This window comes from Burkholderia sp. AW33-5 (assembly GCF_053427615.1).
This window is the reverse complement of sequence record NZ_JBSAXA010000018.1, coordinates 1-55,784: the sequence shown is the minus strand read 5'-3', so window position 1 is coordinate 55,784 and position 55,784 is coordinate 1. Positions and strand designations below refer to the sequence as shown.

At 67.4% G+C, this 55,784-nt stretch carries 54 protein-coding genes (1 of these 54 running past the window's edge); 39 read left to right on the top strand and 15 right to left on the bottom strand.

What is annotated here, in order from left to right:
* The 14 genes from aroE to pyrF all read left to right on the top strand — a co-directional run.
* A protein-coding gene (gene aroE, locus ACV22V_RS24350; protein ID WP_059689097.1) for a shikimate dehydrogenase crosses the window boundary here: on the top strand, window positions 1–692 show its 3' portion. The gene continues 175 nt to the left of window position 1, outside the view; only the last 692 of its 867 coding nucleotides appear in the window; its start codon lies off the left edge, out of view; its stop codon occupies window positions 690–692.
* 14 nt (window positions 693–706) lie between these two features.
* Window positions 707–1,444 (top strand): monofunctional biosynthetic peptidoglycan transglycosylase, encoded by a 738-nt coding sequence (mtgA, locus tag ACV22V_RS24345; RefSeq protein ID WP_448015758.1) that lies wholly within the window; start codon window positions 707–709, stop codon window positions 1,442–1,444.
* Between the two features lie 426 nt (window positions 1,445–1,870).
* A complete protein-coding gene (locus ACV22V_RS24340) occupies window positions 1,871–3,481 on the top strand; it encodes a S10 family peptidase (RefSeq protein WP_448015757.1) in 1,611 nt (536 codons plus the stop codon).
* Between the two features lie 84 nt (window positions 3,482–3,565).
* Window positions 3,566–3,970, top strand: coding sequence for an EF-hand domain-containing protein (locus ACV22V_RS24335; RefSeq protein ID WP_223962796.1), 405 nt, complete (start codon window positions 3,566–3,568; stop codon window positions 3,968–3,970).
* Window positions 3,971–4,321: 351 nt separating this feature from the next.
* The gene (locus ACV22V_RS24330) at window positions 4,322–5,221 is read left to right on the top strand and encodes an IclR family transcriptional regulator (RefSeq protein ID WP_059465354.1); all 900 of its coding nucleotides are present in this window, start codon (window positions 4,322–4,324) and stop codon (window positions 5,219–5,221) included.
* Window positions 5,218–6,243, top strand: a complete 1,026-nt coding sequence (locus tag ACV22V_RS24325) for a 2-dehydro-3-deoxygalactonokinase (protein WP_448015756.1) — start codon at window positions 5,218–5,220, stop codon at window positions 6,241–6,243. Before ACV22V_RS24330 ends, ACV22V_RS24325 begins: the two co-directional genes overlap by 4 nt.
* Before the next feature lie 22 nt (window positions 6,244–6,265).
* On the top strand, window positions 6,266–6,943 hold the full coding sequence (locus ACV22V_RS24320; protein ID WP_448015755.1) for a 2-dehydro-3-deoxy-6-phosphogalactonate aldolase: 678 nt from the start codon (window positions 6,266–6,268) through the stop codon (window positions 6,941–6,943).
* On the top strand, window positions 6,943–7,722 hold the full coding sequence (locus ACV22V_RS24315) for an SDR family oxidoreductase (protein ID WP_059700746.1): 780 nt from the start codon (window positions 6,943–6,945) through the stop codon (window positions 7,720–7,722). The genes ACV22V_RS24320 and ACV22V_RS24315 overlap by 1 nt, the downstream gene beginning before the upstream one ends.
* A gap of 102 nt (window positions 7,723–7,824) precedes the next feature.
* On the top strand, window positions 7,825–8,820 hold the full coding sequence (locus tag ACV22V_RS24310) for an arabinose ABC transporter substrate-binding protein (protein ID WP_059535248.1): 996 nt from the start codon (window positions 7,825–7,827) through the stop codon (window positions 8,818–8,820).
* Window positions 8,821–8,887: 67 nt separating this feature from the next.
* On the top strand, window positions 8,888–10,408 hold the full coding sequence (gene araG / locus ACV22V_RS24305; RefSeq protein WP_448015754.1) for an L-arabinose ABC transporter ATP-binding protein AraG: 1,521 nt from the start codon (window positions 8,888–8,890) through the stop codon (window positions 10,406–10,408).
* A gap of 80 nt (window positions 10,409–10,488) precedes the next feature.
* Entirely contained in the window at window positions 10,489–11,505 is a 1,017-nt protein-coding gene (gene araH / locus ACV22V_RS24300) for an L-arabinose ABC transporter permease AraH (RefSeq protein ID WP_059465359.1), read from the top strand.
* Window positions 11,506–11,528: 23 nt separating this feature from the next.
* Window positions 11,529–12,344, top strand: coding sequence for an SDR family NAD(P)-dependent oxidoreductase (locus tag ACV22V_RS24295; protein ID WP_448015753.1), 816 nt, complete (start codon window positions 11,529–11,531; stop codon window positions 12,342–12,344).
* A 74-nt stretch (window positions 12,345–12,418) separates the two neighbouring features.
* A complete protein-coding gene (locus ACV22V_RS24290) occupies window positions 12,419–13,483 on the top strand; it encodes an aldose 1-epimerase (RefSeq protein ID WP_448015752.1) in 1,065 nt (354 codons plus the stop codon).
* A 39-nt stretch (window positions 13,484–13,522) separates the two neighbouring features.
* Window positions 13,523–14,350 carry an orotidine-5'-phosphate decarboxylase gene (gene pyrF / locus ACV22V_RS24285; protein WP_059535255.1) on the top strand — a complete coding sequence of 276 codons (828 nt, stop codon included), beginning with the start codon at window positions 13,523–13,525 and terminating at the stop codon, window positions 14,348–14,350.
* A gap of 63 nt (window positions 14,351–14,413) precedes the next feature.
* Here the strand turns inward: pyrF and ACV22V_RS24280 are convergent, their stop codons facing one another.
* The 3 genes from ACV22V_RS24280 to thiL are packed head-to-tail and all read right to left on the bottom strand — an operon-like array spanning window position 14,414 to window position 16,512.
* On the bottom strand, window positions 14,414–14,914 hold the full coding sequence (locus ACV22V_RS24280) for a CinA family protein (RefSeq protein ID WP_223962808.1): 501 nt from the start codon (window positions 14,912–14,914) through the stop codon (window positions 14,414–14,416).
* A 31-nt stretch (window positions 14,915–14,945) separates the two neighbouring features.
* The gene (locus ACV22V_RS24275) at window positions 14,946–15,488 is read right to left on the bottom strand and encodes a phosphatidylglycerophosphatase A family protein (protein WP_059535259.1); all 543 of its coding nucleotides are present in this window, start codon (window positions 15,486–15,488) and stop codon (window positions 14,946–14,948) included.
* A complete protein-coding gene (gene thiL / locus ACV22V_RS24270; RefSeq protein WP_156441465.1) occupies window positions 15,478–16,512 on the bottom strand; it encodes a thiamine-phosphate kinase in 1,035 nt (344 codons plus the stop codon). Before thiL ends, ACV22V_RS24275 begins: the two co-directional genes overlap by 11 nt.
* A gap of 100 nt (window positions 16,513–16,612) precedes the next feature.
* Between thiL and ACV22V_RS24265 the strand changes: the two genes are divergently transcribed.
* The 3 genes from ACV22V_RS24265 (at window position 16,613) to ACV22V_RS24255 (ending at window position 20,346) form a co-directional block, all read left to right on the top strand.
* A complete protein-coding gene (locus ACV22V_RS24265) occupies window positions 16,613–18,955 on the top strand; it encodes an NADP-dependent malic enzyme (RefSeq protein ID WP_269467394.1) in 2,343 nt (780 codons plus the stop codon).
* A gap of 379 nt (window positions 18,956–19,334) precedes the next feature.
* A complete protein-coding gene (locus ACV22V_RS24260; RefSeq protein ID WP_448015751.1) occupies window positions 19,335–19,766 on the top strand; it encodes a ribonuclease domain-containing protein in 432 nt (143 codons plus the stop codon).
* Between the two features lie 16 nt (window positions 19,767–19,782).
* On the top strand, window positions 19,783–20,346 hold the full coding sequence (locus ACV22V_RS24255) for a barstar family protein (protein ID WP_059700745.1): 564 nt from the start codon (window positions 19,783–19,785) through the stop codon (window positions 20,344–20,346).
* Between the two features lie 139 nt (window positions 20,347–20,485).
* On the opposite strand, the gene ACV22V_RS24250 is transcribed toward ACV22V_RS24255, so the two are convergent.
* The 3 genes from ACV22V_RS24250 to speE form a co-directional block, all read right to left on the bottom strand.
* Window positions 20,486–21,253, bottom strand: a complete 768-nt coding sequence (locus ACV22V_RS24250; RefSeq protein ID WP_448015750.1) for a 16S rRNA (uracil(1498)-N(3))-methyltransferase — start codon at window positions 21,251–21,253, stop codon at window positions 20,486–20,488.
* Window positions 21,254–21,270: 17 nt separating this feature from the next.
* Window positions 21,271–21,687, bottom strand: a complete 417-nt coding sequence (locus tag ACV22V_RS24245; RefSeq protein ID WP_059535265.1) for a VOC family protein — start codon at window positions 21,685–21,687, stop codon at window positions 21,271–21,273.
* A gap of 206 nt (window positions 21,688–21,893) precedes the next feature.
* The gene (gene speE / locus ACV22V_RS24240; RefSeq protein WP_448015749.1) at window positions 21,894–22,751 is read right to left on the bottom strand and encodes a polyamine aminopropyltransferase; all 858 of its coding nucleotides are present in this window, start codon (window positions 22,749–22,751) and stop codon (window positions 21,894–21,896) included.
* A 216-nt stretch (window positions 22,752–22,967) separates the two neighbouring features.
* Here speE and tkt point away from each other — a divergent pair, with 216 nt between their 5' ends.
* Together tkt and gap are read left to right on the top strand one after the other, a co-directional pair.
* Window positions 22,968–25,040 carry a transketolase gene (tkt, locus tag ACV22V_RS24235; protein WP_059689086.1) on the top strand — a complete coding sequence of 691 codons (2,073 nt, stop codon included), beginning with the start codon at window positions 22,968–22,970 and terminating at the stop codon, window positions 25,038–25,040.
* Window positions 25,041–25,126: 86 nt separating this feature from the next.
* Window positions 25,127–26,137: a type I glyceraldehyde-3-phosphate dehydrogenase gene (gap, locus tag ACV22V_RS24230; protein ID WP_006476940.1), complete on the top strand. Its 1,011-nt coding sequence runs from the start codon at window positions 25,127–25,129 to the stop codon at window positions 26,135–26,137.
* A 77-nt stretch (window positions 26,138–26,214) separates the two neighbouring features.
* Here gap and ACV22V_RS24225 read toward each other — a convergent pair whose 3' ends face one another.
* Window positions 26,215–27,105, bottom strand: coding sequence for a LysR substrate-binding domain-containing protein (locus ACV22V_RS24225; RefSeq protein ID WP_448015748.1), 891 nt, complete (start codon window positions 27,103–27,105; stop codon window positions 26,215–26,217).
* Window positions 27,106–27,254: 149 nt separating this feature from the next.
* Between ACV22V_RS24225 and ACV22V_RS24220 the strand changes: the two genes are divergently transcribed.
* Together ACV22V_RS24220 and ACV22V_RS24215 are read left to right on the top strand one after the other, a co-directional pair.
* Window positions 27,255–28,028 (top strand): SDR family NAD(P)-dependent oxidoreductase, encoded by a 774-nt coding sequence (locus ACV22V_RS24220; RefSeq protein WP_223960877.1) that lies wholly within the window; start codon window positions 27,255–27,257, stop codon window positions 28,026–28,028.
* 9 nt (window positions 28,029–28,037) lie between these two features.
* Window positions 28,038–29,096: an L-idonate 5-dehydrogenase gene (locus ACV22V_RS24215; protein ID WP_059535272.1), complete on the top strand. Its 1,059-nt coding sequence runs from the start codon at window positions 28,038–28,040 to the stop codon at window positions 29,094–29,096.
* Window positions 29,097–29,188: 92 nt separating this feature from the next.
* Here ACV22V_RS24215 and ACV22V_RS24210 read toward each other — a convergent pair whose 3' ends face one another.
* Window positions 29,189–30,388 (bottom strand): MFS transporter, encoded by a 1,200-nt coding sequence (locus ACV22V_RS24210; protein WP_448015747.1) that lies wholly within the window; start codon window positions 30,386–30,388, stop codon window positions 29,189–29,191.
* A gap of 313 nt (window positions 30,389–30,701) precedes the next feature.
* Here ACV22V_RS24210 and cynR point away from each other — a divergent pair, with 313 nt between their 5' ends.
* Complete coding sequence (gene cynR, locus ACV22V_RS24205; RefSeq protein WP_448015746.1) at window positions 30,702–31,592, top strand: transcriptional regulator CynR; 891 nt, start codon at window positions 30,702–30,704, stop codon at window positions 31,590–31,592.
* 57 nt (window positions 31,593–31,649) lie between these two features.
* Here cynR and ACV22V_RS24200 read toward each other — a convergent pair whose 3' ends face one another.
* Complete coding sequence (locus ACV22V_RS24200) at window positions 31,650–32,372, bottom strand: FadR/GntR family transcriptional regulator (RefSeq protein ID WP_175911119.1); 723 nt, start codon at window positions 32,370–32,372, stop codon at window positions 31,650–31,652.
* Between the two features lie 188 nt (window positions 32,373–32,560).
* Here ACV22V_RS24200 and ACV22V_RS24195 point away from each other — a divergent pair, with 188 nt between their 5' ends.
* The 3 genes from ACV22V_RS24195 (at window position 32,561) to ACV22V_RS24185 (ending at window position 35,512) form a co-directional block, all read left to right on the top strand.
* A complete protein-coding gene (locus ACV22V_RS24195) occupies window positions 32,561–33,880 on the top strand; it encodes a C4-dicarboxylate transporter DctA (protein WP_448015745.1) in 1,320 nt (439 codons plus the stop codon).
* 101 nt (window positions 33,881–33,981) lie between these two features.
* Window positions 33,982–34,989 carry an allantoicase gene (gene alc / locus ACV22V_RS24190; RefSeq protein WP_059689080.1) on the top strand — a complete coding sequence of 336 codons (1,008 nt, stop codon included), beginning with the start codon at window positions 33,982–33,984 and terminating at the stop codon, window positions 34,987–34,989.
* Window positions 34,990–35,002: 13 nt separating this feature from the next.
* The gene (locus ACV22V_RS24185) at window positions 35,003–35,512 is read left to right on the top strand and encodes an ureidoglycolate lyase (protein ID WP_448015744.1); all 510 of its coding nucleotides are present in this window, start codon (window positions 35,003–35,005) and stop codon (window positions 35,510–35,512) included.
* A 193-nt stretch (window positions 35,513–35,705) separates the two neighbouring features.
* On the opposite strand, the gene fur is transcribed toward ACV22V_RS24185, so the two are convergent.
* Window positions 35,706–36,134 carry a ferric iron uptake transcriptional regulator gene (gene fur, locus ACV22V_RS24180; RefSeq protein ID WP_006753314.1) on the bottom strand — a complete coding sequence of 143 codons (429 nt, stop codon included), beginning with the start codon at window positions 36,132–36,134 and terminating at the stop codon, window positions 35,706–35,708.
* A gap of 142 nt (window positions 36,135–36,276) precedes the next feature.
* On the opposite strand from fur, the gene ACV22V_RS24175 reads away from it, so the two are divergent.
* From ACV22V_RS24175 to ACV22V_RS24135, 9 genes are all read left to right on the top strand, one after another.
* Complete coding sequence (locus tag ACV22V_RS24175) at window positions 36,277–37,080, top strand: outer membrane protein assembly factor BamE (RefSeq protein ID WP_059535282.1); 804 nt, start codon at window positions 36,277–36,279, stop codon at window positions 37,078–37,080.
* A gap of 65 nt (window positions 37,081–37,145) precedes the next feature.
* The gene (gene dapB, locus ACV22V_RS24170) at window positions 37,146–37,943 is read left to right on the top strand and encodes a 4-hydroxy-tetrahydrodipicolinate reductase (RefSeq protein WP_059535284.1); all 798 of its coding nucleotides are present in this window, start codon (window positions 37,146–37,148) and stop codon (window positions 37,941–37,943) included.
* A gap of 19 nt (window positions 37,944–37,962) precedes the next feature.
* On the top strand, window positions 37,963–38,631 hold the full coding sequence (locus ACV22V_RS24165; RefSeq protein ID WP_059535286.1) for a MotA/TolQ/ExbB proton channel family protein: 669 nt from the start codon (window positions 37,963–37,965) through the stop codon (window positions 38,629–38,631).
* 22 nt (window positions 38,632–38,653) lie between these two features.
* Window positions 38,654–39,109, top strand: a complete 456-nt coding sequence (locus tag ACV22V_RS24160; protein WP_059535288.1) for an ExbD/TolR family protein — start codon at window positions 38,654–38,656, stop codon at window positions 39,107–39,109.
* A gap of 279 nt (window positions 39,110–39,388) precedes the next feature.
* Window positions 39,389–41,983 (top strand): leucine--tRNA ligase, encoded by a 2,595-nt coding sequence (leuS, locus tag ACV22V_RS24155; protein ID WP_059535290.1) that lies wholly within the window; start codon window positions 39,389–39,391, stop codon window positions 41,981–41,983.
* A gap of 38 nt (window positions 41,984–42,021) precedes the next feature.
* The gene (locus tag ACV22V_RS24150) at window positions 42,022–42,576 is read left to right on the top strand and encodes an LPS-assembly lipoprotein LptE (RefSeq protein ID WP_059689078.1); all 555 of its coding nucleotides are present in this window, start codon (window positions 42,022–42,024) and stop codon (window positions 42,574–42,576) included.
* A gap of 18 nt (window positions 42,577–42,594) precedes the next feature.
* A complete protein-coding gene (gene holA / locus ACV22V_RS24145; RefSeq protein WP_448015743.1) occupies window positions 42,595–43,689 on the top strand; it encodes a DNA polymerase III subunit delta in 1,095 nt (364 codons plus the stop codon).
* 137 nt (window positions 43,690–43,826) lie between these two features.
* Window positions 43,827–45,098: a glutamate-5-semialdehyde dehydrogenase gene (locus ACV22V_RS24140; RefSeq protein ID WP_448015742.1), complete on the top strand. Its 1,272-nt coding sequence runs from the start codon at window positions 43,827–43,829 to the stop codon at window positions 45,096–45,098.
* Window positions 45,099–45,115: 17 nt separating this feature from the next.
* Window positions 45,116–45,538, top strand: coding sequence for a CopD family protein (locus ACV22V_RS24135; protein ID WP_107938103.1), 423 nt, complete (start codon window positions 45,116–45,118; stop codon window positions 45,536–45,538).
* Window positions 45,539–45,622: 84 nt separating this feature from the next.
* On the opposite strand, the gene ACV22V_RS24130 is transcribed toward ACV22V_RS24135, so the two are convergent.
* Window positions 45,623–46,471 (bottom strand): MurR/RpiR family transcriptional regulator, encoded by an 849-nt coding sequence (locus ACV22V_RS24130; RefSeq protein ID WP_059535300.1) that lies wholly within the window; start codon window positions 46,469–46,471, stop codon window positions 45,623–45,625.
* A gap of 293 nt (window positions 46,472–46,764) precedes the next feature.
* Here ACV22V_RS24130 and edd point away from each other — a divergent pair, with 293 nt between their 5' ends.
* From edd to ACV22V_RS24110, 4 genes are all read left to right on the top strand, one after another.
* Window positions 46,765–48,621, top strand: coding sequence for a phosphogluconate dehydratase (edd, locus tag ACV22V_RS24125; protein ID WP_448015741.1), 1,857 nt, complete (start codon window positions 46,765–46,767; stop codon window positions 48,619–48,621).
* A 19-nt stretch (window positions 48,622–48,640) separates the two neighbouring features.
* Entirely contained in the window at window positions 48,641–49,267 is a 627-nt protein-coding gene (gene eda, locus ACV22V_RS24120; protein ID WP_059465387.1) for a bifunctional 4-hydroxy-2-oxoglutarate aldolase/2-dehydro-3-deoxy-phosphogluconate aldolase, read from the top strand.
* 221 nt (window positions 49,268–49,488) lie between these two features.
* Window positions 49,489–50,850: a GntP family permease gene (locus tag ACV22V_RS24115; protein ID WP_059535304.1), complete on the top strand. Its 1,362-nt coding sequence runs from the start codon at window positions 49,489–49,491 to the stop codon at window positions 50,848–50,850.
* A 13-nt stretch (window positions 50,851–50,863) separates the two neighbouring features.
* On the top strand, window positions 50,864–51,367 hold the full coding sequence (locus ACV22V_RS24110) for a gluconokinase (protein WP_059535306.1): 504 nt from the start codon (window positions 50,864–50,866) through the stop codon (window positions 51,365–51,367).
* A gap of 228 nt (window positions 51,368–51,595) precedes the next feature.
* On the opposite strand, the gene ACV22V_RS24105 is transcribed toward ACV22V_RS24110, so the two are convergent.
* From ACV22V_RS24105 to ACV22V_RS24090, 4 genes are all read right to left on the bottom strand, one after another.
* Complete coding sequence (locus ACV22V_RS24105; RefSeq protein WP_448015740.1) at window positions 51,596–51,871, bottom strand: hypothetical protein; 276 nt, start codon at window positions 51,869–51,871, stop codon at window positions 51,596–51,598.
* Window positions 51,852–52,397 (bottom strand): lipoprotein N-acyltransferase Lnb domain-containing protein, encoded by a 546-nt coding sequence (locus ACV22V_RS24100; RefSeq protein WP_448015739.1) that lies wholly within the window; start codon window positions 52,395–52,397, stop codon window positions 51,852–51,854. The genes ACV22V_RS24105 and ACV22V_RS24100 overlap by 20 nt, the downstream gene beginning before the upstream one ends.
* Window positions 52,398–52,402: 5 nt before the next feature.
* Window positions 52,403–52,933: a PAAR domain-containing protein gene (locus ACV22V_RS24095; protein WP_448015738.1), complete on the bottom strand. Its 531-nt coding sequence runs from the start codon at window positions 52,931–52,933 to the stop codon at window positions 52,403–52,405.
* A 435-nt stretch (window positions 52,934–53,368) separates the two neighbouring features.
* Window positions 53,369–54,031: a TetR/AcrR family transcriptional regulator gene (locus ACV22V_RS24090; RefSeq protein ID WP_448015737.1), complete on the bottom strand. Its 663-nt coding sequence runs from the start codon at window positions 54,029–54,031 to the stop codon at window positions 53,369–53,371.
* Between the two features lie 265 nt (window positions 54,032–54,296).
* Here ACV22V_RS24090 and ACV22V_RS24085 point away from each other — a divergent pair, with 265 nt between their 5' ends.
* Entirely contained in the window at window positions 54,297–55,718 is a 1,422-nt protein-coding gene (locus tag ACV22V_RS24085) for an NAD(P)/FAD-dependent oxidoreductase (RefSeq protein WP_059820442.1), read from the top strand.
* Window positions 55,719–55,784 lie beyond the last annotated feature (66 nt).

Below are 55,784 nucleotides of genomic sequence, written 5' to 3'. Positions count from 1 at the left end.
TCATCGCCGAAGGCGGGCGCGGCGCGAACGTGACGGTGCCGTTCAAGCTCGACGCGCACGCGCTCGCCGATACGCTGTCGCCGCGCGCGGCCGCGGCGGGCGCGGTCAACACGCTGCGCATCGAAGCCGACGGCCGCATCTACGGCGACAACACGGACGGCGTCGGCCTCGTGCGCGACATCGAATCGAATCTCGGCGTGTCGCTCGCGGGCGCGCGCATCCTGCTGCTCGGCGCGGGCGGTGCGGCGCGTGGCGTCGTGTTGCCGATGCTCGAGCGCGCGCCGCTGTCGATCACGATCGTGAACCGCACCGCGAGCAAGGCCGAGGCGCTCGTCGGTCAGTTCACGCAGGCCGCGCACGATGCGGGCTGCGTGCTGTCGGGCGGCGGCCCGGACACCGTGCGTGCGGAACCGTACGACGTGATCGTCAACGCGACGGCCGGCAGCCTCGACGCGGCGCTGCCGGAGTGCGACGCGGCCGCGTTCGGCGCGGGCACGCTCGCGTACGACATGATGTACGGCGCGCAGCCGACCGTGTTCATGCAGCATGCGGCGTCGCTCGGCGCACGCACGGCCGACGGGCTCGGGATGCTGGTCGAGCAGGCGGCCGAATCGTTCTTCATCTGGCGCGGCGTGCGGCCGGACGGCGCACCGGTGCTGGCCGCGCTGCGCCAGGCGCTCGCGGCGGCCTGACCGGAGCGCGGCAGGTGGTGGCGGTAAGCGGCACGCAGCGCGCGCGGACGATCAGCCCGACCCGCTGGATCGTCTATGCGGGTTCGGTGTTCGCGGGCGCGTGGCTCGCGACGCAGCTGTTCTATCTCGTGCAGATCGCGCTGTGGTCGTTCATCAATCCGGGTTCCACCGCGTTCATGCGGACCGACGCGTGGTGGCTGTCGCGCGACAATCCGCCCGCGCGGATCCAGCACCAGTGGGTGCCGTACGACCAGATCTCGCGCAACCTGAAGCGCGCGCTGATCGCGTCGGAGGATTCGACGTTCGCGACCAACAACGGCTACGACGTCGACGCGATCCTGCAGGCGTGGGAGAAGAACAAGGCGCGCGGACGGATCGTCGCGGGCGGTTCGACGATCACGCAGCAACTCGCGCGCAATCTGTTCCTGTCGCGCGAGAAGAGCTACATCCGCAAGGGGCAGGAGCTGATCATCACGTGGATGCTCGAGACGGTGCTCGACAAGGAGCGAATCTTCGAGATCTACCTGAATTCCGTCGAATGGGGCCGCGGCGTGTACGGTGCCGAGGCCGCCGCCCGCTATTACTACAGGATTCCCGCGAGCCGGCTCGGCGCGTGGCAGTCGGCGCGCCTCGCGGTGATGCTGCCGAAGCCGCGCTGGTTCGACGCGCACCGCGGCTCGGCGTACCAGGCGCAGCGCGCGGCCGTGATCGCCCGCCGGATGGGCGCGGCCGAACTTCCGCAATCGCAGTGAGCGGCGCGCCCGCGACGTCACATTGTCCGTTCCGTCGCCGGCGCGCCATTGGTGCGCTGCAGCGCATTCATGTCACCCGCATTTCGGGACATATCCATTAGACGAATTCGTCTATTTCGCTTTACTGAGCAATGCCCGCCCGCGCGGGATTTTGTTTGACGATATGGCACGAAATCCGCGCGGTTTTAGTGTTTCCGGGTAAACGCGAAAGCAGTTGAAAGGCTGCCGAAAAACAATGGTTCGGTAATCGAAGCATTCCTGAAAGGTGTGCACCGCACCGCGCGTCGCTCGAATATTTCCAAATTTTTCAAAGCCGACCCGCTCACGTATATTGGCCAGCGCCTCGGCTTATCGGCCGCAATCGAGGCGGGGGGCGGCTTACCCGGCTGCTCGACACAAAAAACATTCGAGAGAAGGAAAGCAACGATGCCAGCGAGCAAAGCGAAGCTGTTGTTGGGAGTTGTGTTCTCTTCGCTGATTCTGACGGCCTGCAACGACGACGTGTCGTCGTCCTCCGCAGCAGGTACCGACAATTCAGCCGATCCCGCCGCTCAGGTGGACAAGCCGTACAACGATCCCAACAGTTATTCGTCGAGCGCGACCGCGTCGCTCGACGCGTCCGCCGCGGTCGAAAAGGCCGCCGTCACCCATCACCAGATCACGCTGAACGGCAAGACGATTCGCTACACGGCCACCGCCGGCCACCTCGTCGCGCGCAATCCGCAGACGGGCGCGCCCGAAGCATCGTTCTTCTACGTCGCGTACACCGCCGACAACCAGCCCGCGGCGAAGCGGCCGGTCACGTTCCTGTACAACGGCGGCCCCGGCTCCGCATCGGTGTGGCTCCATCTCGGCTCGTTCGGTCCGAAGCGGATCCAGACGGGCGACCCGAACGCGAACGCGTCGACGTTCCCGTTCGTCGACAACGCGGAAAGCCTGCTCGATACGACCGACCTCGTGTTCGTCGATGCGATCGGCACCGGCTTCTCGGAGGCGATCGCGCCGAACACGAACCAGACGTTCTGGGGCGTCGACCAGGACGGCGGCGCGTTCCGCGACTTCGTGACGCGCTACATCGCCGTGAACCAGCGCGACACTTCGCCGAAATACCTGTTCGGCGAGTCGTACGGCACGCCGCGCACCGACGTGCTCGCGAACCTGCTCGAGACGGCCGGCGTGAAGCTCGACGGCATCGTGCTGCAGTCGTCGATCCTGAACTACAACGCGAACTGCGACATGGCGAGCGACTATGTCGGCAACTCGAACAACGGGGCGAGCCCCGTGAGTTGCGCGGGCTTCGTGCCGTCCTACGGCACCGTCGGCGCGTACTACCAGCTCGACAACCCGAACCCGTCGAGCCTGCCGCAATATGCGGACCAGATGCGCCAGCTGATGGCCGGCAGTTACGTGCCCGCCGTGAACGCGTATCTCGCGAGCCACACGCCGCCCCCGCCGACGCTCGTCACGACGATGGTGAATTCGACCGGCGTGAAGCAGTCGCTGTGGAACGCGGACTTCAACGTCGTCCCGACCTTCTTCGACAACAGCTTCCAGGTGTCGCTGATCCCGGGCACGCTGATCGGCCGCTACGACGCGCGCGTGAACGTGCCGTCGTCGAGCCCGCTCGCGGCGGACGGCGACCCGTCGAGCACGTTCATCACGAAGCCGTTCACCGACACGATCGGCAGCTACCTGCCGAACGTGCTGAAGTACAGCGCGCAGTCGGCGTATTCGCTCAGCAGCAATGCGATCCAGACCTGGGACTGGACGCACGACGGCCTCGCGATGCCCGACACGATTCCCGATCTCGCGGCTGCGCTGACGCTGAATCCGTCGCTGAAGGTGCTGTCGCTGAACGGGTATCACGACATCGCGACGCCGTTCTACCAGACCGAGCTCGACCTCGCGCGGCTCGGCGCGCAACCGAACCTGACGATCAAGGACTATCAGGGTGGACACATGGTCTATCTCGACGATACGTCGCGTCCGCAGGAGAAAGCCGACCTCGTGACTTTCTACAACGCGGCCGCGCACTGATGCGATGTGCGGGCCTGGCGACGCGCGCCCGTGGCGGCGCCGTTCGCCGGCCGTCGACGACCTCATTCCAGACTGGAGCCTGACATGAAGAAACGTTTCATCGTCGTTGCCGCCGCGCTCGCGTGCGCCGGCGTTGCAGCATTCGCATCGGTGTCCGCGTTCGCGCAGGCGAGCGACGCCGCCACCCCGGCGCGCGCGCGCCAGGCGCAGCTCGGCGATCCGTACGTGCCGCCGGCCGCGCGCAAGCCGACCGCCGGCACGCAGACGACGGGCGCCGCGCTGCACGCGCAGGTGGTGCGCAAGCTCGCGCGGCAGTTCGGCGCGGCCGATACGCAGAACACCGGCTCGATCACCGAAGCGCAGGCGCGCGCGGCCGGCCTCGGCTATGTCGCGAATCACTTCCGGCAGATCGACGCGAGCGGTAGCGGTCGCGTGTCGTTCTCCGACGTGCAGCGCTACATGCAGGCGCGCAGCACGAACCAGCAGTAAGCGCGGCGCGCATGACCAACACGGGGGCGGAACCCGCGACGTGTCGGGTTCCGCCCCCGTGCGCATGGCGCGGCCGTTTCGCGACGGCCACCGCAGCACTTTGCCGGTTTATCTCATTATCTGGACAACGCATTCAAATATTGGAGGCGAATGCGTGCGCTCCTACAATCCGAAGCACATCGACAGCTTCGGACCCACGCATCGCGCGGCGCCCGACGCACACGGAGACACATTCCATGAAGTTCGCCGGGCGCTTTCCTCGGTGCATCGACCGCCGCGTTGCCGCGACGCCCGACCTCGTTCCGGCGTCGCGACAGCGGCTTCCCCGATTCCGCTGAAGAAGCACGTTCCATGACCAAGATGCCCGATTCCCTTGCTCTCGACGCCCGGCGCGCGACGCCGGACGATGCGCCGCTCACCGACACCATCGGCGCGACCAGCACGCCGCTCGACCTCGCCGCGCAGCAGGCCGGCACGCAGACGCTGTTGCGCGGCCTCGCGATCCTCGAAGCGATCGCGAACGGCGCGCGCGACATGCGTGCGATCGGCGCCGCGCTCGGCACGACGCGCAGCACGACACACCGTCTCGTCAGCAGCCTCGTGCAGGCGCGCTACCTGCGCCAGGTGCAGGGCGGCTATCTGCTCGGCCCGAAGCTGATCGAGCTCGGCACGATCGCGCTCGAGCAGATGCCGCTCACGGCGGTTGCGCGGCCGCACCTCGAGGCGCTCGCCGAAGCGACGCTCGACACGATCCACCTCGGCGTGCGCGACGGCGACGACGTGCTGTACATCGACAAGATCCCCGGCACGCGCGGCCTCGAGATGCGCTCGCGTGTCGGCCACCGGATGCCGCTCGCGTCGACCGGCATCGGCAAGGCGATGATGCTCGACCTCGATCCGGACCTGTGGCGCTCGTTGTTCGAAGCCGCGCGGCGCGCGCTGGCCGGCGTCAACTTCAAGCCGGACAACCGGCCCGAGACCAGCGCGTTCCTGCAGCGCATGGCGCATTACGCGGCCGGCGGCTACACGTTCGACCTCGAGGAAAACGAGGCGTCGATCCGCTGCGTGGCCGCGCCGATCCGTGACGCGTCGGGCGCGATCGTCGCGGCCGTATCGGTCGCGAGCACGATTCCGTACATGCCGCACGACCGGATGGACGAACTGATTCCGCTCGTGCAGCGCGAAGCGCGAGCCATTTCCGCGGAACTGGGCTGGAGCCCGCCGCAGGGTACCCGCAGGATCAAACGATGACCAATTCGACCCGGACCGCTCCGGACGCCTCCTGCGCCGCACCGTCGCTGATCGCGCTCGACTGGGGCACGACGTCGCTGCGCGCGTATCTGTTCGACGCGCACGGGGCGCTGCTCGACACGCGCAGCCGTGCCGCGGGCGTGATGCACGTGCCGGCCGGCGGCGCGCGTGCGTTCGACGTCGTGTTCGAGGAAGCGTGCGGCGACTGGCTCGACCGCGCGCCGGGCGTGCCGGTGCTGGCAGCGGGGATGGTCGGCAGCGCGCAGGGCTGGCGCGAGGCGCCGTACGTCCAGGTGCCGGCCGGCGCCGACGCGCTCGTCGCGGGGCTCGTCGCGGTGACGACGTCGCGCGGCACGACGGTGTCGATCGTGCCGGGCGTGATCGCGACGGGCGACTTGCCCGACGTGATGCGCGGCGAAGAAACGCAGATATTCGGCGCACTCGCGAACGATCCCATGCTTGATGCAGATCGTTCAGGCGTACTGATCGGCTTGCCGGGCACGCATGCGAAATGGGCATGGGTGAAGGACGGGCTCATCGAGCGCTTCCAGACTTTCATGACCGGCGAGCTGTTCGCGGCGCTGCGCGATCACACGATCCTCGGCCGCACGATGCGCGCGAGCGAATCGCCCGACCGCGTGGCATTCGCGCGAGGTGTCGCGGTGGCTCGCGGCGCGCAGCGCGCGGGGCTGCTCGCGACGATTTTCAGCACGCGCACGCTCGGCCTGACCGACCGGCTCGCGCCCGATGCGCAGGGCGATTACCTGTCCGGCCTGCTGATCGGCCATGAGCTGAACGCGCTCGACGCGATGCTCGCGGAACGCGGCGTCGCGCTCGCGAACCAGCCGCTGCTGCTGATCGGCGACGACGGATTGTGCGCGCGCTACGTCGACGCGTTGAGCGTGTTCGGCTGCACGCACGCGCGCGTCGTCGCGCAGGCGACGGAGCGCGGCTTGTGGTGGATCGCGTCGCGCGCCGGGCTCGTGCGCGCGGACGGCGAGCCCGTCTGCGCCGACCAGTGAACCGATTGAAGAGGAACCGTCGATGTCGTCCGACCTTACGCTGCCCGCACCGTACACGCCGCACGCCGCGCTGATGCGCGCGTTCGACGCGTGTCCGCTGATCGCGATCATGCGCGGCATCACGCCCGCCGAAGCGGCCGACCACGGCCTTGCGCTGCACGAAGCGGGCTTCCGGATCGTCGAGGTGCCGCTCAACTCGCCGGATCCGTTCGGCAGCATCGCCGCGCTGCGCCGCGCGCTGCCCGACGACATGATCGTCGGCGCCGGCACCGTGCTGCGCGCCGAGCATGTCGACCGCGTGCAGGACGCGGGCGGCACGCTGATCGTGATGCCGCACAGCGACGCGGCCGTGATCCGCCGTGCACGCGAGCGCGGGCTCGCGAGCGCACCGGGCGTCGCGACGCCGACCGAGGCGTTCGCCGCGCTCGCGAACGGCGCCGACGTGCTGAAGATGTTCCCGGCCGAGCAGCTCGGCGTGGCCGTCGTGAAGGCGTGGCGCGCGGTGATCGACCGCGCGGTGCCGCTGATTCCGGTCGGCGGAATTTCCCCGGACAACATGCAGCCGTTCCTCGCGGCCGGCGCCAACGGCTTCGGGCTCGGGTCGGCGCTGTACCGGCCCGGCCAGTCGGCGAACGAGACCGCGGCGAACGCGCGCGCGCTCCAGGCCGGCCTGCGCGCGGCGCGCGGCGGAGCCGCATGATGGGACGTCTCGCGGGCAAGGTCGCGATGGTGACGGGCGCGGGCCGCGGGATCGGCGCCGCGATCGCGCGGGCGTTCGCGCGCGAGGGCGCGGCCGTCGCGCTCGTCGACCTCGACTTCCCGCAAGCGCAGCGCACGGCCGCGGCGATCGCCGACGACATCGACGGCGCGCGCGTGCTGCCGCTGCTTGCGGACGTCACGCGGCAGGATTCGGTGCGCGACGCGCTCGCGCAGACCGAGGCCGCATTCGGCCCGCTCGACGTGCTGGTGAACAACGCCGGCATCAACGTGTTCGCCGATCCGCTGACGATGACGGACGAAGACTGGCGCCGCTGCTTCGCGGTCGACCTCGACGGCGTGTGGCACGGCTGCCGCGCGGCGCTGCCGGGGATGGTCGAACGCGGTCGCGGCAGCATCGTGAACATCGCGTCGACGCATGCGTTCCGGATCATCCCGGGCTGCTTTCCGTACCCGGTCGCGAAGCACGGCGTGCTGGGCCTCACGCGTGCGCTCGGCATCGAATACGCGGCGCGCAACGTGCGCGTGAACGCGATCGCGCCGGGCTACATCGAGACGCAGCTCACGCGCGACTGGTGGGACGCGCAGGCCGACCCGGCCGCGGCGCGCGCCGAGACGCTCGCGCTGCAGCCGATGAAGCGGATCGGCAAACCGGAGGAAGTCGCGATGACGGCCGTGTTCCTCGCGTCCGACGAGGCGCCGTTCATCAATGCCGCGTGCATCACCGTCGACGGCGGGCGCGCGGCGCTGTACCACGACTGACGCAACGATTCGACAGACCGCACGTGCGACGGCCGCGCGCACGCTGCGTCGAAACCAACAAGCGGCTGCATTCCGTTCGATGAAGACAAGGAGACACTGGAGATGAAACGCAGAACCTTCGTAACGCTGGCCGCCGCGGCGGCAGTGGTGATCGGCAGCCCGGTCGCGCATGCGGCCGACCCGGTCAAGATCGGCTTCCTGGTGAAGCAGCCGGAAGAGCCGTGGTTCCAGGACGAGTGGAAGTTCGCCGAGATCGCGGCGAAGAACAAGGGCTTCACGCTCGTGAAGATCGGCGCGCCGTCGGGCGAGAAGGTGATGAGCGCGATCGACAACCTGTCCGCGCAGAAGGCGCAGGGCTTCATCATCTGCACGCCCGACGTGAAGCTCGGGCCGGGCATCGTCGCGAAGGCGAAGTCGCACAACCTGAAGATGATGACGGTCGACGACCGCCTCGTCGACGGCGCGGGCAAGCCGATCGATGCGGTGCCGCACATGGGGATCTCCGCGTACAACATCGGCAAGCAGGTCGGCGACGGCATCGCGGCCGAGATCAAGAAGCGCGGCTGGGACATGAAGGACGTCGGCGCGATCGACATCACCTACGAGCAGCTGCCGACCGCGCACGACCGCACGAGCGGCGCGACCGACGCGCTGGTGGCGGCCGGCTTCCCGAAGGCGAACGTGATCGCGGCGCCGCAGGCGAAGACCGACACCGAGAACGCGTTCAACGCGGCGAACATCGCGCTCACCAAGAACCCGCAGTTCAAGCACTGGGTCGCGTACGGCCTGAACGACGAGGCCGTGCTCGGCGCGGTGCGCGCGGCGGAAGGACGCGGCTTCAAGGCGGACAACATGATCGGCATCGGCATCGGCGGTTCCGATTCGGCGCTGAACGAGTTCAAGAAGCCGCAGCCGACGGGCTTCTACGGCACCGTGATCATCAGCCCGAAGCGCCACGGCGAGGAAACCTCGGACCTGATGTACGCGTGGATCACGCAGGGCAAGGCACCGCCGGCGCTGACGCTGACGACGGGCATGCTCGCGACGCGCGACAACGTGTCGAAGGTGCGCGAGGAGATGGGGCTCGCATCGAAGTAAGCGGCCCGCCGGCTGCCGCGGCGATGCGGCGGCCGGCGATCGATGGAACTGGAAGCAGGGAGACGACGTGTCAGCGGCACTGCGTTTTGACAATATCGGCAAGGTATTTCCCGGCGTGCGCGCACTCGACGGCATCTCGTTCGACGTGCACGCGGGCGAGGTGCATGGCCTGATGGGCGAGAACGGCGCGGGCAAGTCGACGCTGCTGAAGATTCTCGGCGGCGAATACCAGCCCGATGCGGGCAGCGTGCTGGTCGACGGCCAGCCCGTGCATTTTTCGAGTGCGGCCGCGTCGATCGCGGCCGGCATTGCGGTGATTCACCAGGAGTTGCAGTACGTGCCCGACCTGACGGTCGCGGAGAACCTGCTGCTCGGCCGCTTGCCGAATGCGCTCGGCTGGGTGAGGAAGGGCGAGGCGAAGCGCCATGTGCGCGAGCGGCTTGCCGCGATGGGCGTCGATCTCGATCCCGACGCGAAACTCGGGCGGCTGTCGATCGCGCAGCGGCAGATGGTCGAGATATGCAAGGCGCTGATGCGCAACGCGCGCGTGATCGCGCTCGACGAACCGACGAGCTCGCTGTCGCATCGCGAGACCGAGGTGCTGTTCAAGCTCGTCGACGACCTGCGCGCGCAGGGCCGCGCGCTGATCTACATCTCGCACCGGATGGACGAGATCTACCGGCTGTGCGATGCGTGCACGATCTTTCGCGACGGGCGCAAGATCGCGTCGCACGAATCGCTCGCCGACGTGCCGCGCGAGCGGCTGGTCGCCGAGATGGTCGGGCGCGAGATCGCGGACATTTATCACTACGCGCCGCGTGCGCTCGGCGACGTGCGGTTTTTGGCCGAAGGCGTCGACGGCCCCGCGTTGCGCGAACCCGCGAGCTTCTCGGTGCGCGCGGGCGAGATCGTCGGCTTCTTCGGGCTGGTCGGCGCGGGGCGCAGCGAACTGATGCGGCTCGTGTACGGCGCGGACCGTCGGCGTGCGGGCGCGCTGACGCTCGACGGCAAGCGCATCGACGTGAAGCGCACCGGCGACGCGATCCGTCACGGCATCGTGCTGTGCCCGGAAGACCGCAAGGAGGAAGGGATCATCGCGATGGCGTCGGTCGCGGAGAACATCAACATCAGCTGCCGCCGCCATTCGCTGCGCGCGGGCCTGTTCATCGACCGCAAGACCGAAAGCGAAACGGCCGACCGCTTCATCCAGCGGCTGAAGATCAAGACGCCGAACCGGCGGCAGAAGATCCGCTTCCTGTCGGGCGGCAACCAGCAGAAGGCGATCCTGTCGCGCTGGCTCGCGGAGCCCGACCTCAAGGTCGTGATCCTCGACGAGCCGACGCGCGGCATCGACGTCGGCGCGAAGCACGAGATCTACGACGTGATCTACCGGCTTGCGGAGCGCGGCTGCGCGATCGTGATGGTGTCGTCGGAACTGCCGGAAGTGCTCGGCGTGTCCGACCGCATCGTCGTGATGCGCGAAGGCCGCATCGCGGGCGAGCTGCCGCGCGAGCAGGCGAACGAGCATGCGGTGCTGAGCCTCGCGCTGCCGCAGACGAGCGTCGTCGAGGCGGCTGACGCAGCGTGAGGTCGCCACGGGCGGCGCACGACATTCGAATCGATCAAGCGCGGCGCGGGCCGCGCGATGCAGGAGCAGGAGACACAACCATGCAAGTCAGGGAAAACCTCGCCAGCGCAGCCGTGAAGCCGTCGGCCGACGCGCTGGTCCCCCAGCAGAGCGACCGCCAGAAGTGGTGGCAGCACCTCACCGAATACAGCCTGATCGCGATCTTCGCGGTGATGTTCGTGACGATGTCGCTGACGGTCGATCACTTCTTCTCGATCGACAACATGCTCGGCCTCGCGCTGTCGATCTCGCAGATCGGGATGGTCGCGTGCACGATGATGTTCTGTCTGGCCTCGCGCGACTTCGACCTGTCGATCGGCTCGACCGTCGCGTTCTCGGGCGTGCTGTGCGCGATGGTGCTGAATGCGACCGACAACACGTTCGTCGCGATCGTCGCGGCGGTCGCGGCCGGGGCGGCGATCGGCTTCGTGAACGGCGCGGTGATCGCGTACCTGCGCATCAACGCGCTGATCACGACGCTCGCGACGATGGAAATCGTGCGCGGGCTCGGCTTCATCGTGTCGAAGGGGCAGGCGGTCGGCGTGTCGTCGGATACATTCATCGCGCTCGGCGGGCTGTCGCTCTTCGGCGTCTCGCTGCCGATCTGGGTCACGCTCATGTGCTTCATCGTGTTCGGCGTGCTGCTGAACCAGACCGTGTACGGCCGCAACACGCTCGCGATCGGCGGCAATCCCGAGGCGTCGCGCCTCGCGGGGATCAACGTCGAACGCACGCGCGTGTACATCTTCCTGATCCAGGGCGCGGTGACGGCGCTCGCCGGGGTGATCCTCGCATCGCGCATCACGTCGGGCCAGCCGAACGCGGCGCAGGGTTTCGAGCTGAACGTGATCTCCGCGTGCGTGCTCGGCGGCGTGTCGCTGATGGGCGGCCGCGCGACGATCTCGGGCGTCGTGATCGGCGTGCTGATCATGGGCACCGTCGAGAACGTGATGAACCTGTTGAACATCGACGCGTTCTACCAGTACCTGGTGCGCGGCGCGATCCTGCTCGCGGCCGTGCTGCTCGACCAGCTGAAGAACCGCGGCGTACGCGACTGACCGATTCCACGGAGACGATTCGCATGACCAACGAAACTTCCGCGCAGGATCCGCGCGCCGCGAGCGACGCGCGCTATGCGCGCTACCCGAGCCTGGAGGATCGCGCGGTGCTGATCACGGGCGGCGCGACCGGAATCGGCGCGGCGTTCGTCGAGCACTTTGCGCGGCAGGGCGCGCGCGTGGCGTTCGTCGATCTCGACGCGCACGCGGGCCAGGCGCTTGCGGAAAACCTCGCGCAGGCGCCGGACGTGCGCCACGCGCCGCTGTTCATCCCGTGCGATCTGACCGACATCGACGCGCTGCGCCATGCGATCGACGCGATCCGCGCGCGCATCGGCGCGATCGCGGTGCTCGTGAACAACGCGGCGAACGACGCGCGCCACGCGATCGGCGACGTGACGCCCGAATCGTTCGACGCGGGCATCGCGGTGAACCTGCGCCATCAGTTCTTCGCCGCGCAGGCGGTGATCGACGACATGAAGCAGCGCGGCGGCGGCGCGATCATCAATCTCGGCTCGATCAGCTGGATGCTGAAGAACGGCGGCTACCCCGTCTACGTGATGGCGAAGGCGGCCGTGCAGGGCCTCACGCGCGGGCTCGCGCGCGATCTCGGCCCGTTCGGGATCCGCGTGAATTCGCTGGTGCCCGGCTGGGTGATGACCGACAAGCAGCGCAGGCTGTGGCTCGACGACGCGGGCCGTGCGGCGATCAAGGCCGGCCAGTGCATCGACGCCGAGCTGCTGCCGGACGATCTCGCGCGCATGGCGCTGTTTCTCGCGGCCGACGACAGCCGGATGATCACCGCGCAGGACGTGGTGGTCGACGGCGGCTGGGCCTGATTGCCGACGTTCGCGTTCGCGCGGCACCGCGCGACGACCCGTATCGCTTCATCGACGAAGGAAAGGAGCTCACCATGACCGCCACGTCCTCGCGCGCATCGTCGTCGTCCACGAGCCAGTCGCGCCGCGCGCGCCTGGCTGCCGCCGCGCAGCCGGTCAGCGCCGGCCCGCAGACCGCCGCGTTCGCGCAGGGCGTCGGCGCCGCGCATGCGGCGGCCGTCACGCTGTCGAACGCGTCGCTGCGGCTCGACGTGCTGCCGCACCTGGGCGGCGGCATCGCGCGCTTCGACTGGCGCGGCGACCACGGCGCGCTGGTGCCGGTGTTCCGGCGGTGCGAGCACCCGGAAACGGCGACGGATCCGAACGCGCTCGCGTGTTATCCGCTGCTGCCGTACTCGAACCGGATCGGCAACGGCCGCTTCGAATGCGACGGACGCAGCGTCGCGGTGCCGCGCAACCGCCGCGACGAGCCGCTGCCGATTCACGGCGACGGCTGGCTCGCGCCGTGGCAGGTGGACGACGCGACCGACACGACGCTGCAGCTGTCGCTCGATCGCGCGAGCGGCGCGCCGTACGCGTTTCGCGCGATCCAGTCGTTCGCGCTCGACGACACGACGCTGTCGATCGCGCTGACGATCGAAAACGCGGGGCGTGCACGGCTGCCGTTCGGGCTCGGCCTGCATCCGTTCCTCGTGCGCGACGACGCGACCGAGCTGGCCGCGGCCGCGGGCGGCCTGTGGCTGTCGGGCACGGATTTTCTGCCGGTGCGGCACGTGAGCGTGCCGCCGGCCTGGCAGTTCGGCGTCGCGTATCCGTTGCCGACGACGCTCGTCAATCATGCGTTCACCGGCTGGGGCGGCCACGCGACGGTAAGCTGGCCGCGCCGCGGGCTGTTGCTGACGATCGCGGCCGACGCCGATGCGTACGTGCTCTATACGCCGCCCGGCGAGCATTTCTTCTGCTTCGAGCCGGTCGATCATCCGATCAATGCGGTGAACCTGCCGGGCGGCGCGGCCGCGCACGGGATGACGCTGCTCGCGCCGGGCGAGCGGCTCACGCGGCGTTTCGCGTTCACCGTCGAGCGGTCCGATGCGCGCATCGACGCCGCCGCGCGCGAAGGACGCCGGCGACGCGGGTAAAATACGCGGTCTACCAACGGTTTGCCGCGAGTATCCGCCATGTCTTCCCCGCTTACTTTCATCGAATCGCTGCGCGCCGCGTGGCAGCGCACGAATTCGCTGCTGTGCGTCGGCCTCGATCCCGAGCCGTCGCGCTTTCCCGTGCAGTTCGACGGCCAGCCCGACGCGATCTTCGAATTCTGCCGGCAGATCGTCGACGCGACCGCGCAGTATGCGAGCGCGTTCAAGCCGCAGATCGCGTACTTCGCCGCGCATCGCGCGGAAGATCAGCTCGAGCGCCTGATCGCGCACATCCACCTCCAGCATCCGGGCCTGCCCGTGATCCTCGACGCGAAGCGCGGCGACATCGGCAGCACGGCCGAGCAGTACGCGCGCGAGGCGTTCGAGCGCTATCGCGCGGATGCGGTCACCGTGAACCCGTACATGGGCTACGACTCGGTGGAGCCGTACTTCGAGCATGAAGGCAAGGGCGTGATCGTGCTGTGCCGCACGTCGAACCCGGGCGGGTCGGACCTGCAGTTCCTCGACACCAACGGCCGGCCGCTGTACCAGGTCGTGGCCGACCTCGCGGCGAACAAGTGGAATGCGAAGAACGGCCAGCTCGGCCTGGTGGTTGGCGCGACGTTCCCGAAGGAAATCGAGATCGTGCGCGGGATCGTCGGCGACATGCCGCTCCTGATCCCCGGCATCGGCGCGCAGGGCGGCGACGTGCAGGCGACCGTCAACGCGGGCCGCACCGCCGACGGCACCGGGATGATGATCAACTCGTCGCGCGCGATCCTGTACGCGAGCAAGGGCGAGGATTTCGCCGAAGCCGCCGCGCTCGCCGCGCAGAAGACGCGCGATACGATCAACGCGTATCGCTGAAATATCGCCGAAACACGGGCCGCCAGCACGGGCGGAGGCCGCCCCTGCCGCTGCGCCGGCGAATCAGCGTTCGCGTTCGTCGAGCAGCTTCAGCAGTCCGCGCAGCGCATGCGTGGCCGCCTGCGTGCGGATCTGCTCGCGGTCGCCCTTGAACACGAGGGTCTCGACGTCGGTATGCAGCCGGTTGCTCCACGCGAACGACACGGTGCCGACCGGCTTCTTCTCGCTGCCGCCCGCCGGGCCGGCGATGCCGGTGACGGACAGCGCGACCTGCGCGCGGCTGTTGCGCAGCGCGCCTTCGGCCATCGCGCGCGCGACCGGCTCGCTGACGGCGCCGTGTTTCTCGATCAGGTCGGGCGGCACGCCGATCATGTCGATCTTCGCCTGGTTCGAGTAGGTGACGAAGCCGCGCTCGAACCACTGGCTGCTGCCGGAGATGTCGGTGATCGCGGCGGCGATCATGCCGCCCGTGCAGGATTCGGCGGTGGCGAGCGACAGGTGCTCGTCACGCAGCTTGTTGCCTGCGCGGATCGCAAGCTGATGGACGACGGAATCGGTTGGCATGCGCGTCGGGAAACGGGAGTCGGGAAATCGGTCAGCCGACGACGGAGCGCCAGAACGCGATCACGAGCAGCGTCATGAACGCGGCGATCAGGTCGTCGACCATGATGCCGAGCCCGCCTTTCACGCGACGGTCGAAATAGCGGATCGGCGGCGGCTTGAGCATGTCGAAGAAGCGGAACACGACGAACGCCCACAACTGGCCGATGAAGGTCGCGGGCGTGACGAACAGCATCACGAGCCAGATCGCGACGATTTCGTCCCAGACGACGGCGCCCGGATCGGACGTGCCCATCTTCCGCGCGGTGAACCCGGTGATCCACGTGCCCGCCGCGAAACCGACCGCGATCAGCGCCCACCATTCGGGCACCGTCAGGTAGCGGTTGAACACCACGAACGTGAGCCAGCCGAACAGCGAGCCGAACGTGCCGGGCATGAACGGCGCGAGCCCGCTGCCGAAGCCGAGCGACACGATGTGCGCCGGGTGCGACAGCATGAAGCGCGCGGTGGCGCGCTGCGGCACGTGTCGGGCGGCGCCGGGCGCGGCCGCGGATTGCGCGGTCGGATCAGTCTGCATGGAAGTGGTCGAAACCGTGCAACGTGAGAGTCAGGGGGGCGCCGGCGGCGTCGCGCCACGCGATCGCGGGCTGCTCCGACGGCGAGGACAACGCGTGTATTGTACCGACTCGCGTCACCCGAACGCCGGCGCTCGCGCCCGCCGCCTCGATCGCCGCGCGGGCCGCGGCCGGCGCGGTGAAGCACAGTTCGTAATCGTCGCCGCCGGCGAGCGTGCAGCGTCGCTGTACGTCGGGCGGCAGCGTCGCGAGCGCGGCCGAGCGCGGCACCGCGTCCGCGTCGATCTCGGCGCGCACGTTCGAGCGGGTCAGGATGTGCTGCAGGTCGCCGGCGAGGCCGTCCGAGATGTCCAGCGCCGCATGCGCGACGCCGGCGAGCGCAAGCCCGAGCGCGATGCGCGGCTCGGGACGCTCGAGCGCCTGCCGGAACGCGGCGGCTTCATCCGCGCCGGCGGTCCATTCGCCGCGCGCGAGCCCGAGCCCCGCGCGGGCGTCGCCGAGCGTGCCGGACACCCAGACGTCGTCGCCGTCGCGCGCGGCGTCGCGCCGCAGCGCGGCGTCCGGCGAGACTTCGCCGAACACGGTCACGCACAGGTTCAGCGGCCCGCTCGTCGTGTCGCCGCCGATCAGTTCGCAGCCGAACCGCTCGGCGAGCGCGAACAGCCCGTTGCTGAACGCCTCGAGCCACGCCGCGTCGGCGCGCGGCAGCGCGCACGCGAGCGTGAACGCGCGCGGCTCGGCGCCCATCGCCGCGAGATCCGACAGGTTGACCGCGAGCGTCTTGTGGCCGAGCGCGTCGGGCGCGACATCGGGGAAGAAATGCCGGCCTTCGACCAGCATGTCCGTCGAAATGGCCAGCAATTTGCCGGATCGAGGCGCGATCAGCGCGCAATCGTCGCCGATGCCGAGCGTCGACGCACGCGCCCCCCGGGCCGCGCGGCGCGCGAAGAAGCGATCGATCAGCGAAAATTCGGACAAGGCGGCTGGCACGGCGGACGAACCCGGAAGCGGTGAAGGGAACGGCATTGTACGCAGCGAACGGCGCCGTTCCTGCACCGTTCAGTACATTTTTGTCGCGGCTGTTGCACCCGAATCGCCGGTCTGGCGGCCTTCGATTGGCGCTACAATGCCGTCGAACAGTTATTCTAATCCGCACGTCAAGAGACACATGTCGACCCAAGCCTCCTCCAAAGCCAAGCTCCGCGAAGCCGCTCTCGACTATCACGAATTCCCGACGCCGGGGAAAATCGCGATCGCCCCGACCAAGCAGATGATCAACCAGCGCGACCTCGCGCTCGCGTATTCGCCGGGCGTCGCGTACGCGTGCGAGGAGATCGTCGAGAACCCGCTGAACGCCGCGCGCTTCACGGCGCGCAGCAACCTGGTCGGCGTCGTCACGAACGGCACGGCGGTGCTCGGGCTCGGCAACATCGGCCCGCTCGCGTCGAAGCCGGTGATGGAAGGCAAGGCCGTACTGTTCAAGAAGTTTGCCGGCATCGACGTATTCGACATCGAGCTGAACGAGTCGGACCCGCACAAGCTGGTCGACGTGATCGCCGCACTGGAGCCGACCTTCGGCGGGATCAACCTGGAAGACATCAAGGCGCCGGACTGCTTCATCGTCGAGCGCGAAGCGCGCAAGCGGATGAAGATTCCGGTGTTCCACGACGACCAGCACGGCACCGCGATCGTCGTGGCCGCGGCCGTCACGAACGGCCTGAAGGTCGTCGGCAAGGACATCAAGAAGGTGAAGCTCGTCGCGTCCGGCGCGGGTGCGGCCGCGCTCGCGTGCCTGGACCTGCTGGTCGACATCGGCCTGCCGCTCGAGAACATCACGGTGACCGACCTGGCCGGCGTGGTCTACAAGGGCCGCACCGAGCTGATGGATCCGGACAAGGAGCGTTTCGCCCGCGAAACCGAAGCCCGCACGCTGGCCGAGGTAATCGACGGCGCGGACATCTTCCTCGGCCTGTCGGCCGCCGGCGTGCTGAAGCCGGAGATGGTGAAGGGCATGGCCGAGCGCCCGCTGATCCTCGCGCTCGCGAACCCGACGCCGGAAATCCTGCCGGAAGCGGCGCTCGAAGTGCGCCCCGACGCGATTCTCGCGACCGGCCGCACCGACTATCCGAACCAGGTCAACAACGTCCTGTGCTTCCCGTTCATCTTCCGCGGCGCGCTCGACGTCGGCGCGACGACGATCACGCGTGAAATGGAGATCGCGGCCGTCAACGCGATCGCCGAACTGGCGCAGCACGAGCAGAGCGACATCGTCGCGACCGCATACGGGATCCAGGACCTGTCGTTCGGGCCCGAATACCTGATTCCGAAGCCGTTCGATCCGCGCCTGATCGTCAAGATCGCGCCGGCCGTCGCGCAGGCCGCGATGGACGGCGGCGTCGCGACACGCCCGATCGAGGACATGGAGGCGTACCGCGTTCACCTCCAGCAGTTCGTGTACCACAGCGGCACGACGATGAAGCCGATCTTCCAGCTCGCGCGCAGCGCGCCGGCGGAGAAGAAGCGCGTCGTGTTCGCGGAAGGCGAGGAAGAGCGCGTGCTGCGCGCCGTTCAGATCATCGTCGACGAGAAGCTCGCCAAGCCGATCCTGATCGGCCGTCCGTCGGTGATCGAGCACCGTATCCAGCGCTACGGCCTGCGCCTCACGCCGGGCACCGACTTCACGGTCGTCAACACCGAGCACGACGAGCGCTACCGCGACTTCTGGCAGACGTACTACAAGATGATGGCGCGCAAGGGCATCAGCGAGCAGCTGGCCCGTGTGGAGATGCGCCGCCGCACGACGCTGATCGGCTCGATGCTGGTGAAGAAGGGCGAAGCGGACGGGATGATCTGCGGCACGATCAGCACCACCCACCGCCACCTGCACTTCATCGACCAGGTGATCGGCAAGCGCCCGGGCTGCAGCGTGTATGCGGCGATGAACGGCCTCGTGCTGCCGGGCCGCCAGATCTTCCTGGTCGACACGCATGTGAACGTCGATCCGACCCCGGAGCAACTTGCCGAGATCACGATCATGGCCGCGGAAGAAGTGCGCCGGTTCGGTATCGAGCCGAAGGTCGCGCTGCTGTCGCACTCGAATTTCGGCACGAGCAACGCGCCTTCGGCGCAGAAGATGCGCGATACGCTCGCGATCCTGCAGGAACGTGCGCCGGAATTGAAGGTCGACGGCGAAATGCACGGCGACGTCGCGCTCGACGCCGCGCTGCGCAAGGAAATCCTGCCGGAATCGACGCTGGAAGGCGACGCGAACCTGCTGATCCTGCCGAACATCGATGCCGCGAACATCGCGTACAACCTGCTGAAGACGGCCGCCGGCAACAACATTGCGATCGGGCCGATCCTGCTCGGCGCGGCTCAGCCGGTGCACGTGCTGACCGAATCGGCGACCGTTCGCCGCATCGTCAACATGGCGGCGCTGCTGGTCGCCGATGTGAACGCCGCCCGCTGAGCCGGAAGGAATCGCGCGGCAACGGTCGAACCGGTGCCGCGCGGCGGGCGAAATTGTAAACAAAAGCAAAAAGAGGCGTGCCCGCAATGGGCACGCCGTCGGGCAGGGCGCAAACGCGCTTCCCATAAGCAGCAGCAACATCTCTCCACTCCAGGTAGCGAGCGTGGCAAGGAGGCAAAGTCTTGCCATACGAGAGATGCCGCCAATATTTTATCTCATGTAAGATAAATGTAGTCTTATTTCGGTAAAAAATGCGCGATTCGGGGCGGGGCCAGCCTTTCGATTCCCAAACGAACATTGATTCGCGCGGACAATAGCGCTACGCTAACGCCTTTGGTTGGTCGTCAACTACTTGATTTAACAGCGGGAACCCTGGTTCATGGCACGCAAGTGGCTCCGCAACGGCGCGCTCGCGTCCGTCTTCGCGATGTTCGCGATGGGTATCGTCGGTACACCGACGGGCAGTCTGGTTTCCGCCGCTTACGCACGGCAGGTCGCGTCGGCCGACTTGGCCGTCGGCGGGGTCGATACGATCCCGACCGCCCGTCTGCCGCGCGAGGCCGTGACCACGCTTGGCCTGATCGGCGCCGGTGGCCCCTATCCGTACGAGAAAGACGGCGTCGTCTTCGGCAACCGCGAGCGGATCCTGCCGAAGGCGAAGCGCGGCTACTACCACGAGTACACGGTGCCGACGCCGCGCGCACGCAATCGCGGCGCGCGCCGGATCGTCTGCGGCGGGCCATTGCGCCGGATCGACAACTGTTATTACACAGACGACCACTACAACAGTTTTAAACGTATTGTTGAATGACTTCGGGATGAACGGAATGAGCGACTCCATCTACGCGCACGATACGGCGGCGGCGGAACTGTTCGCGGCCGGCGACGGCAATCTGTTTCAGCGCGTGATGCAACTCCACGCGGCGGCACAGGCCGGCGGCGCGCCGGAGCAACAGGAAGCCGAGCCCGGGCTTTCATCGAACGAGGAGCCTATGAGCCTTTTCACGACCGTGCGACCCAATCTCGTGCAGTCGATCCGCGCGTTCCGCGTGCAGGATCTCGCCGACGAAGCCAACCGGCTCGGCCAGCATTTCCTGTACGCGCATTGCGGCGCCGCGCAGTCCAAGCAGGAAGTGATGGAGACGATCGCGACGTCGTTCCTGTTTCCGAAACATTTCGGGAAGAACTACGATGCGCTGTACGACTGCCTGACCGACCTGGTCGCGAAGGCCGGCGCGCAGCCCGGTTTCGTGATCGTCCTCGAAGGGTTGCCGATCGCGCAGAAATTCGACAAGGAAGGGCGCGAAACGCTGCTCGACGTGTTCCGCGAAGCCGCCGAATTCTGGGCCGAGCGCAAGGTCGCGTTCCGCGTGTTCTATTCGTTCGCGTAAAGCGCGAACCCGTCGGCCGCCCGAACGCGGCCGATCCGGCAAAAGGCCCGCCTCGCGCGGGCTTTTTTGCGTCCGCGCGACGCATTCGCGTGGCGACCCCGAGAGCCGGCGCGCCGCGTGTCGCGACGCGTCGGGTTCGTCACCAGCCGCCCCAGCGCGCGGCCAGCGCCGCGAGCACAGCCGCGCCGGCCGTCTCGGTGCGCAGCACGCGCGGGCCGAGCGACAACGCGGTGAACCCGCGTGCGCGTGCCGCGTTTTCCTCGTCCGGCGACAGCCCGCCTTCAGGGCCGATCAGCAGCGTGACGGCCGCCGTAGGCGGCGCGTCGGGCAGCGACGCGAACGGGATGCTCGCGCGCGGCGACAGCAGCAGCCGCAGCTCGCCGTCGGCCGGCGCGGCCGGCAGCCCATCGAGCCAGGCGCCGAAGCCGCGTACCGGCGCGACGTCGGGCACGCGGTTGCGCCCGCATTGTTCGCACGACGCGCGCACGACGCCGCGCCAGTGCGCGACGCGCTTGTCCGCGCGCTCGCCGGACAGCTTCACGACGCCGCGCGCGGTCGACAGCGGCACGACCGCCGCGACGCCGAGCTCGACGGCCTTCTCGATCACCCAATCCATCTTGTCGCCGCCGGCGATGCCTTGCGCGAGCGTCACGCGATAAGGCGGCTCGGCCTCGGCCGGGTCGAACGCCTCGATCTGTGCGAGCGCGCTGCGCTTGTCGATCTCGACGAGCCGCGCGCGGTACTGGCCGCCGCTGCCGTCGAACAGCGCCAGCGCGTCGCCGGGCTGCAGCCGCAGCACTTGCGCGTGACGCGCGACGTCGGCCGGCAACGCGAGCGTCGCGTCGGTGCGCAGCGCCGCCTCGATGAAAAAGCGCGGCACGGCCGCGGTGGTGGTGGCTTCACTCATGCGTATCGCAGCTCCGTTCATGCGCTCAGACGGCGCGCGAGCGCCCAGCGGTAGCCGTCGAGATCTTCGATCTGCGCGAAGCGGTCGCCCCAGAACTGGTCTTGCGGCGCGGTCAGCGATTTTGCGCCCGCGTCGAGCGCGCGCTGCCAGGTCGCGTCGACGTCGTCGACATACAAATAGAACGATTGCGGGGCGGTTGCGCCCGCACTCTTCGGCGTGAGCGCGGTGGAGCCGAACGCACCTTCGGGCGCGAACATCACGATCAGTTGCCCGCGGTAGGTCATCTCGACGTGCATGATCGCGCCGTCCTCGTCGAGGACGTCGCGCAACTCGAAGCCGAATGCGGCCTGGAAGAACTCGATGGCCGCATGCGCATTGCGCACGGCCAGGTAAGGCGTCAACCAAGGCACGTTGGCCGGACGTGGATCGGTCATGAAATCTCCTGTCGAACGGTGTTGGCGCTTGAGCGGTTGCTCCGGTCCCATGCTTGGCAGTCCAACGGATATCGGCGCGCGGGTGCCCGGTGCGGTCCCGCGGACATGCCGGCGGGCCGCGTGCATCGTTCCGGGCGTGGGCGTCGCGGGTCGGGCGCGGGAGAACGCGCGACCAACCCGCAGAACGATGCGTCCGCCCGGGACGCTCAGCGACGAACGCCCAGTGTATCGCGCAGCGCGCGCGGCAGGGCAAAGAGGGCCGCATGGAGCCGCGCATCGTAGTAGCGCAGGCCCTGCACGCGGCGCGCGGAGAGACGCTCGTCGATGTCGTGCGCGAACAGCGCGGCGGCATCGAGCGTGTCGCTCGCGATCGCCATCAGCCATTGGGATCCGTACAGCGGCACGTGCGCGGACAACGGATCGACGAACGCGAAGCTCGCGCGCAGGTCGGCGAGCAGCGCGGCGATGCGCGCCACGTGGAACACCGGCGAGCCGAGATGCAGCGAGATCGCGCCGCACGGCGTGAGGATCCGCTTGAGTCGCGCGTAGAACTCGCGCGTATAGAGGCCGGCCGCCGGCGAATCGGGCGGCGTGAGGTCGAACACGACGAGATCGAAATGCTCGACGGTCGACGTGACGAAATGCGCGGCGTCGCCGATCACGACCTCGACGCGCGGGTCGTCGAGCGCGCCCTGGTGCACGTCGTCGAGATAGCGGCGCGCCATGCCGACCACTTCATCGTCGAGTTCGGCGACGACGATCCGCTCGATGCACGCGTGCTTGAGCAGCTGGCGCGCCGCGCCGCCGTCGCCGCCGCCGAGCACGAGCGCCTTGCGCGGGCACGGATGCGTGAGCGCGGCCGGGTGCGTCATGCACTCGTGGTACACGTATTCGTCGCCGACCGACGTCATCGGCCGTCCGTCCAGCGTGAACAGTCGGCCGAGCTGCGGGGTTTCCCAGACTTCGATGTGCTGGTGCGGCGACGCGACGTGCGCGAGCCGGCGTGCGTTCGGGAAGCCGTACGCGGCGTCGGGCGTGGGATGGAAGAGAAGGGTCGTGTTCACGGGCGGGCCGCTCGGGGCGGGCAGTTCCGACGCCTGAATTATAGGAGGCATGCGGTTCCGCGGAAAAGCGTGCCGGAACACCGCGCGCCGACAAGGGAAATGTCAGCCCATCTGTTAAAATGTCGAGCTTTGCAGCCCCGTCCGTAGGCTCCGTCCGCTTCGCGTCCGTCAGGCGCCGCACCGCGCGCCGGGAACGATTGACGCTCGAGCTTCCGGATGCCGCCGTGCCCCCGTTTCCTCGACTCGTTCTCCGGACTCGACATGACGACTTCGTCTCCCGCCTCCACCACCCTGATGGCCAACGCGATCCGTGCGCTCGCGATGGACGCCGTCCAGCAAGCGAACTCCGGCCACCCCGGCATGCCGATGGGCATGGCCGAAATCGGCGTTGCGCTCTGGTCGCGCCACCTGAAGCACAACCCGACGAACCCGCACTGGGCAGACCGCGACCGCTTCGTGCTGTCGAACGGCCATGGCTCGATGCTGCTGTACTCGCTGCTGCACCTGACCGGCTACGACCTGCCGATGGAAGAGCTGAAGAACTTCCGCCAGCTGCACTCGAAGACGCCGGGCCACCCGGAATACGGCATCACGCCGGGCGTCGAGACGACCACCGGCCCGCTCGGCCAGGGTCTGGCGAACGCGGTCGGCATGGCGCTCGGCGAAGCGTTGATGGCCGACGAGTTCAACCGCGACGGCGCGAAGATCGTCGATCACCACACGTACGTGTTCCTCGGCGACGGCTGCCTGATGGAAGGCATCTCGCACGAAGCCTGCTCGCTCGCGGGCACGCTGAAGCTGAACAAGCTGATCGCGCTGTACGACGACAACGGCATCTCGATCGACGGCGACGTCGTCAACTGGTTCCACGACGACACCCCGAAGCGCTTCGAAGCCTACGGCTGGAACGTGATTCCGAACGTGAACGGCCATGACGTCGACGCGGTCGACGCGGCGATCGCGAAGGCGAAGCTGTCGGACAAGCCGACGCTGATCTGCTGCAAGACGGTGATCGGCAAGGGCGCGGCGACCAAGGCCGGCGGCCACGACGTGCACGGCGCGGCGCTCGGCGCGGAAGAAATCGCGAAGACGCGCGCAGCGCTCGGCTGGAAGTGGGAACCGTTCGTGATCCCGCAGGAAGTCTATGCGGCATGGGACGCGAAGGAAGCCGGCAAGCGTGCCGAATCCGAGTGGGACGCATCGTTCGCGCAATATCGCGCGAAGTTCCCGGCAGAAGCCGCTGAATTCGAGCGCCGGATGGCCAACAAGCTGCCGGCCGACTGGGCCGAGAAGGCCGCGGCGATCATCGCAGGCGCGAACGAGCGCGCCGAGACGGTCGCGACCCGCAAGGCATCGCAGCAGGCGATCGAAGGGCTGGCTGCCGCACTGCCGGAACTGCTCGGCGGCTCGGCCGACCTGACCGGCTCGAACCTGACCAACTGGAAGGCATCGAAGGCGGTCCGCGCGAACCCGGAAGGCGCGGGCGTGCTGCTCGGCAACCACATCAACTACGGCGTGCGCGAATTCGGCATGAGCGCCGCGATCAACGGCCTCGCGCTGCACGGCGGCCACAAGCCGTTCGGCGGCACCTTCCTGACGTTCTCCGACTACAGCCGCAACGCGCTGCGCGTCGCGTCGCTGATGAAGGTCCCGTCGATCTTCGTGTTCACGCACGATTCGATCGGCCTCGGCGAAGACGGCCCGACGCACCAGTCGATCGAGCACGTGTCGAGCCTGCGCCTGATCCCGAACCACGACGTATGGCGTCCGGCCGACACGGTCGAGACTGCCGTCGCATGGACCCACGCGGTTGCCGCAGACCGTCCGTCGAGCCTGATCTTCAGCCGCCAGAACCTCGCGTTCAACCCGCGCACCGACGCGCAGATCGCGAACATCGAGAAGGGCGGCTACGTGCTGAAGGACTGGGACGAAGAGATCGTCGCGCGCAAGATCATCCTGATCGCGACGGGCTCGGAAGTCGAACTCGCGATGAAGGCCGTCGAGCCGCTCGCGCAGCAGGGCATCGCGGCCCGCGTCGTGTCGATGCCGTCGACCAACGTGTTCGACCGCCAGGACGCCGAATACCGTGAACGCGTGCTGCCGCACGGCGTGCGCCGCGTCGCGATCGAAGCGGGCGTGACCGCGTTCTGGCACAAGTACGTCGGCCTCGAAGGCGGCGTCGTCGGGATCGACACGTTCGGCGAATCGGCCCCGGCCGGCGTGCTGTTCAAGTACTTCGGCTTCACCGTCGAGCACGTCGTCGAGACCGCGAAGGCCGTGCTGGCCTAAAAGCATTCGCGACGCGCGCCACCCCCGCGCGCGTCGCACCGTGAAGCTGCACGAAACGAATTTTTTCAGCCATCAGGAGATAGACCATGACGATTCGCGTCGCAATCAACGGCTACGGCCGTATCGGCCGCAATACGCTGCGCGCGTTTTATGAAAACGGCAAGAAGCACGATCTCGAGATCGTCGCGATCAACGACCTGGGCGATGCGAAGACCAACGCGCACCTGACCCAGTACGACACCGCGCACGGCAAGTTCCCGGGCGAAGTGTCGGTCGACGGCGACTACCTCGTCGTGAACGGCGACAAGATCCGCGTGCTGGCCAACCGCAATCCGGCGGAACTGCCGTGGGGCGAGCTGGGCGTCGACGTCGTGATGGAATGCACGGGCTTCTTCACGACGAAGGAAAAGGCGAGCGCGCACCTGAAGGGCGGCGCGAAGAAGGTGATCATCTCGGCGCCGGGCGGCAAGGACGTCGACGCGACGATCGTCTACGGCGTGAACCACGACGTGCTGAAGGCCGAGCACACCGTCATTTCGAACGCATCGTGCACGACGAACTGCCTCGCGCCGCTCGTCAAGCCGCTGAACGACAAGATCGGCCTCGAAACCGGCCTGATGACGACGATCCACGCGTACACGAACGACCAGGTGCTGACGGACGTCTATCACGAAGACCTGCGCCGCGCGCGTTCGGCCACCCACAGCCAGATCCCGACGAAGACGGGTGCTGCATCGGCCGTCGGCCTCGTGCTGCCGGAACTGAACGGCAAGCTCGACGGTTACGCGATCCGCGTCCCGACGATCAACGTGTCGATCGTCGACCTGTCGTTCATCGCGAAGCGCGACACGACGGTCGAGGAAGTCAACGCGATCATGAAGGAAGCATCGGAAGGCGCGCTGAAGGGCATCCTCGGCTACAACGACGCACCGCTGGTGTCGATCGACTTCAACCACAACCCGGCTTCGTCGACGTTCGACGCGACGCTGACCAAGGTGTCGGGCCGCCTCGTCAAGGTGTCGAGCTGGTACGACAACGAGTGGGGTTTCTCGAACCGCATGCTGGATACGGCAATCGCATTCGCGAACGCGAAGTAATCCCGCACGTCGCGCGGCCGCCGCAAGGCGGTCTGCGTGGCGAACGAGCCCGGCCCGGTTTTTCCGGCCGGGCTTTTTTATTGCCCGGCGTTCGCCGTCACGTGTTCGAGCGCGTCGACGAACGCACGCTTCAACGGGCTGTCGAGGTCGGTCCACGCGAGGCCGATGCCGGTCCGGTGCCCGGCCAGGTCGAGCGGCCGCGCGAGCACGTTCGGCGGCAGCGCGCTCGCGGCTTCTGCCGGGATCAGCCCGATCCCCATTCCGGCCGCGACGAGCGCGAGCATCGTCGTGAATTCGCCGAATTCCTGCGCGATCTCGAGCGTCGTGCCCGCGCGGCTCAGCGCGAGCAGCATGTCGTCGTGAAAGCCGGGCGCGTAACGGCGCGCGAGCACGAACGCGGGCTGGCCGCGCAACGCGGCCGGCGCGATCGTCTCGTGCGCGGCGAGCGGATGGTCGATCGGCAGCGCGACGACGAAGCCCTCCTCGAGCACCACGCGCGTGTCGATGCCCGCATACGCGGCCGGTAGCCGGATCATTCCGAAATCGATGCGCCGGTCGCGCAGCGCGGCAATCTGGTCGGGTGTCGGCAGATCCTTCAATTCGAGCGCGATCAGCGGATAGCGCTCGCGCATCGTGCGCAGCACGGCCGGCAGCAGTGCCGGCAGCACCGACGACACGAACGCGATGCGCAGCGTGCCGATCTCGCCGCGGCTCGACAGCCGCGCCATCTGCTCCGCACGCGCGGCCTGCTGCAGCGTCGCCCGCGCCTCGGGCAGGAACACGCGCCCGGTATCGCTGAGTTCGACCTTGTGGCGGTCGCGCTCGAACAGGCGTGCACTCAGATCTTCCTCGAGCGCCTTGATCTGCATGCTCAGCGCGGATTGCACGATGAACAGGCGCTGCGCGGCGCGCCCGAAATGCAGCTCTTCCGCGAGCGTGACGAAGGCGCGCAATTGCTTGAGTTCCATGGTGGGCGGGCGGCAGCAGACGGTGATCGGATTTCATGATAACCGGATCAAAAAAGACCATTGGCGCGACCCCGGCCGAGCGCCGAAGATACGCTCATCGCGAGACCGGCCGCGACCGGCGGTCGGCTCGATGGCACGAGGAGACACGCATGAGCAACGCGCTTGACCGGTTCCGCCTGGACGGCCGCCGCGCACTGATTACCGGTTCCGGACGCGGCATCGGGCTGACGCTCGCCCGCGGGCTCGCGGAGGCCGGTGCGGCGATCGTGATCAACGATCGCAATGAGGAGAAGGCTGCGACGCTCGCGCGTCATTTCCGCGACGAGGGTTTCGCCGCCGATCACGCGGTGTTCGACGTCGCCGAGCACGCGCAGGTGCGTGCGGCGATCGACGATGTCGAGGCGCGCGTCGGCGCGATCGACATCCTCGTGAACAACGCGGGCATCCAGCGCCGCGCACCGCTCGATGCATTCGATCCGGACGACTGGCATGCGCTGATGCGCGTGAATCTCGACGGCGTGTTCAACGTCGCGCAGGCGGTGGCGCGCCACATGATCGCGCGCGGCCGCGGCAAGATCATCAACATCTGCTCGGTGCAGAGCGAGCTTGCGCGGCCGACGATCGCGCCGTATGCGGCGACCAAGGGCGCGGTGCGGATGCTGACGAAAGGGATGTGTGCCGACTGGGCGCGTCACGGCATTCAGGCGAACGCCCTCGCGCCAGGCTATTTCGAGACGGAGCTGAACCGCGCGCTGGTCGACGACGCGGCGTTCTCCGACTGGCTGTGCAAGCGCACGCCGGCCGGCCGCTGGGGGCGCGTCGACGAGCTGTGCGGCGCGGCGATCTTCCTCGCATCGGCCGCATCGGATTTCGTGAACGGCCAGACGCTGTTCGTCGACGGCGGCCTGACCAGCGCGGTATAGGAGAACGTCATGCGTATGCGTTGCATGTGTCTCGTGATCCACGGGCCGAACGACCTGCGGCTCGAAGAGCAGGACGCGGGCGAGATCGGCCCGGGGCAGGTGCGCGTCGATGTCGCGATGGGCGGCATCTGCGGCTCCGATCTCCATTATTTCCGGCATGGCGGCTTCGGCGCGATCCGGCTGCAGCAGCCGATGGTGCTCGGCCATGAAGTGGCCGGCACGGTGGCGGCGGTCGCGCCGGACGTGACGTCGGTGAAGGTCGGCGATCGCGTCGCGGTGAATCCGAGCCGCCCGTGCGGCGCGTGCCGCTACTGCCTGGAAGGGCTCCCGAACCAGTGTCTCGACATGCGCTTCTACGGCAGCGCGATGCGCATGCCGCACGTGCAGGGCGCATTTCGCAACGCGCTCGTGTGCGATGCCGCGCAGTGCGTGAAGGTGGCGGACCATGTGCCGCTGTCGCTCGCGGCGCTCGCCGAGCCGTTCGCGGTCGGGCTGCATGCGGTGTCGCGCGCCGGCCCGCTGATCGGCCGCCGCGTGCTCGTGTCGGGGTGCGGGCCCATCGGCGTGCTGGCGGTCGCGGCGGCGCGCGTGCACGGCGCGGCGGAGATCGTCGCGACCGACGTGGTCGATGCGCCGCTCGAGGTTGCCCGCGCGCTCGGCGCGGATCACGCGATCAACGCGTCGACGGACACCGGGTGGGTCGCGCGCTACGGTGCCGACAAGGGGACGTTCGACGTGATGATCGAGTGTTCGGGCAATGCGCGCGCATTGCGCGACGGCCTCGACGTGATGCGGCCGCGCGGCGTCGTCGTGCAGCTCGGGCTCGGCGGCGACGTCAGCCTGCCGCAGAACGTCGTGGTCGCCAAGGAGCTGTCGATCTGCGGTTCGTTCCGCTTCCATGCGGAATTCGCGCTCGCGGTGCAGTTGATCAATGCGCGGCGCGTCGACCTGAGCCCGGCCGTGACGGGCGTGTTCCCGATGCGCGACGCGAATCGCGCGTTCGAGCTGGCCGGTGACCGGCAGCGTGCGATGAAGGTGCTGATCGATTTCGCGCACGAGGGGGCATGATCGTCTGCTGATGGCGCGACGGCGCGCATGCAGAAAAGGCACGCCCGCGATTTGCGGAGCGTGCCTTTTTCATTGGCAGGGGCGAAAGCGGGCTATTGCGTGACTTGCCGCGCGCCGACGCGCTGCGACACGAGCCACAGGGCGATCAGCACGCCGGCGAGCGCCGCGCCCGCGATGCACACGCCACGCCAGCCGTCGACGCCGTACGCGACGCTCGCCGCGAACGACCCGAATGCGCCGCCGATGAAGTAGCTCGTCAGGTAGATCGTCGTCACGCGGCTGCGCGCGTGGCCGGCGAGCGCATAGATCACGCTCTGGTTCGAGATGTGCATGCCCTGCACGCCCACGTCGAGCAGCAGGATGCCCGCGATCAGCGCGACGAGCGAATGCGCGCCGGCCGCGATCAGTGCGAACGAGGCGAGCACGGCCGCCGCGAACAGGCCGGTCGCCGCGTTGCCGTGGCCGCGATCGACGAGGCGGCCGGCCGACGTCGCCGCGAGCGCGCCCACCGCGCCGACGATCCCGAACAGGCCGATCTGCCCTTCGGAATAGCTGTACGGCGGCTGGCTCAACAGGAACGTGAGGCCGGTCCACAGCAGGCTGAAGCATGCGAACACGAGCGCGCCGTAGGTCGAGCGCAGCGCGATCAGCGGCTGCGCGCGCACCAGTGCGACGAGCGACTTCATCAGCGCCGCGTAATCGAGCCGTGCGTGGCGGCGATCCTTCGGCAGCTTCGCAGCGAGCACGCCGGTCAGCGCGAGGATCATCGCCGCGGCGATTCCGTACACAGCGCGCCAGCCGAACCCGTCGGCGATCGCGCCGGCCGCGACGCGCGCGAGCAGGATGCCGAGCAGCAGCCCGCTCATCACGGTGCCGACCGCGCGGCCGCGCGTGCGCGCATCGGCGAGCGAGGCGGCGAACGGCACGAGCAGCTGCGTCGAGCACGTGACGAAGCCGAGCGCGACGTTCGCGACGACGAACATCGTGAAGTTCGTGCTGAACGCGACGGCGACCAGCGCGATCACATTGAGCGCGAGCAGCCGCACGATCAGCGTATGGCGATTGACCGCGTCGCCGAGCGGGACGATCAGCAGCAGGCTCGCCGCGTAGCCGAGCTGGGTCAGCGTGACGAGATAGCCGAGTTCGGCGGGCGGGCGGCCGAAGCTGTGCGCGATCGCCGCGAGCAGCGGCTGCGCGTAATAGATGTTGCCGATGACGATGCCGCACGCGCAGGCGAACAGCAGCGTCATCGCGCGGGTCAGGGGAGGATGGTTGTCGTGATGCGGTTCCATGGTCGCGAAAAAACAGCGGCGCCGGCCGGCGGCACGGGCCGTCGGCAACGCGGGTTGCGGAAGTCGGGGCCGGCTTCAACGGATCGGCGATGCGCCGACGCGCGCCGGGCGGCGCGTGGCCGGCGTCCGGATGAGGTTGGCGGCGGCGCGTCGTGCGGCGGGCGAAGGGAGGGCGGGCCCGGGTGGACCGCTCCGGTGCGGCGGCCTGGCGCCGTGGGCGGGAGCGGATGTGCGTATGATGCGGAAATCGAACCATAGCGTCCAAGACTGGATTCTTATGGTATCCATTGGCATTGCCAATACATCGCCCACGATGCTACTCCGCCACATCCGCTATTTCCTGGCCGTCGCCGAGCAGCGTAGCTTCACGCGCGCGGCCGATGTGCTGCACGTGTCGCAGCCGACGTTGTCGCAGCAGGTCCGCCAGCTCGAGGACATGCTCGGCGTGCAGCTGTTCGACCGCTCGGGCCGCGCGGTGCAGCTCACCGAATTCGGCGAGGTCTACGCGCGTCACGCGCGCGCGGCGCTGCACGAGCTCGATGCCGGGCAGCGCGCGCTGCACGACGTCGCCGATCTCGGCAGCGGTTCGCTGCGGCTCGCGATGATGCCGACCTTCGCGGCCTACCTGAGCGGTTCGCTGATCGACGCGTTCCATGCGGATTTCCCGAACGTCACGCTGACGATCGACGCGATGCCGCAGGAGCGCATCGAGGCGCTGCTCGCCGACGACCGGCTCGATGCGGGTTTCGCGTTCGTGCCGCCGCGCGCGCCGGACATCGACGCGCTGCCGCTGTGGGACGAACCGCTCGCGCTCGTGACGGGCCGCACGCACCGCCTTGCCCGCCGCCGGCGCGCGCTGAGCCCGGCCGAACTCGTCGGCGAGCCGCTGGTGCTGCTGAGCCGCGCGTTCGCGACGCGGGAAAGCATCGACCGGTATTTCATCGAACAGGGCGCGCGGCCGACGATCGCGATCGAGACGAACACGGTCAGCGCGGTGCTGGAGCTCGTGCGCCGCGGGCGGCTCGCGACGGTGCTGCCGGACGCGGTCGCGCGCGAGAGCGGCGACCTGTGCGCGCTGGCGCTCGATCCGCCGCTGCCGTCGCGCACGGCGGCGCTGCTCACGCGCAAGGGCGCGTACCGCAGCGTCGCGGCGCGCGCGTTCATCGCGCGTGCGCTCGCGTATCGCGATCCTTCGGGGGGATGACCGGTACGACCGGAGAAGGGCTGCCGCGGCGGCCGGGACCGCCGGCCGACGGCGGCGTCAGGCGCCCGGCGTCGGGAAGAAGATGCCCGCGCGTTGCGCGGCGTTCGCGATGTGCGTCTCGATCGCCGTGCCGGCCGCGGCCGCATCGCGGGCGATCAACGCGTCGACGATCGCGCGGTGCTCGTGCCACGTCGACAGCAGCAGCTCGCGCCGGTAGAACGGCATGCGCTGGCTTTCCTTCATGATGTCCGCGCTGCTGCGCAGCACCGACTCGATCGCCGCGTTGCCCGCGAGATGGATGATCCGCATGTGGAAGTCGAAGTCGAGCCGCGACGCTTCGTCGAGTGCGCTTTCGGTCAGCGCGACGTGCAGGTCGGCGAGGTTGTCCTCGAACCATGCGATGTCGTCGTCGGTGACGACGTGTGCGGCCATCCGCGCGGCGAACCCTTCGAGCGCATAGCGCATCTGGTACGTGTCGGGCGGTGACGACTGCTCGGCGAACTGCCACGGATGGGCGGCCGTCGCCTGGGCGCTTTCGACATACACGCCCTTGCCGGCGCGGATGCGCAGCATCCCGAGCGCCTCGAGCGTGGAGAGCGCCTCACGCAGCGACGCGCGGCTGATTTCCAGCTCCTCGGAGAGCTGGCGCTGGGCCGGCAGCAGGCTGCCGACCGGATACACGCCTGCCTCGATCCGGTCGCGGATCGTCGCGATGGCGGCGTCGGTCACGGTGTGCGGAACGTTTTTCATGATGTGAACGATGGCCGGTCTGACCGGCATTGTAATCCGCCCGCGCGCGATGCATGACCGGCCTACGGGAAAGCCACGATCCGCCCCCGCATGCGCGGGAAATCCCTATTTTGTTCGTCCTTGACGCGACTATATCGGCTTCCTACTATCCACCATAACATCACTGGTCTTACCAGTATGAACAGACGAAACTGCAACCGTTGGATCGGGAGAGCGCCGTGTCGAAATTCCTCAATTCGCTGTTTGGCCGGGTAGTCGTCGCATTAATCCTGGGGGTCGCGCTCGGCGCGGTCTTCCCGCATTTCGCCGAATCGCTGCGACCGCTCGGCGACGGCTTCCTGAAGCTCATCAAGATGGTCATCGGCCCGATCGTGTTCTGCGTCGTGGTCAGCGGGATGGCCAATGCGGGCGACCTGAAGAAGGTCGGCCGGGTCGGCCTGAAGGCGGTCGTCTACTTCGAGGTGATGACGACGATCGCGCTCGGCATCGGGCTCGTCCTCGCGTGGCTGACGCGCCCGGGCGTCGGGATGAACATCGACCTGCGCTCGCTCGACGCGGCCTCGCTCTCGTCGTATGCGAAGAACGCCGAAAGCCTGAAGGACACGGCCGGCTACCTGATGAAGATCATCCCCGAGACCGCGATCGACGCGTTCGCGAAGGGTGACATCCTGCAGATCCTCGTGTTCGCGGTGCTGTTCGGTTCCGCGCTGTCGCTGCTCGGCGACAAGGCGCAGCGCGTGAACAGCCTGATCGAGGAACTGTCGCACGTGTTCTTCCGCATCATCGGCTTCATCATCAAGCTCGCGCCGCTCGGCGTGCTCGGCGCGATCGCGTTCACGACCGGCAAGTACGGCGTCGCGTCGCTCAAGCAGCTCGGCTACCTCGTCGCCGTGTTCTACCTGAGCTGCATCGTGTTCGTCACGGTCGTGCTCGGCATCGTGATGCGCATCGCGGGCTTCTCGGTGTTCAAGCTGATCCGCTACCTGCGCGAGGAGCTGTCGATCGTGCTCGGCACGGCGTCGTCGGACGCGGTGCTGCCGCAGGTGATGAGCAAGCTCGAATACATGGGCATCAAGGATTCGACGGTCGGCCTGGTGATCCCGACCGGCTATTCGTTCAACCTCGACGGCTTCTCGATCTACCTGACGCTCGCCGTGCTGTTCATCGCGCAGGCCACCAACACGCCGCTGTCCACGCATGACCTGATCGTCGTGCTGCTGGTATCGCTCGTCACGTCGAAGGGCGCGCACGGGATTCCGGGGTCGGCGATCGTGATCCTCGCGGCGACGCTGTCGGCGATTCCCGCGATTCCGGTGCTCGGTCTCGTGCTGATCCTCCCGGTCGACTGGTTCGTCGGCATCGCCCGTGCGCTGACCAACCTGATCGGCAACTGCGTCGCGACGGTGGTCGTCGCCGTGTGGGAGAACGACATCGACCGGGCCCGCGCGACGCGCGTGCTGAACCGCGAACTGCGCTACGTGGCCGACGAGCAGGGCAGCGCCGCACCGGTCGCCGGCGACCAGGCCCACGCGCTCTGAGCGCCCTCGCGCGAAGCGGCTTCCCCGACCGCTTCGCGCGAACGAATTTCCTGCGGCCGGCGCCACGATGCGCCGGCCCTCATCAAGATAATGGAGACGACATGGCAGCCCCCATCCTCGATCCGAACGCGCCGGCCTTCACGCGGCGCTACATGAACCTCGCCGATCCGCGCCTGGGCGCGCAGGCGCTCTTCGCCAGCGACGAATTCTTCGCGCCGAAGGAGCGCATGCTGAATCCCGAGCCGGCCGTCTTCATTCCCGGCAAGTACGACGACCACGGCAAGTGGATGGACGGCTGGGAAACGCGCCGCAAGCGCACCACCGGCCACGACTTCTGCGTGGTCCGGCTCGCGCGGCCGGGTGTGATTCACGGCGTCGATCTCGATACGAGCCACTTCACCGGCAACTTCCCGCCGGCCGCGTCGATCGAGGCATGCGCGGTGGACGGCGACACGCCGCCGGACGACGCCGAATGGCGCACGATCGTGCCCGCGACGACGCTGCAGGGCAATTCGCACCACTACGTGAGCGTCGACGATGCGCAGCCGGTCACGCACCTGCGCGTGAACCTGTATCCGGACGGCGGGCTCGCGCGGCTGCGCGTATACGGCCAGCCGCAGCGCGACTGGCGCCACGTGCCGGCCGGCGAGCTCGTCGATCTCGCGGCGATCGAGAACGGCGGCTACCTGGTGGCCGCGAACAACCAGCACTTCGGTCCGGCGTCGCAGATGCTGATGCCGGGGCGCGGTGCGAACATGGGCGACGGCTGGGAAACGCGGCGCCGCCGCGAGCCCGGCAACGACTGGGCGATCGTCGCGCTGGCGCGGCCGGGGATCATCCGGCGCGTCGAGGTCGACACGGCGTTCTTCAAGGGCAACTTCCCCGACCGCTGTTCGCTTCAGGCCGCGCGGGTCGCGGGCGGCACCGACGATTCGCTCGTCACGCAGGCGATGTTCTGGGCCGAACTGCTCGGCGAGCAGAAGCTGCAGATGGACCACGTGCATACGTTCGACCAGCTCGCGGCGCTCGGCCCCGTCACGCACGTGCGCTTCAACATCTTCCCGGACGGCGGCGTGTCGCGCCTGCGTCTGTGGGGCGAGCCGGCTTGAGGGAGGAATCGGCATGAGCGGACCACACATCCTGCGCGTCGAGCGCCTGACCCGCGAGGCGTTCGCGCCGTTCGGCGACGTGATCGCGCTCGAAGGCGCGCGGCACTTCCCGATCAACGGCGGCACGACCGAGCGCTTCCACGATCTCGCGACGATCGACGTCTGCGCGGACGGCGGCCGGCCGCTCGTCAGCGTGTTTCGCGCGCAGCCGCGCGCGCTGCCGGTCGCGATCACGCTGATGGAGCGCCATCCGCACGGCAGCCAGGCGTTCATTCCGCTCGCGGCCGTGTCGCGCTACGCGATCGTCGTCGCGCCGGCCGGCGAGTTCCGGCCCGACGCGATGCGCGCGTTCCTCGCCGAAGGCTGGCAGGGCGTGAACTACGCGAAGGGCGTCTGGCACCATCCGCTGCTCGCGCTCGACGCGGTCAGCGACTTCGTGATAGTCGACCGTGGCGGCCCGCAGCCGAACTGCGACGAGATTCCGCTCGACGACGCGTGGGCGCTCGAATTCGCGCCGGCCTGACGCGCGACGAAGGCGTCGGGCGTCGAGCACCGCGCGCCACACGGCGGCGGCATGGCTCGCCGCTCACGATCGGAAACATTCCCGAACCGGCCCGCCCGCAATGTGCGGGCCTTTTCCATTCCGATCCCGAAAACGACACGGCCCGGACGGCGAGATGCCGGCCGGGCCGTGGCGCAGGCGTGAAGCGTGCGGATCAGTGCTTGCGGTGCGGGCAGTTCTCGGTCGTGCAGGAGCCGTACATCGCGAGCGAGTGTTCCTGGAGCCGGAAGCCGCGTTCCTTCGCGATCGCCTGCTGGCGGCTTTCGATCTCGGCATCGAAGAATTCCTCGACGCGGCCGCAATCGAGGCAGACGAGGTGATCGTGGTGCGAGCCTTCGTTCAGTTCGAACACGGCCTTGCCGGATTCGAAGTTGCTGCGTGTGAGCAGGCCGGCCTGCTCGAACTGCGTCAGCACGCGGTAAACGGTGGCGAGCCCGATGTCGAGCTGCTCGTTGAGCAGGTTGCGGTAGACGTCTTCGGCCGTCAGGTGACGCACCGGGCTTTGCTGGAAGATCTCGAGAATCTTGAGGCGCGGTAGGGTGGCCTTTAGCCCGATATTCTTGAGATCCGTCGGATTGGTCATGGCTAGGCATCCCTAGAGTACAATGCAGGGCTTCAATGTTACCGGCTTTTCGCCGTTCCAGAAACACGCGCGGCCCGCGACGCGGGCCTGCACGGTGACGGAAATGTTCCCGGAATCTCTTTCGCACCTTCAGAGGAGTCGCATGCGGAGTGCCATCATCGCTGCCGCCGCCGTTGCCGCGCTGGCTGGTTGTTCGTCGTACGACAGCGTGACGCAGCGCATCGCGCAGAGCATCACGCCCTATCGGATCACTGTCGTGCAGGGCAACTTCGTGTCGCAGGAGAAGGCCGCGCAGCTGCAGGCCGGAATGACGCGCGAGCAGGTCCGCGCGCTGCTCGGCACGCCGCTGCTGTCGGACATGTTCCATGCCGACCGCTGGGATTACCTCTTTTACTTCAAGCGCGGCTCGACGTCCGTCGTCCAGCAGCGCGACCTCGTGCTGACGTTCGCGGGCGATCGCCTCGCGAGCTGGACGGGTGCCGAGAACCTGCCGTCCGAACTCGACCTGCTGGCCGATATCGACGGCGATCGCGGCGGCAAGAAGGCGAAGGCCGCGGCCGCGGCGAAGAAGGCGTCCGAAGCCGCTGCTGCCGCGAGCGCCGCGCAGGCGGCCGCTGCCGCGAGCCCGTCCGCCGAGCCGGTTTCGGGCGCGGTCGTCGATCAGGATGCCAACGCCCAGGCGGCGCGCGCGGCGAACCGCGCGACCAACCAGGTGTCGGGGCAGGGCACGACCGCCCGCCGCTTCACGCCGTCCGCGCAGGCCTCGGGTGGCGCGCCGGTGCCGGGCGGCCAGCCGCCGGGCGCCGCGCCGGCGATCCAGCCGCAATTCCAGTTCCATCGCCCGCCGCAGCCGAACGTGTCGAACGAGGCGTCGCCGCCGGTCGGCCCGCGGGGTTCGGACAACCTGCAGAACCAGCCGCTCACCGCGCCGGCCCAGTCGCAGTAAGCGGCCGGCGAGCGGAAACAGGGCGGCATGCGCCGCCCGCCTTTAGACCTGTCGTGTAGAAAGCCATGAAGATTGCGATTGCCGGTGCATCGGGCCGTATGGGCCGGATGCTGATCGAAGCCGTTCTCAACGATTCCGACGCGCAGCTCGTCGGCGCGCTCGACCGCGCCGATTCGCCGTTCCTCGGCCAGGACGCGGGCGCGTTCCTCGGCAAGGAAACCGGGATCAAGCTGACCGACGATCTCGACGCCGTCTTCGCGCAGGCCGACTACCTGATCGACTTCACGCGGCCGGAAGGCACGATCGCGCACGTCGCGGCCGCGCTGCGCCACGACGTGAAGCTCGTGATCGGCACGACCGGCTTCACCGCCGAGCAGAAGGCGGAGCTGCAGGCCGCGGCAGGCAAGATCGGCATCGTGTTCGCGGCGAACATGAGCGTCGGCGTGAACGTCACGCTGAAGCTGCTCGAATTCGCGGCGAAGCATTTCTCGCACGGCTATGACATCGAAATCATCGAGGCGCACCATCGTCACAAGGTCGACGCGCCGTCGGGCACCGCGCTGATGATGGGCGAGGCCGTCGCCGGCGCGCTCGGGCGCTCGCTCGACGAATGCGCGGTGTACGGCCGCCACGGCGTGACGGGCGAACGCGATCCGTCGACGATCGGCTTTGCGGCCGTGCGCGGCGGCGACATCGTCGGCGATCACACCGTGCTGTTCGCCGGGATCGGCGAACGGATCGAGATCACGCACAAGTCGTCGAGCCGCGTGTCGTACGCGCAGGGCGCGCTGCGTGCGGTCCGCTTCCTGTCGGCGCGCGGCGCCGGCCTGTTCGACATGCAGGACGTGCTCGGCCTGCGCTGACCCTCACGGGGAAACTCCGATGGCGATTCCCACCGGCGTTGTCCACTACCTCGAAAGCGGCGATGCGATCACGCACGCCGTCGCCTATGTGCTGCTGGCGATGTCCGTCGCCAGCTGGTGCTTCCTCCTCATGAAAGCCTGGCTGCTGGTCCGCGCGAAGCGGCAGGGGCCGCGGGCGCTCGCCTCGTTCTGGCGCGCGGCGTCGCTCGACGCCGGCATCGCCGCGCTCGCCGATGCCGACCGCGAGCGCGTGTTCGTACCGCTCGCCGAAGCCGCGCGCGATGCGGCCGACGAACACGATCCGGCCGCGCTCGCCGCGCGTGTGGAGCGCAGCGAACGCGTGCTGCGCGCGCTGCGTCACGCGATGCTGCGCTCGCAGCGGCGTCTCGAATTCGGTCAGGTGCTGCTCGCGTCGATCGGCAGCACCGCGCCGTTCGTCGGGCTGCTCGGCACCGTCTGGGGCATCTACCACGCGCTCGGCAGCATCGCCGCGAGCGGGCAGGCGCAGATCGAGAACGTCGCGGGGCCGGTCGGCGAGGCGCTGATCATGACCGCGTTCGGGCTCGTCGTCGCGATCCCCGCGGTGCTCGCCTACAACATCCTCGGGCGGCTCGTGCGTCAGCTCGCAGAGGAACTCGACGGCTTCGCGCGCGACCTTCACGTATTCGTGTGCGCGCAGGGCGCCTGACGCGCGGCCGGGAGGAACGACCATGGCATTCGGCGGACTGGAGCACCACAAGACGTCCGCGCCGATGGCGGAGATCAACATGACGCCGCTGATCGACGTGATGCTCGTGCTGCTCGTCATCTTCATCATCACCGCGCCGCTGATGACGCACGCGATCCGGCTCGACCTGCCGAAGGTCGCGGCCAGCGTCGCGCGCGACACGCCGCAGTCGGTCACGCTGTCGATCGACGACGCCGGCAAACTCTACTGGGACGACGCGCCCGTCGCACTCGACGCGCTGCCGGCGCGTTTCCGGGCCGCCGCCGCGGGCGCTGCGCCGCCCGAGCTGCGGCTGCGCGCATCGCGCGCGACCCGCTACGACGTGATCGCGCAGGTGATGGGCGCCGCGCAGGCCGCGGGCCTCACGCGGATCGGCTTCGTCACCGACATGCCGCCGGCGGGCACCGCCGCGCCGGCTGCCGCGGGCGCGGCACGCTGACGCGCAGGCCGCCCGCGCGCCCGGGCGGGCAAGAATGCATGGCCGGCCCGCGAGACCGGCCGTCCCGCCCGCCACGGACGGTATAATCGTCGTTTCCGCCCGGTTGGCAGGGTTTCGCCGGGTAACCTGGAGACCTTCCGGGTTACCCGGCGAATATCCGGAACCATGAGGCAGGCCCGAGAACCGTGAGCCTGCTCCCGCCGCCGGGCTGCCCGATTTCGTCCACTTCCGCGTGCCCGCCCCGTGGCGCGCCGCTTAAAGCCTAGTCCGAACCACACCATGCACGAGAGATACGTACCCGCCGACGTCGAAGCCGCCGCTCAGGGCGACTGGCGCGCAGCCGATGCCTACAAGACGAAGGAAGATTCGCAGAAGCCGAAGTTCTACTGCGTGTCGATGCTGCCGTACCCGTCCGGCAAGCTGCACATGGGTCACGTGCGCAACTACACGATCAACGACGTGATGTACCGCTATCTGCGGATGAACGGCTACAACACGCTGATGCCGATGGGCTGGGACGCGTTCGGGATGCCGGCCGAGAACGCCGCGATGGCGAACGGCGTGCCGCCCGCGAAGTGGACCTACGACAACATCGACTACATGAAGGGCCAGATGCAGTCGATGGGCCTCGCGATCGACTGGTCGCGCGAGATCGCGACGTGCAAGCCCGACTACTACAAGTGGAACCAGTGGCTGTTCCTGAAGATGCTCGAGAAGGGCATCGCGTACAAGAAGACGGGCACCGTGAACTGGGACCCGGTCGACCAGACCGTGCTCGCGAACGAGCAGGTGATCGACGGCCGCGGCTGGCGCTCGGGCGCGCTCGTCGAGAAGCGCGAGATCCCGATGTACTACCTGCGCATCACGCAGTACGCGGACGAGCTGCTGAACGACCTCGACGGCCTCGGCTGGCCCGAGCGCGTGAAGATCATGCAGCAGAACTGGATCGGCAAGAGCTTCGGCGTGAACTTCGGCTTCCCGTACGAACTCGACGGCGAGAAGGCGCTCCTGCGCGTGTTCACGACGCGTGCCGACACGATCATGGGCGTCACGTTCTGCGCGATCGCGGCCGAGCACCCGCTCGCCACGCGCCTTGCGCAGGGCAAGCCGGAACTGCAGGCGTTCATCGACGAATGCAAGCGCGGCGGCGTCGCCGAAGCCGATGTCGCGACGATGGAGAAGAAGGGCGTCGCGACGGGCTTCACGGTATCGCATCCGCTGACGGGCGAGCCGGTCGAGGTGTGGATCGGCAACTACGTGCTGATGAGCTATGGCGAAGGCGCGGTGATGGGCGTGCCGGCGCACGACGAGCGCGATTTCGCGTTCGCGAAGAAATACGACCTGCCGATCAAGCAGGTGATCGCGGCCGAAGGCCAGACGTACTCGCTGGACGCATGGCAGGAGTGGTACGGCGACAAGGAAGTCGCGGTCTGCGTCAACAGCGGCAAGTACGACGGCATGGCATACGGCGCGGCGGTCGATGCGATCGCGGCCGACCTGAAGGCCGGCGGCTTCGGCGACAAGCAGGTCACGTGGCGCCTGCGTGACTGGGGCGTATCGCGCCAGCGCTACTGGGGCACGCCGATCCCGATCATCCACTGCCCGTCGTGCGGCGACGTGCCGGTGCCGGAGCAGGACCTGCCGGTCGTGCTGCCGGAAGACCTCGTGCCGGACGGCTCGGGCAACCCGCTCGCGAAGTCGGAAGCGTTCCTGAACTGCACGTGCCCGAAGTGCGGCGCGGCCGCGAAGCGCGAAACCGACACGATGGACACGTTCGTCGATTCGTCGTGGTACTTCTCGCGCTACACGGCGCCGGACGCCGAGACGATGGTCGACGCGCGCACCGATTACTGGATGCCGATGGATCAGTACATCGGCGGCATCGAGCACGCGATCCTGCACCTGCTGTATTCGCGCTTCTGGACCAAGGTGATGCGTGACCTCGGCCTCGTGAAGTTCGGCGAGCCGGCGAAGAACCTGCTGACGCAGGGCATGGTGCTGAACGAGACGTTCTACCGCGAAGACGCGGCGGGCAAGAAGACCTGGTACAACCCGGCCGACGTGACGGTCACGCACGACGACAAGGGCCGCCCGGTCGGCGCGACGCTGAACACCGACGGCCAGCCGGTGGTGCTCGGCGGCATCGAGAAGATGTCGAAGTCGAAGAACAACGGCGTCGATCCGCAGGTGCTGATCGACCAGTACGGCGCAGATACCGCGCGCCTGTTCACGATGTTCGCCGCACCGCCCGAGCAGCAGCTCGAGTGGTCGGGCGCGGGCGTCGAAGGCGCGAGCCGCTTCCTGCGTCGCGTGTGGAGCTTCGGCGCGACGAACCGCGAAGCGCTCGCCGCGCGCGCGGGCTTCGACGCGGCCGCGCTCGGCGACGCCGACAAGGCACTGCGCCGCGAGATCTACAGCGTGCTGAAGCAGGCTGATTTCGACTACCAGCGTTTGCAGTACAACACGGTCGTATCGGCCGCGATGAAGATGCTGAACGCGATCGACGGCGCGAAGGGCGCGACGCCCGGCGTGCTGCGCGAGACGTACGGCGTGCTGCTGCGCGTGCTGTACCCTGTCGTGCCGCACGTGACGTTCGAGCTGTGGAAGGCGCTCGGCTACGCGGACGAATTCGGCCCGCTGCTCGACGCCCCGTGGCCGAAGGTCGACGAGGCCGCGCTCGAGCAGGCCGAGATCGAACTCGTGCTGCAGGTGAACGGCAAGGTGCGCGGCGCGCTGAAGGTGGCGAAGGACGCGAGCCGCGAGGCGATCGAAGCGGCGGCGGTGGCCGACGAAGCATTCGCGAAGTTCAGCGACGGCAAGCCGGCGAAGAAGATCGTCGTCGTGCCGGGCCGCCTCGTGAACATCGTCGTCTGACGGCCGCCGGCCGTCGGGCGTACACAGAAGGAGCGAAGGTGATCCGCAGATCGTTTTTGATGCTCGCCGTCGGCAGCGCGGTCGCGCTGTCGGCATGCGGCTTCCAGCTGCGCGGCCAGCAGGACTACGCGTTCAAGCACCTGCTGGTGGCCGGTGCGCCGGCGCCCGTCGAGGCGCGTCTCACGCGCCTCGTCGAGGCCGGCAGCGACACGAAGATCGTCAAGTCGGCGGACGACGCCGACGCCGTGCTGCACATGTGGGAGTCGCGTGGCCAGAACACGCTGACGCTCAACAAGTTCGGGTCGGCGCAGGAATACGCGTTGTTCTATACGCTGAACTACACGCTGACGAGCAAGGACGGCACCGTGCTGATCCCGCCGAGCGCGATCGCGCTGAACCGCGCGATGACGTACAGCGACCAGTACACGAACGCGAAGGCGCAGGAAGCCGACATCCTGTACGGCGACATGCAGAACGACGCGGTCGACCAGCTGATGCGGCGTCTCGCGATCGTCCACTCGCTGACGCCGGCGCCGGAGGACGTGGTGCCGGGCGTTGCGCCGCGCGCGCCGCTGCCGCCGCCGCCGCTCTGATCGCCCGCGCACGCACCGATGCAATTGCGACTTGATGCGCTGGAGCCGCACCTCGCGAAGGGGATGGCCGGGCTCTACACCGTCTACGGCGACGAGCCGCTGCTCGCGCAGGAAGCGTGCGACCGCATTCGTGCGGCCGCGCGCGCAGCCGGCTTCACCGAACGTTCGGTGCATACGGTCGAGCGCGGCTTCGACTGGAGCGTGCTGCTCGGCGCGACCCAGGCGATGTCGCTGTTCGGCGAGCGTCAGCTGATCGAGCTGCGCATTCCGTCGGGCAAGCCCGGCAAGGAAGGCGCCGAAGCGCTCAAGACGCTCGCGGCGACGCCCAATCCCGACGCGCTGCTGCTCGTCACGTTGCCGCGCCTCGACGCGGCAACGCAGAAATCCGCGTGGTTTACCGCGCTGCAGAACGGCGGCGTCGCGCTGAAGATCGATCCGGTCGACCGCGCGCAGTTGCCGAACTGGATCGGCCAGCGTCTGTCGATGCAGGGCCAGCGCGCCGCGCCGGGCGACGATGGCCGGCGCGCGCTGCAGTTCATCGCGGAGCGCGTCGAGGGCAACCTGCTCGCCGCGCACCAGGAAATCCAGAAGCTCGGGCTGCTCTATCCGCAGGGCGTGCTGTCGTTCGAGCAGGTGCACGATGCGGTGTTGAACGTCGCGCGCTACGACGTCTTCAAGCTGAACGAGGCGATGCTCGCGGGCGACGCAGCGCGGCTCGCGCGGATGATCGACGGGTTGAAGGGCGAGGGCGAGGCGATCGTGCTCGTGATGTGGGCCGTCGTCGAGGAATTGCGCACGCTGTTGCGGATCAAGCGCGGCGCGACGGCCGGCAAGCCGCTCGCCACGCTGCTGCGCGAGAACCGCGTGTGGGGTCCGCGCGAGCGGTTGGTCGGCCCCGCGCTGAACCGCGTGTCGGAAGCGGTTCTCGAGAAAGCGCTCGCGTTCGCCGCGAAGCTCGACCGGCAGGTGAAGGGGCTGTCGGCCGTCACGCCGGGCCGCCGCACGCAGGACGATCCGCCGCCCGATCCATGGGACGGCCTGTTCCAGCTCGCGATGACGGTGGCCGGCGCCCGCGGCGAGCGACCGCCGACCGCGGGTCGCGTGCGTCGTTAAGCCCTGTCCGGGCCTCCAGCGCACGCATCGCAACCCGCTTACAATGTTTCGATAGCTGGCGCGGCGCGCTTGCCGCCGCGCTCCACGCTTCCCACGAATTCACGCCGCGCCAAGCGGCTCGCTTTTCGAGTCACACGATGGATATCGACCAGTACATGACGGACCTGGGCCGCCGTGCCCGGCACGCTTCCCGCGCGATGGCGCGCGCCAGCACGGCCGCGAAGAACGCGGCGCTCGATGCCGTGGCACGCGCGATCGAGCGCGACGCGCAGGCGCTGAAGGATGCGAATGCACGCGACGTCGCCCGTGCCCGTGAAAAGGGGCTCGATGCGGCGTTCATCGACCGCCTGACGCTGTCGGACAAGGCGCTGAAGACAATGGTCGAAGGCCTGCGTCAGGTTGCGTCGCTGGCCGATCCGATCGGCGAGATCAGCAATCTCAAGTACCGCCCGAGCGGGATCCAGGTCGGCCAGATGCGCGTGCCGCTCGGCGTGATCGGCATCATCTACGAGTCGCGCCCGAACGTGACGATCGACGCGGCCGCGCTGTGCCTGAAGTCGGGCAACGCGACGATCCTGCGCGGCGGCTCCGAGGCGCTCGAATCGAACGCGGCGCTCGCGAAGCTGATCGGCGAAGGGCTCGAGGCGGCCGGCTTGCCGCAGGATGCCGTGCAGGTCGTCGCGACAGCCGATCGCGCGGCGGTCGGCAAGCTGATCACGATGACCGAATTCGTCGACGTGATCGTTCCGCGCGGCGGCAAGAGCTTGATCGAGCGCCTGATCAACGAGGCGCGCGTGCCGATGATCAAGCACCTCGACGGCATCTGCCACGTGTACGTCGACGATCGTGCCGATCTCGCCAAGGCGCTGACGGTGTGCGACAACGCAAAGACGCACCGCTACGGCACCTGCAACACGATGGAAACGCTGCTCGTTGCGAGCGGCATCGCGGCGACGCTGTTGCCGCCGCTCGGCAAGCTGTATCGCGACAAGCAGGTCGAGCTGCGCGTCGATGCGGCCGCGCGCGCGGTGCTCGCCGAGGCCGGTATCGGGCCGCTCGTCGACGCCACCGACGAAGACTGGCACACCGAATATCTCGCGCCGGTGCTCGCGATCAAGGTCGTCGACGGCCTCGACGCCGCGATCGAGCACATCAACCACTACGGCTCGCACCACACCGATGCGATCGTCACCGAGGATCACGACCGCGCGATGCGCTTCCTGCGCGAAGTCGACTCGGCGAGCGTGATGGTCAATGCGTCGACGCGCTTCGCGGATGGCTTCGAATTCGGCCTCGGCGCGGAAATCGGCATCTCGAACGACAAGCTGCACGCACGCGGCCCCGTCGGCCTGGAAGGGCTCACGTCGCTGAAGTACGTCGTGCTCGGGCACGGCGAAGGCCGTCAGTAAAGCGAGGCGCACAACCGATGGCAATGCTCTGGGTCAAGACGTTCCATATCGTTCTGATCGCCGCGTGGTTCGCGGGGCTGTTCTACCTGCCGCGCATCTACGTGAACCTGGCCATGGAGACCGATCCGGCCGCGGTGCGGCGCCTGTTGCTGATGGCGCGCAAGCTGTTTCGCTTCATGACGATGATCGCCGTGCCGGCGCTCGCATGCGGGCTGTGGCTCTGGCTCGTGATCGGCATCGGCCAGGGGCAGGGCTGGATCCACGCGAAGGTGACGGTCGTGCTGCTGCTCGTGATCTATCACGCGTACTGCGGGCACCTGCTGAAGGTGTTCGAGCGCGGAGAGAACAAGCGCACCGACAAGTGGTATCGCGTGTTCAACGAACTGCCGGTGCTCGGCATGCTCGCGGCGGTCGCGCTGGTCGTGATCAAGCCGTTCTGAACTTTCCGGCGGCGGCACGCCTGTAGTCGATCGATGCGCAACGGCGCCCCTCGGGGCGCCGTTTTCATGTGCGCGTCGTACGCGTCACTCCTTCGTTGGGTCGTCGATCCGGCGCCGCGTGATCGCTTCCTTCGCGCGGCCGACGCGTTCCATCAGCGCGGGCCCGCGCGACAGCGCAACGCCGACCGCGAGAATGTCGCCGATCGCGAGATGCGACATCCGCGACGTCATCGGCGAGAACACGTCGGTTTCCTCGGCCACGTTCGACGCGAGGCTCACCGTCGCGAGCTTCGCGAGCGGCGAGTGGCTCTGCGTGATCGCGACGACTTTCGCGCCGCACGCGAGCGCCGAGCGCGCGGCATCGACGATATCGCGCGTGCGGCCGGTATTCGAGATCGCGACGACGACGTCGTGCGGCCCGAGCAGCGCCGACGACATCGAGAACGTGTGCGGGTCCGAATACGCGACGCTCGGCACGCCGAGCCGGAAGAACTTGTGCTGGATGTCCTGCGCGGCGATGCCCGAGCCGCCGGCGCCGTAGAACTCGATGCGCGACGCGTTCGACAGCAGCGCGATCGCCTCGGCGACGCTGCCGGCCGACAGGCTGTTGCGCACTTCGATCAGCGCGCCGATCGTGCGGTCGAACACCTTGCCGATGATGCCGGGCGCGGGCTCGTCGGGCTCGACGTCGCGATAGACCGACGACACACCCGGCGCGACGCTCTGCGCGAGCCGGATCTTGAATTCGCGAAAGCCGCTGCAACCGAGCGCCTGGCAGAAGCGCGCGATGGTCGGCTGGCTGACGCCCGCGCGGGTCGACAGCTCGGTCATCGCGAGGTCGAGCACCTCGCGCGGCGCGGCGAGAATGTAGTCGGCGAGCTTGCGCTCGGACGGGCGCAGGTCGGCGCGGATCGCTTCAATGCGAGGCAGCATGGGACGGCGAATGAAAATCGGGTTCGGATGAGCGAGTGTATCGCAATCGAATTGTAGAAAATCTACATGAAAATGCTAGCTCCATCGCCAGAGATTTCCGGAGCAATGAATGCTGATGATTAGGGTTTTCACTAGGTAAAGCCTTGCTGGTGGCGGGAATAAGGGTTGCGCGCATGTGAATCCGCATTGCATGCTTGTAGTTTTTCTACTAGACTGGCTTCGTTCGTTCGACGCACTCGACCGTCCCCACGATTCCAACCGCCGGTGTCGTCCGGCATACAGGAGCGCCCAGCATGACGTCGCTGCACCCCACCCTGGCGAAAGTCACCGAACGCGTGATCGCCCGCAGCCAATCGACCCGTTCCGCCTATCTGCAGCGCATCGACGGCGCGCAGGGCAAGTTCCCGGCGCGTGGCGCGCTGTCGTGCGCGAACCTCGCGCACGGCTTCGCGGGTCTCGAAGGCAGCGACAAATTCCAGATCAAGGCGATCCGCGAGCCGAACATCGGCATCGTGTCCTCGTACAACGAGATGCTGTCCGCGCACGCGCCGTACAAGGATTTCCCTGACATCATCAAGGCCGCCGCACGCGAGAACGGCGGCGTCGCGCAGTTCGCGGGCGGCGTGCCCGCGATGTGCGACGGCGTCACGCAGGGCAACCCGGGGATGGAGCTGTCGCTGTTCTCGCGTGAGGCGATCGCGATGGGCACGGCGATCGCGCTCACGCACAACATGTTCGACGCGGCGCTCTGCCTCGGCATCTGCGACAAGATCGTGCCGGGCCTGCTGATCGGCGCGCTCCAGTTCGGCCACCTGCCGACCATATTCGTGCCGGCCGGCCCGATGACGAGCGGCCTGTCGAACGACGACAAGGCGAAGATCCGCCAGCAGTTCGCGACCGGCCAGGTCGGCCGCGACGCACTGCTCGAAGCCGAATCGGCCGCGTATCACGGCCATGGCACCTGCACGTTCTACGGCACCGCGAACAGCAACCAGATGCTGATGGAACTGATGGGCCTGCACCTGCCGGGTTCGGCGTTCGTTCATCCGCACACGCCGCTGCGTACCGCACTGACGGCCGAAGCCGCGCGCCGCGTGCTCGATCTGACGGCCGAGCGCGGCCAGTACACGCCGATCGGCCATGTGATCGACGAGAAGGCGATCGTCAACGGGATCGTCGCGCTGCTCGCGACGGGCGGCTCGACCAACCACACGCTGCACCTCGTCGCGATCGCGCGCGCGGCCGGCATCCTGATCGACTGGAACGATTTCGACGAGCTGTCGGCGGTCGTGCCGCTGCTCGCGAAGATCTACCCGAACGGCAAGGCCGACGTGAACCATTTCCACGCGGCCGGCGGCGTCGCGTTCCTGGTGCGCAACCTGCTCGAAGGCGGGCTGCTGCACGAAGACGTGACGACCGTCGCGGGCAAGGGGCTGTCGCACTACACGAAGGAGCCGAAGCTGATCGACGGCAAGCTGACGTGGGTCGACGGCACGGCCGAGAGCCACGACACGAAGGTGCTGCGCGGCATTCGCGACCCGTTCCAGCCGGACGGCGGCCTGCGCCTGATGCAGGGCCGGCTCGGCCGCGGCGTGATCAAGATTTCGGCGGTCGCGCCCGAGCACCGCAAGGTGACCGCGCCCGCGATCGTGTTCGATTCGCAGGAAGCCGTGCAGGAAGCCTTCGATCGCGGCGAGCTGAAGCGCGATTTCGTCGCGGTCGTGCGCTTCCAGGGCGCGCGCGCCAACGGGATGCCCGAGCTGCACCGTTTGACGCCGCTGCTCGGCGTGCTGCAGGATCAGGGCTTCCACGTCGCGCTCGTGACCGACGGCCGCATGTCCGGTGCGTCGGGCAAGGTGCCGGCCGTGATCCACGTGTCGCCGGAAGCGCTGCTGGCGGGCCCGCTCGGCAAGGTGAAGACGGGCGACACGCTCGTGATCGACGCGGAGGCCGGCATCCTCGACATCGAGGTCGACGACGCCGAGTGGCAGGCTCGCCCGGTCGCGCAGCCGCTGCATCAGGCCGAGAACGAAGTCGGTTTCGGTCGCGAACTGTTCGGCGTGTTCCGCGCGGCGGCCGCGCCGGCCGAGCAGGGCGCATCGGTTTTCGGGGCGCTGGTCGGCGAAGCGGCCGTCCGCGTCTCTGCATGAATTTCAAGGAGCGAATTTGATGAAGACGATTGCTGAAATCGTGAAGCTGGGCCCGGTGATTCCGGTGCTCGCATTCGACTCGGTCGAGCAGGGCGAACACGTGTCGCGCGCGTTGCACGCGGGCGGCGTCAAGGTGCTCGAGATCACGCTGCGTACACCGGCGGGCCTCGAGGCGATCCAGCGCGCGAGCCAGCTCGCGGACGATATCGTCGTCGGCGTCGGCACGATCACGAAGCCCGAGCACTGCGAGCAGGCGAAGCGCGCGGGGGCGAAGTTCGGCGTGTCGCCGGGCCTGACGAAGGATCTGCACCTCGCGTCGCTCGACGCCGGCCTGCCGCTGCTGCCGGGCGTGATGACGCCGAGCGACATCATTCAGGCGCTCGAATTCGGCTACGAAATCGTCAAGTTCTTCCCCGCGCAGCAGGCCGGTGGCGTGCCGATGCTGCAGGCGTTCCACGGCCCGTTCCCGGCGCTGAAGTTCTGTCCGACGGGCGGCATCACGGTCGACACCGCGCCGAATTTCCTGAAGCTGCCGAACGTCGTGTGCGTCGGCGGTTCGTGGCTCACACCGAAGGCCGCACTCGCCGCGCAGGACTGGGCCGAGGTCACGCGTCTCGCGCAAGCCGCAAGCCAGCTTCACCGTTAATACTTGTACGAAATGAAGGTTTGACCCTCGGCAGGCAAGCGCTTAGTGCTTGTTTTACCGAGGGTTTTTGCTGATGGAACCGGTTCTATCCGCGGACCCTAAAGATAAGTAAAATTCAGCGTCCTCACGGGGTGGGTACCCCCCGTGTTTCGGAGACCTGCATAGCCGGGCATACTCGCAACAGCTCGCCCGGTTTCGAACAATTCAAGGAGGAGTGCCACATGGGGGCTGTCCAAGGCAGCATGCTGCTCGTATTCACGCTGATCGCGATTGCCGCGCTGATCCTGATGATCGCGCGCTACAAGATCTACCCGTTCCTGGTGCTGATCATCGTTTCGCTGGGCCTGGGTCTCGTCGTCGGCATGCCGATGGACAAGATCGTCAAGTCGTTCGAAACGGGCACGGGCGGCACGCTCGGCCACATCGCGATCGTCGTCGGCCTCGGCACGATGCTCGGCAAGATGATGGCCGAATCGGGCGGCGCCGAACGGATCGCGACCACGCTGATCGACTGGTTCGGTGAAAAGAACATCCACTGGGCGATGATGTTCGTCGCGATCATCGTCGGCTTGCCGGTGTTCTTCGAAGTCGGCTTCGTGCTGCTGATCCCGATCGCGTTCAACGTCGCGAAGCGCACCGGCAAGTCGCTGCTCGTCGTCGGTCTGCCGATGGTGGCCGGCCTGTCCGTCGTGCACGGGCTGATCCCGCCGCACCCGGCCGCGCTGCTGGCCGTTCAGCAATACGGCGCCGATATCGGCAAGACGATCGCGTTCGGCCTGATCGTCGGTGTGCCGACCGCGATCATCGCCGGTCCGCTGTTCGCGCTGATGATCTCGAAGTTCGTGAAGCTGCCGGAAAACAACCCGCTCGCGGCGCAGTTCGTCGATACGCACACGGACGGTCGCAAGCGCGAACTGCCGAGTTTCGGCATCACGCTGTTCACGATCCTGCTGCCCGTCGTGCTGATGCTCGTCGGCAGCTGGGCCGACCTCGTGTTCGCACCGAAGTCGCTGCCGAACAACCTGCTGCGCTTTGCCGGCAACTCCGACGTCGCGCTGCTGATCGCCGTGCTCGTGAGCTTCTTCACGTTCGGCAAGCTGCAGGGCTTCAACCGCGACCAGATCCAGAAGTTCTGCGGCGAGTGCCTGGCGCCGATCGCCGGCATCACGCTGATCGTCGGTGCGGGCGGCGGCTTCGGCGGCGTCCTGCGCGACAGCGGGATCTCGCAGCAGATCGTCGAGACCGCGAAGCACGCGCACCTGTCGCCGTTGCTGCTCGGCTGGTTCGTCGCGGCGCTGATGCGTCTGGCGACGGGTTCGGCGACGGTCGCGATGACGACGGCCTGCGGCATCGTCGCGCCGATCGCCGCGGCGTCGGGCGCGGCGGTTCGTCCGGAACTGCTCGTGCTCGCGACCGGCTCGGGCTCGCTGATCTTCTCGCACGTGAACGACGGCGGCTTCTGGCTGATCAAGGAATACTTCGGGATGACGGTCGGTCAGACGTTCAAGACCTGGTCGCTGCTTGAAACCATCATCTCGGTGCTCGGTCTGAGCTTTACGCTGTTGCTGAGCGTGGTTTTGTAACAAGGGGTAGTCAATGATTCTGATCGCAATGGGCGTGTCGGGCGCGGGCAAATCGCGAATCGGCGAAATGCTGGCAGAACGCCTGTCGTGCAGCTATACCGACGGCGACGCGTTTCACAGCGCGGCGAACAAGGAAAAGATGCACAACGGCATTCCGCTGACCGACGACGACCGCTGGCCGTGGCTGCGCACGATCCGCGCAGCCATCGAAGAGAAGCAGCGTGCCGGCGAGACCGCCGTGTTCACCTGCTCGTCGCTGAAGCGGTCGTACCGCGACGTGCTGCGCGGCTCCGACACCGACGTGCGGTTCGTGTATCTGAAGGGTTCGTTCGAGGTCTTGCACGAGCGCCTGAAGACCCGCACCGGCCATTTCTTCGATCCGTCGCTGCTGAAGAGCCAGCTCGACACGCTCGAGGAACCGGGCCCGGATGAAGCGATCGTGGTCAGCATCGAGCTGACGCCCGAACAGATCGTCGATCAGGTCATGCTGAAGATCGGTATCGCGCAGCAGCACTGAGCGCGGTTCGCGGTAGTCCATCTGACGGGGTGTGCAGATGAGTTGATCCGGCAATGACGGATACGCAAAAAAACGTACCCCCAAGGGCTGAGTCCTGTATTGCGCAGGCCTCAGCCCTTTCCGTATGAGCGTGTTGTGTTCGCGGAAATCTCGGTATGACGCACCGTATCGTTCTTCGCGGCGATTCTTGCACAGCCTTGCCTCGCGTGACTTGCGCTCGGCCCTGAGTCACTTCTTGTCGCGGGGAAGTTTTTTGAATTTGCCGCCAGTTACCCAACCGTTGCCGGACTGGCACTGGACCTTGGTGTACATGTCGACTTTGCCCGCCATGTCCATTCCGGGCTCGCAACTATCCGACGGTTGAAGGAAGAAAATGATCTTTCCGTCGACACCGTCGTAGACAGGAATGCGATCTTCAGCAACCCATGTTTCATCCGGGTGCGCGGAGCAATTGATCATCAAGGTTGATAGTAGCGAGATGACGCTACTTTTTCGGATAAACATGCTCGGTAACGAGTCGTCGAGAATGCTTTAATCCTATCATGAGGTCGGCAGGGGAAATCGTATCCGCAAATGACCAGCGCGGATCGTGCGCCTGTATCCCTGCTGCTTCCAATATCTCGGCAATATTGGAAGAGCAGCTATTCGTGAATAGGGAATAGGGTTTGTTGGCTGCTATCCGCTCGTGAATTTCGGTAAGAATCTTCTGCTTTTCCGAGGCGGTTACTCTCAACACGTAGCCCCACGAGTCGCGATGCATGTCAACCTGCTGACGATGCAAATAATGTTCCTTTGTGTCGGTGTCCCAGCCTGTCGGAGCACGTCCATATTCTTGATTGTTAATGACGATGGCAGTGTGACCGAACTGCGATCCTCTGGAAACCATTCGGGAGTCGCTGATAATTACCTCGATGGTTTCGTGGCTGGTGTCTACGGATATTCCCTTTGCATTGGAGTCGGTCGTTGGGGTAGTCGTTTTTGAGGCCACTCTCAACAGCGGCTTTCCGGATTTCGATTTGATGGCATCCATTCTTTTTAAACGTAGATGTGTACGATCTCGGAGTTGGCTGTTGACGAAAGCAAGTGCGTGTGGCCGCTTCGATCTGTTACTCCGTGTTCAATATCGCCATTCGCCCGCAGAATCACATATTCCATGTTTGCCAGCGGCTTGCCGGTAGCTTCGTCGAAGAGCTTGAAGCGATCGTCGAAGCTCGAAGGTTCGATCAAGGTCGCGAATGGATCCCCGTCTACATGGAGGCCGTATTGCGCAAGCTCGTGAAGTTTGAACGAGATGGATCCGGTACTCTGTGAGGCAATTAAGCGAGGTGGGGGATCGCATTTGCAGATACAGATGTCGTTCTCAAGAGCGACCTGTTTGCCTCTCAGCAGCATGGGGCGAAATGGCTGAACATTTGCAATCCGGCCCGCCGATGCGCACGCATCGCAATAGACTTCTGCGCCTTCATAGGCAACGGCCTTCCCGTTGTGCCTGAAGAAATTCGCTCCTTGTGTCACGGTTCCTCCGGCTGTTGTTTTGTCGCCGATTCGAATGAAGTATCGTTTCATGGAATCTCCTGTTGGTTATTGGATGGAGTTTGCCATGTGGTTTATTGAGATGCCTGTCGGAGGCTGGGAAATGGTTAGCGAATGTGAATGCGGCAGCGCTGTTGAGAGGCGATTTTTTCTGATTCGGGTTTGCTTCCTTGGGAAGCGGATGTTTGGCTACGGATGTCTTGTAGTGGGGAAGCCGGAGGCGGAAAGTAAGGGGTTAAGCACGATTGCTGAGCGCATTGAACGATATGAGGTCTTGAAGGGCGTGTCGTTGAGGTGAGGGGGATTTATCTCAAAAGCAAAATATTAAATTAATCTTGTCCAAAAGTCGTCGTATCGAGAGATGCGTCTTTTCTTTTGCTTGATAAGCCTATTCTTGACTCCCTGCAATACTCTTGGGATCAATCCTATGGACATTGTGGAATTGGTTTATTGAGTTTGGAGCCAAGTTCACGTCGTGCCTAAAGCGGTGTCGTGCGCCTGTTTTGCGATGCCGTCGAGCAGCACGTCCAGCATCGTGTCGTGCACGGCGGCCGGATCGAGCTGCGCATAGAGCGGGGCGGCCGATTTGACGAGCGGGTGCGCGGTATCGGACAGCGCATGCATTTCCGCGAGCTCGACGTCGTTCGCGGGCCGCGTGAGGCCGCCGGCCTCGGCGGCGGCGAGTCCGATCACGCTCGCATACCAGCCGACGCACACGGACGGCAGCGCGGTGCGCGGGATGCCGGCATCGGCCAGCGCACGATGCACGGTCTCGATGTGCGGGAGATCGGCCGGCCCGGTGCTCATATGACGCTGCAGCAGCGCGAACGCGGCGGGGTGGCGCAGCGCGAGCGCGCGATACTGGCGTGCGAGATCGCGCAGCCGCTCGCGCCACGGCAGCGAAGGATCGACCGGCACGAGCGAGCGCGACAGCGCGTTCGCGATCGCACGGCTCAGGCCTTCTTTCGACTTGAAGTGATAGAGCACGCTCATCGGGTCGCAGCCGACCGACTGCGCGAGCTTGCGCACGCTGAACGCGGCTTCGCCGACCTCTTCGAGCAGCGCGAGCGCGGCCGCGACGATCGCATCCTTGTCGAGGCCGCGCGGGCCTTGGGCGGGTTTGTCTTTCATGGAAGCAGGATGACAGCGGCTGTAATCTTGACGAAAGCGTATTCTACGCTGTAGAATTATTTCTGCGGTGTAGAAATTGGGTGTCCCGGCACCTTTCAATGCGTGCTCTTGCACGGTCCGGGATCCTGGCAGGCACGAGCGTGCCTGCCGTCAACACGGGCCATCGCGCCCTTTATCTCGTTGACACCCAAGTGGAACCGGCTGCCCCACCCGCGAAGCCAGAACGGCTCTTCGACAGGCGGCCCAAGACCATGCAAGTGCAATCATGACTTCCAATCACAAACCCCTGATCCAGGGCGAATCGCGTTTCGACCAGACGCAACTGAACATTGAAAAGGACAACTGGAACTGGTGCGATCCGTCGCGCTACGACGGCGAGCGTCCGGCCAACTGGTACGAGGCGTCGTTGTCGCGCCATGAAAACGGCGCGCCGCTCGCGCACGACACGGTGTGCGACGTGCTGGTGATCGGCGCGGGGCTGCTCGGCGCATCGGCCGCGCTGCATCTCGCGGAAGCGGGTGTCGACACGATTCTCGTCGACAAGCATCACGTCGGCTCCGCGGCGTCGGGCCGCAACGGCGGCCAGCTCACGCCGGGCCTCGCGCGCTGGGAAGCGGCCGACATGATCGACCATCTGTCGCACGACGACGCGAAGCGGCTGTGGCGTTTCGCGTCGGCCGAATCGATGGACCTGATCGACGCGATCGGCGCGCGTTACGCGCTCGACCTCGACCGCAAGCGCGGCCACATCACGGCGGCGGTGCACCCGGGCCACATGAGCGCGCTGCTCGACGGCGCGGACGCACGCCGCCATCTCGGCGACGCCGGCGTGACGCTCGTCGGCCGCCATCAGCTGCATGACGAATACGTGCGCTCGGGGCTGTATCACGGCGCGGCGATCGACGCGACCGGCGGCCAGCTTCATCCGCTCGCGCTGGTGCGCGGCCTCGTGCACGGCTTCCGGCTGAACGGCGGTGCGCTGTACGAGGGCACCGAGGTGCTGGAGCTCGACGAGACGCCGGCGGGCGTCGTCGCGACGACGCCGGGCGGCACGATTACGGCGCGCCGTGGCGTCGTGCTCGCGCTGCACAACACGACGTTCCGGCTGCTGGACGACGGCGGCGCCACCACCGTGCCGTTCTTCACGTACGTGAGCGTGACGGCGCCACTCGACGTCGACGTCGCGACGCTGATGCCGGCCGGCATGCCGGTGTACGACACGCAGTTCCAGATCGACTATTACCGGCCCGTGCGCGGCAACCGCCTGCTGTTCGGCGGGCAGGGCACCGGTACGTGCTGGGCGCAGCCCGACGTCAACGCGTATCTGCTGACGCGGCTGAACACGGTATTTCCGCAGCACGACGGCCGCTTCGCGCTCGACTACTGCTGGAGCGGCGTCAGCGATTTCACGCTGAACGGCGCGACCGACAGCCGCAAGACCGACGGCCGTGTGCCGATGTACATGGTGCAGGGCTGGAGCGGGCATGGCGTCGCGCAGACGGTGCGGATCGGCAAGGCGATCTGCGACGACTTCGTCGGACGCAACGACGATTTCTCGATGCTGACCGGCATCGACCACCGCGAGATTCCGCTGGGCCGGCAACTGTCGCCGATCGCGATTCCGGCCGCGAAGGCGGCGATGAGCGTGATGAGCGCGCTCAATCCGGGGCGGATGATTTCGTTCTGATCGCCGGTGTTGTCGCGTTCCGAGCGCGCGCGAGCCGCCAATGAAAAAGCCCGATGCGATTGCTGA

Bases quoted from the DNA above. Each gene is read 5' to 3' on its own strand.
- ACV22V_RS24340 (WP_448015757.1), top strand. From the start codon at position 1,871: ATGCCAGCGAGCAAAGCGAAGCTGTTGTTGGGAGTTGTGTTCTCTTCG.
- ACV22V_RS24335 (WP_223962796.1), top strand. From the start codon at position 3,566: ATGAAGAAACGTTTCATCGTCGTTGCCGCCGCGCTCGCGTGCGCCGGC.
- ACV22V_RS24330 (WP_059465354.1), top strand. From the start codon at position 4,322: ATGACCAAGATGCCCGATTCCCTTGCTCTCGACGCCCGGCGCGCGACG.
- ACV22V_RS24325 (WP_448015756.1), top strand. From the start codon at position 5,218: ATGACCAATTCGACCCGGACCGCTCCGGACGCCTCCTGCGCCGCACCG.
- ACV22V_RS24320 (WP_448015755.1), top strand. From the start codon at position 6,266: ATGTCGTCCGACCTTACGCTGCCCGCACCGTACACGCCGCACGCCGCG.
- ACV22V_RS24315 (WP_059700746.1), top strand. From the start codon at position 6,943: ATGGGACGTCTCGCGGGCAAGGTCGCGATGGTGACGGGCGCGGGCCGC.
- ACV22V_RS24310 (WP_059535248.1), top strand. From the start codon at position 7,825: ATGAAACGCAGAACCTTCGTAACGCTGGCCGCCGCGGCGGCAGTGGTG.
- araH (WP_059465359.1), top strand. From the start codon at position 10,489: ATGCAAGTCAGGGAAAACCTCGCCAGCGCAGCCGTGAAGCCGTCGGCC.
- ACV22V_RS24295 (WP_448015753.1), top strand. From the start codon at position 11,529: ATGACCAACGAAACTTCCGCGCAGGATCCGCGCGCCGCGAGCGACGCG.
- ACV22V_RS24290 (WP_448015752.1), top strand. From the start codon at position 12,419: ATGACCGCCACGTCCTCGCGCGCATCGTCGTCGTCCACGAGCCAGTCG.
- pyrF (WP_059535255.1), top strand. From the start codon at position 13,523: ATGTCTTCCCCGCTTACTTTCATCGAATCGCTGCGCGCCGCGTGGCAG.
- ACV22V_RS24280 (WP_223962808.1), bottom strand. From the start codon at position 14,914: ATGCCAACCGATTCCGTCGTCCATCAGCTTGCGATCCGCGCAGGCAAC.
- ACV22V_RS24275 (WP_059535259.1), bottom strand. From the start codon at position 15,488: ATGCAGACTGATCCGACCGCGCAATCCGCGGCCGCGCCCGGCGCCGCC.
- thiL (WP_156441465.1), bottom strand. From the start codon at position 16,512: ATGCCGTTCCCTTCACCGCTTCCGGGTTCGTCCGCCGTGCCAGCCGCC.
- ACV22V_RS24265 (WP_269467394.1), top strand. From the start codon at position 16,613: ATGCCGTCGAACAGTTATTCTAATCCGCACGTCAAGAGACACATGTCG.
- ACV22V_RS24260 (WP_448015751.1), top strand. From the start codon at position 19,335: ATGGCACGCAAGTGGCTCCGCAACGGCGCGCTCGCGTCCGTCTTCGCG.
- ACV22V_RS24255 (WP_059700745.1), top strand. From the start codon at position 19,783: ATGAGCGACTCCATCTACGCGCACGATACGGCGGCGGCGGAACTGTTC.
- ACV22V_RS24250 (WP_448015750.1), bottom strand. From the start codon at position 21,253: ATGAGTGAAGCCACCACCACCGCGGCCGTGCCGCGCTTTTTCATCGAG.
- ACV22V_RS24245 (WP_059535265.1), bottom strand. From the start codon at position 21,687: ATGACCGATCCACGTCCGGCCAACGTGCCTTGGTTGACGCCTTACCTG.
- tkt (WP_059689086.1), top strand. From the start codon at position 22,968: ATGCCGCCGTGCCCCCGTTTCCTCGACTCGTTCTCCGGACTCGACATG.
- gap (WP_006476940.1), top strand. From the start codon at position 25,127: ATGACGATTCGCGTCGCAATCAACGGCTACGGCCGTATCGGCCGCAAT.
- ACV22V_RS24225 (WP_448015748.1), bottom strand. From the start codon at position 27,105: ATGGAACTCAAGCAATTGCGCGCCTTCGTCACGCTCGCGGAAGAGCTG.
- ACV22V_RS24220 (WP_223960877.1), top strand. From the start codon at position 27,255: ATGAGCAACGCGCTTGACCGGTTCCGCCTGGACGGCCGCCGCGCACTG.
- ACV22V_RS24215 (WP_059535272.1), top strand. From the start codon at position 28,038: ATGCGTATGCGTTGCATGTGTCTCGTGATCCACGGGCCGAACGACCTG.
- ACV22V_RS24210 (WP_448015747.1), bottom strand. From the start codon at position 30,388: ATGGAACCGCATCACGACAACCATCCTCCCCTGACCCGCGCGATGACG.
- cynR (WP_448015746.1), top strand. From the start codon at position 30,702: ATGCTACTCCGCCACATCCGCTATTTCCTGGCCGTCGCCGAGCAGCGT.
- ACV22V_RS24200 (WP_175911119.1), bottom strand. From the start codon at position 32,372: ATGCCGGTCAGACCGGCCATCGTTCACATCATGAAAAACGTTCCGCAC.
- alc (WP_059689080.1), top strand. From the start codon at position 33,982: ATGGCAGCCCCCATCCTCGATCCGAACGCGCCGGCCTTCACGCGGCGC.
- ACV22V_RS24185 (WP_448015744.1), top strand. From the start codon at position 35,003: ATGAGCGGACCACACATCCTGCGCGTCGAGCGCCTGACCCGCGAGGCG.
- fur (WP_006753314.1), bottom strand. From the start codon at position 36,134: ATGACCAATCCGACGGATCTCAAGAATATCGGGCTAAAGGCCACCCTA.
- ACV22V_RS24175 (WP_059535282.1), top strand. From the start codon at position 36,277: ATGCGGAGTGCCATCATCGCTGCCGCCGCCGTTGCCGCGCTGGCTGGT.
- dapB (WP_059535284.1), top strand. From the start codon at position 37,146: ATGAAGATTGCGATTGCCGGTGCATCGGGCCGTATGGGCCGGATGCTG.
- ACV22V_RS24165 (WP_059535286.1), top strand. From the start codon at position 37,963: ATGGCGATTCCCACCGGCGTTGTCCACTACCTCGAAAGCGGCGATGCG.
- ACV22V_RS24160 (WP_059535288.1), top strand. From the start codon at position 38,654: ATGGCATTCGGCGGACTGGAGCACCACAAGACGTCCGCGCCGATGGCG.
- leuS (WP_059535290.1), top strand. From the start codon at position 39,389: ATGCACGAGAGATACGTACCCGCCGACGTCGAAGCCGCCGCTCAGGGC.
- holA (WP_448015743.1), top strand. From the start codon at position 42,595: ATGCAATTGCGACTTGATGCGCTGGAGCCGCACCTCGCGAAGGGGATG.
- ACV22V_RS24140 (WP_448015742.1), top strand. From the start codon at position 43,827: ATGGATATCGACCAGTACATGACGGACCTGGGCCGCCGTGCCCGGCAC.
- ACV22V_RS24135 (WP_107938103.1), top strand. From the start codon at position 45,116: ATGGCAATGCTCTGGGTCAAGACGTTCCATATCGTTCTGATCGCCGCG.
- ACV22V_RS24130 (WP_059535300.1), bottom strand. From the start codon at position 46,471: ATGCTGCCTCGCATTGAAGCGATCCGCGCCGACCTGCGCCCGTCCGAG.
- edd (WP_448015741.1), top strand. From the start codon at position 46,765: ATGACGTCGCTGCACCCCACCCTGGCGAAAGTCACCGAACGCGTGATC.
- eda (WP_059465387.1), top strand. From the start codon at position 48,641: ATGAAGACGATTGCTGAAATCGTGAAGCTGGGCCCGGTGATTCCGGTG.
- ACV22V_RS24115 (WP_059535304.1), top strand. From the start codon at position 49,489: ATGGGGGCTGTCCAAGGCAGCATGCTGCTCGTATTCACGCTGATCGCG.
- ACV22V_RS24110 (WP_059535306.1), top strand. From the start codon at position 50,864: ATGATTCTGATCGCAATGGGCGTGTCGGGCGCGGGCAAATCGCGAATC.
- ACV22V_RS24105 (WP_448015740.1), bottom strand. From the start codon at position 51,871: ATGTTTATCCGAAAAAGTAGCGTCATCTCGCTACTATCAACCTTGATG.
- ACV22V_RS24100 (WP_448015739.1), bottom strand. From the start codon at position 52,397: ATGGATGCCATCAAATCGAAATCCGGAAAGCCGCTGTTGAGAGTGGCC.
- ACV22V_RS24095 (WP_448015738.1), bottom strand. From the start codon at position 52,933: ATGAAACGATACTTCATTCGAATCGGCGACAAAACAACAGCCGGAGGA.
- ACV22V_RS24090 (WP_448015737.1), bottom strand. From the start codon at position 54,031: ATGAAAGACAAACCCGCCCAAGGCCCGCGCGGCCTCGACAAGGATGCG.
- ACV22V_RS24085 (WP_059820442.1), top strand. From the start codon at position 54,297: ATGACTTCCAATCACAAACCCCTGATCCAGGGCGAATCGCGTTTCGAC.